This is a genomic window from Pseudocolwellia agarivorans (genome assembly GCF_002000085.1).
Taxonomy (GTDB): domain Bacteria; phylum Pseudomonadota; class Gammaproteobacteria; order Enterobacterales; family Alteromonadaceae; genus Pseudocolwellia; species Pseudocolwellia agarivorans.
In genome coordinates, this window is record NZ_MUZU01000004.1 from 230,686 (window position 1) to 288,356 (window position 57,671).

The window sequence follows — 57,671 nt, forward strand, 5'->3', positions numbered from 1 at the left end:
CGAATATAATGAATATTTTGCCTTCCCAAATAGATAATATCAGTTCAGTAAATGTAAATTCAGTTGTTTTAGGGAGGCCTTGGCTTTTTGGGGGAACGAATGAATCAGAGAGCCTTTCGTTATCGTTTTTATTTATCACAAATCATACACTTATTTATATTAAGGAAGTTACTAGCATTGAATATTATAAGGAGAGCAAACTGCACTGTAAAGCCTTATTAAAAAGGACGAAGTCTTATTTAATAAGAAAAGTATTTAAAAAAGTTAGTATATTTTTTTGCTACGGAGTTAATGAGAATGTTTTTATTAAATGCTCTTAAATAAAAAAATTGGGTATTCTATAAAATAAGCGTAGGTAATTTTTAACTTTGTGAGATTGTTTTCTGCAAGTTATAGCAATAATCAAAGTGGAGTTTTAAATTATCTATTTTCTTAGTGTTTGATTTTTATTGTTTTTATGTTGTTTTTTCTATGGTTTAGACTGTGAGCTATGACTATTGAATTTTTTTATCCTTTTATCCATTAGTCTTTAATTATACATTTGAATTATCTATAAAAGATTAACAAAGAAGTACCTAAATCTTCCATTTTTTGATAGAATCGCGTCAATTTTTTACCGAGAGGTTATTTCCATGAATGTAATTGAAGCTAATTTCGATGCTAAAGGCAAAAAAGTTGCCATTGTTGTTTCTCGTTTTAACAGTTTTGTTGTTGAGAGTTTATTAGAAGGTGCGGTTGATGCACTTAAACGTCATGGTAATGTTGCGGATAGCGATATTACAGTTATTCGTGTACCTGGTGCGTATGAATTACCTGTAGCAGCTAAGCGTGTTGCTCAAAAAGGTGGCTTCGACGCTATTATTGCTATTGGCGCGGTTATTCGTGGTGGTACTCCACATTTCGATTTTGTCGCTGGTGAGTGTAATAAAGGCCTAGCGCAAGTTGCTATGGAATATACATTACCTGTAGCGTTTGGTGTAATTACTACCGATACAATCGAACAAGCCATTGATAGAGCAGGCCTTAAAGTAGGCAACAAAGGTGCTGAAGCTGCATTAAGTGCTTTAGAAATGATTAATGTTTTAGAATTATTATAGGTTCTACTGTTTATTTAACGTTAGTTAGTAAGTTTAATTTTATATTTGGAAATACGAGTGAAACCATCACCTAGAAGAAAAGCCAGAGAGTTAGCTGTTCAAGCTGTTTACTCTTGGCAGTTAAGTCAAAATGCAGTTAATGATATCGAAACCAACTTTTTAGTGGATAATGGTGCTCGTCGTTTTGATATTCCTTTTTTTCAGCAGTTATTTCGCGGTGTAACATCATCAGCAAGTGAGTTGGATTTACTTATTTCGCCACATGTTGATAGACCTATAGATGATGTTGATCATGTTGAAAAAGCGGTTCTCAGAGTGGCTATTTTTGAATTAAAGGAATGTTTAGATGTTCCATACAAAGTTGTGATCAATGAAGCCATTGAACTCGCTAAATCTTTTGCTGCAGACGACAGCCACAAGTTTGTTAATGGTGTTTTAGATAAGGCCGTTAAACTAATCCGTAAAGAAGCTTAGTGAGTAAAGTCTACTTTCTGTAGTTTTAATCAACACACTTTAAGCCTACTCAATTATTTGATGTGTTTTTGTGACACATCAAATAATCAAAACTGAATATTCCCCTATGAAAGAATTTGATTTAATTAAGCATTATTTCTCAGAGCAAATAGTTAAACGCAAAGATGTTATTTTAGGTATTGGCGATGATTGTGCCTTGTTAGCTCCGGCAGAACATCAGCTTATTGCTGTAACTACAGATACTTTAGTAGCTGGTGTTCATTTTCCTGTAAATACATCACCAAAAGCTATTGGCCATAAGGCTATTGCTGTTAATTTATCTGATTTAGCGGCAATGGGCGCAGAGCCTACATGGATCTCGTTAGCATTAACATTACCTGAAGTTGATGAACAATGGTTATCAGAGTTTTGTGCTGGGATTTTTGAGTTATGTGAATTTTATAATGTTCAGCTTATTGGTGGAGACACCACTCAAGGGCCTTTAAGTATTACGGTTACTGCTCAAGGTTTAGCACCCAAAGATAAATTTATTACTCGCTCTAACGCTAAGGCGGGTGATTGGCTTTATGTTACTGGTGAATTGGGCGATGCCGCATTAGCGCTTAAAAACCTTCAAGGTAAAGTTGATCTGGTAGAGGCTGATAAAGGTAAAGTGTTTGAACAGTTAGATTACCCTAAGCCTCGCGTTTTGGCCGGGCAAGCATTAAGAGATTATGCAACTTCTGCAATCGATATATCTGACGGCCTTATTTCAGACTTAGGGCATATTTGTAAGGCGTCAAAAGTTGGTGCCAAATTGAATTTAGAGAATATTCCTATTTCAACGGTAATGCGCGAAACATTAGGAAGAGATAAAGCAATAGCATTAGCTCTTAGTGGGGGTGACGATTATGAGTTGCTGTTTTCTGTGTCTGAAGATAATAAGGTTGGAATGGCAACTGCGTTGTCAAATATGGGCATTCCTACCACGTGTATTGGACAATTAAATGGCACTGAAAAAATTACAACGGTTTTAGATGGTGAAGCGATTACGTTAAATGCTCATGGTTTTGAACATTTTGCTAAGTCTGAAGCTTAAATATGAATAAACCCGTAGTTAAATTTACTTTATCGAATCCTATTCATTTTTTAGCCTTAGGTTTTGGTAGTGGTTTAAGTCCTAAGGCGCCAGGTACATTTGGTACTTTGGCTGCTATTCCTGTTTTTCTTTTATTTGCTTTACTTACTCCTTTGTTTTATTCCTTAGCGGTATTAGTTGTGTGTATCGCTGGTATTTATATTTGTGGAAAAACAGCTGAAGATGTTGGTGTGCATGACCATGGCGCTATTGTTTGGGATGAAATAGCAGGTTATTTAATTACTATGTTTTTAGTGCCTATTAGCTGGCAAAGTATTCTTGTTGGTTTTGTGCTGTTTCGTATATTTGATATTGTTAAACCTTGGCCTATTTCTTATTTAGATAAGTATGTACATGGTGGCTTTGGTATTATGATTGATGATGTGGTTGCAGGACTAATGGCATTAGCTTGTATGCACTTTATTTTTTAAGAGATTAGTTTATATATTTCTGTATTTTATTAAAAAGTAAGCAATAAAAAAGGTAGACCATTGGTCTACCTTTTTTGTATTTAATATTCACATGTAACAGTGAGTATCAATAACGTACCTTTAGTGAAGTATTCTAGCTTTCACTGTACCTTCAATTTTCTTAAGCTCTTTAAGGGCTACAGCACTGTCTTCTGTTTCAATATCTATTACAACGTAACCAATTTGATCGTCTGTTTGTAAGTACTGAGCAGCAATATTTATATTTAATTGAGTAAAGGCTAAGTTAATTTTATTTAAAATACCTGGTTGGTTCTGGTGTATATGTAAAAGTCTGCTTCTACCTTTACCACCATGGCTTGGTAATGATACCTCAGGGAAATTAACAGCCGATAACGTTGAACCGTTATCAGAGTATTTAGCTAATTTACTTGCTACTTCTAAACCAATATTTTCTTGTGCTTCTTTTGTGCTACCGCCAATGTGTGGCGTTAAAATAACATTATCGAAAGCACGTAATGGTGATACGAATTCTTCGTCGTTACCTTTAGGTTCAACAGGGAATACATCGATAGCAGCGCCAGATAGTTTTTTACTTTCTAGAGCTTTAGCTAGTGCGTCTATATCTACAACCGTACCGCGAGAAGCGTTGATTAATATTGCTCCATCTTTCATGTTAGCTATTTCTTCGGCGCCAAACATGTTTTTAGTTTGTGGGTTTTCAGGAACATGTAAACTAATAACTTCACATTCTTGTAGTAATGATTTAAGTGATGGTGCTTGGCTTGCATTACCTAGTGGTAATTTAGTTTCAACATCATAAAATTTAACTTTCATACCTACAGTTTCTGCTAAAACACCTAGCTGCATACCTATGTGACCGTAGCCAATAATACCTAATCTTTTACCGCGTGCTTCAAATGAACCCGCAGCTGATTTATTCCATTCGCCACGGTGTGCTTGTGCACTTTTTTCTGGAATGCCACGAAGTAATAATAAGGTTTCACCTAGTACTAATTCAGCAACTGAACGAGTATTTGAGAATGGAGCATTAAATACTGGAATACCTAAAGATTGCGCTGCTTTTGTATCTACTTGGTTAGTACCAATACAAAAACAACCAATAGCAACAAGTTTTTTAGCGTGGCTAAGTACTTTTTCATTAAGGTTAGTACGTGAACGAATACCAATGAAGTGAACCTTAGCTATTTTTTCAATTAAATCTTCTTCCGATAAAGATGTTTTTATATATTCTATATTGTTGTAGCCTTGCGACTTCAACTCTTCAAGCGCGCTTTCGTGTACACCTTCTAACAATAAAATTTTAATCTTTTCTTTAGCGAGTGAATTAGTACTCATGATATTTAAATTCTCTTAATGAATGGGTTTAGCCAGTGGCTAACAAAATTTAAAGTTTTGTTTTGGAAGTTTAGATGTCCAAACGTATGTGTAAATTAGCATATAGTGCTTAAACTCTAAAGCACTAATTTATTATTTTTGCGCCTTCAGGTGTACCAATAATAAGTGTGTCAGCACCTCGGTTGGCAAAAAGGCCATTAGTTACAACGCCTACCAAGGCATTAAGCTCTTTCTCTAATGTTATTGGATCGATTATGTCTAAGTTATGCACGTCAAGAATTACGTTACCGTTATCGGTTACTACGCCGTTTCTGTATACAGGATCTCCACCCAATTTAACTATTTCTCTTGCAACGTAACTTCTTGCCATTGGGATAACTTCAACAGGTAACGGAAATTTACCTAAAACTTTGACTTGTTTTGAACTGTCTGCAATGCATACAAAGGTTTTTGCTACGGCTGCAACAATTTTTTCTCGTGTGAGTGCTGCACCGCCACCTTTAATCATGTACATGTGCGAGTTAATTTCATCGGCGCCATCTACATATACATCAATACCGTCAACGTTATTTAAATCAAAAACCTCAATGCCGTGTGCTTGAAGACGTTTGGTTGACTCTTCAGAGCTTGATACTGCACCAATAATGCGATCTTTTATGGTCGCTAAAGCATCAATAAAATGGTTAACAGTTGAACCGGTTCCAACACCAACAATTGTGTCATCTTTAATAAAGTCTAGGGCTTTAATTGCCGCAGATTTCTTCATATCGTCTTGTGTCATGATGGGCCTTAAATATGAGCAAACAAAGTATTCACTTAATGCTGAATGTAATTGTTTCAACATTGAGTGAGTAATGAACAGTTTTTGTGCGCGTGATTATACACCAACTATCGTAATGAAAGCGATAGGAGAGATTAGCTCGTATGATTTATTTAAATAAGTAGTTTTGGGTAGGTGTTATTATTTGGGGGATGGGAATGTCCCAGTGTTCAACGGGTATAGCTTCAACTCGCTGGCAGTTGTGTGCTAATCCTATGGGGTAAGGGCGTGCTTTTTTATTTTCTTTATATTGCTCAAACCACTTTTGTAATGTTCTATCATAAAATCCACCACCCATACCTAAGCGAGCGCCTGAATTGTCAAAAGCAACTAAAGGAGTGAATATAATATCTATGTTATGTATGAGTTGAATAAGACGAACATCGAGCTTAGGCTCTAAAATTCCAAAGCGGTTTTTAAACATTGGAGTAGTAGGAGTGTACTCTAAAAATAACAAATGACCTTTACTGAATGGATGAATTACCGGTAAATATACCTGCTTATTGTGTTTCCAACACCAATCAATAAAAGTAGAGGTATTCAGCTCGCCATCGTTAGCTAAATAAATAGCAATGTGTTGTGCTGAAAGTATGTTGGTATTAGACGTTAATTGGTTGAGTAGTTGTGCTGCAGCATTAGCTTGTTCTTGCTGTGTTAATGATGATCTTTTTTGCCTAATGGCTTTTCTTAGTTGTACTCTACTGTCCAAAATAACATCGCCTTTATTGTTGCTTTAACTATCTCCCTATAGAGGGAGGATCCTCTAACATACAAGCATATGTTAGAGGAAACTTATTGGCTAGGCTACTTGAGGCGAGCTTTTTTCTTCTTTATCTTCTTGCTCTGCGAGTAATTCCCAAAATCGAGTTTTAAGGCTAAGTAATAAAATTACGATACCGATACCAATACTAAATAAACTAATTTGAATATACAGTGATGGCATTTGTTCAACGTTATTTGGATCAAAGCTTCCAGCTAGTAAACCTGAAATAATATTACCAATAGAGTAGGTTAAAACAAACACGCCCATCATTTGTCCGGCAAAACGCTTAGGTGATAACTTACTAACCGCACTTAATGCGGTTGGGCTAAGAATTAATTCACCCACGGTATGTAGAAAGTAAGTTGCTATAAGCCAGTAAGGCGCTACTTTTAGTCCTGATGCCGCATATTGCGCGGCAAAAAACATAATAATAAAACCGCTGGCCATAATAATTAAACCAATAGCACATTTTAAACCGTATGCCGGAGTCACTAATTTTTGACCTAGTTTCATCCATAAAGCTGCAAAAAATGGCGATAAAATAATAATGAAAAAAGCATTAGCAGAACCCATCCATGCTGGTGGTATTTCAAAACTGCCTATCATTCTATCGGTGTAATCTCGCGCAAATAAATTCAGTGATGAGCCAGCTTGCTCAAACCCAGACCAAAAACAGGCCGAAGCAATACATACTAATAATAATGCGGTTAATCTGAGGGTTTCACTTTTCGATAATTTTCCAAACATATAAATAGCAGTGTAATATAATACAAAAATTGCCGAGAAGGTGATGGCAGTATATTGAGCTAAAACAACCGCATTAATTATAATTTGTCCTTGAAAAACAAGTGTTGTAATAACGGCTACTGTAATTAAAAAGCCAACGATAACAAGCCAGGCTGTTTTGGCTCCTTTAGGTGATAAAGGTGAAGGAGGTAAAAGGCCAGCACCATTTAGTTTTGGTGCGGTTAATTTATATTGTATTAAGCCAAGCCCCATGCCTATTGCTGCAGCACCAAAGCCCCAGTGCCATCCCATATTGGTTGCTAAGTAGCCACATATAATATAGCCAAAGAAAGAACCTAAATTAATGCCCATATAGTAAATGGCATAACCTGCATCTCTGCGTCTATCTTTTGATGAATATAGCTGGCCAACCATAGCGCCAATATTCGGTTTTAATAATCCAGTACCTAAAATAACGAGTATCAAACCAACAAAAAACGTTTTATCGTTAGGTAGGGCAAGTACTATATGTCCTATGGTGATAATTATACCGCCATACCAAACTGTTTTTTGCCCCCCTAGTAACCTGTCGGCAATCCAACCGCCGGGAAGTCCCATAAAATAAACGCTACCTGTATACAAACCATAAATTGCACCAGCTGTTGCTACGGTTAATGCTAACCCTCCTTCTTGCAGCGTGGCTGTCATAAAAAGAACTAGTAGGGCACGCATGCCGTAATAACTCATTCTTTCCCACATTTCTGTAAAAAAAAGTGTGGTTAATCCTGAAGGATGGCCGAAAAATTTTGTATCTTGTGATGATTGTTCCATTCACATTACCTTTTTTATTGTTTTATTATCGTTTTGATTTTTTCTAACAAAAGTTAATCATTAAAAATTGTTAAATTGACTTTATTTAAAAAATACCACACAAAGCAAATAAATCAGTTGAACTGTTTATATATAAGGATCAATTACCCTAGAATTAAATGGTTTTATAGTATTTATACCCGTTATTAAGTTTATAGATAAATGAAATGTTAATATAAAGTATAAAATATCTTATATGTAAAATTATTTTAAAGAGAACAATAAATTAGTCGTACGAGTATTATTTACGTTATAGGTTTATTTTGTTTAATCTTTAATAGTAATATAAGAGCAATTATTTGAAATTTTAACGAACGGGTTAACATAGTATATGTCGCAATCATTAAACGATGTAAAAATTGGTATCATTGGTTTAGGTTATGTAGGTTTACCTTTAGCCGTTGAATTTGGTAAAAAGTATCAAACTGTTGGTTTTGATATTCATGAAAAACGTATTGCTGAATTAAAATCAGGGCATGATTTTACATTAGAAGTTTCTTCTGAAGAATTAGCGGAATCAAAGCATATTAGCTATTCGTGTAATGTAGAAGACTTAAAAAGCTGTAACGTTTACATTGTTACGGTACCAACACCTATCGATAAACATAAGCAACCTGATTTAACACCTTTAGTTAAAGCAAGCGCAATGCTAGCAAAAGTCATTTCTAAAAACGATATCGTTGTTTATGAATCAACGGTTTACCCTGGTGCAACGGAAGAAGTTTGCATCCCTGAAATAGAAAAGCATTCAGATTTCATTTTTAACAAAGATTTTTTTGCTGGTTATAGCCCTGAGCGAATTAACCCTGGTGATAAAGAACACCGTGTTACTAATATTCTAAAAGTAACATCAGGTTCAACGCCTGAAATAGCAGAGTTTATTGATCAGCTTTATGGTTCAATTATTACTGCGGGTACTTATAAAGCTTCATCAATTAAAGTCGCAGAAGCTGCAAAAGTTATTGAAAATACTCAGCGCGATTTGAATATTGCCTTGATTAACGAATTAGCAGTAATTTTTAATAAACTAGATATTGATACAGAAGAAGTATTAAAAGCGGCTGGCACAAAATGGAACTTTTTACCGTTTCGTCCAGGGTTAGTGGGAGGTCACTGTATTGGTGTAGATCCATATTACCTAACGCATAAAGCTCAATCTATTGGTTATAATCCTGAAGTTATTCTTGCGGGTCGTCGTATTAACGATGGTATGGCTGAATATGTGGTTTCTCAATTAACTAAAACAATGATCAAGCGTAAGTTACAAGTTAATGGCGCTAACGTATTAGTTATGGGGTTAACGTTTAAAGAAAATTGCCCAGATGTTCGAAATACTAAAGTTGTAGATATTTTGTCTGAACTTGCTGAATACCAAATGAATGTTGATGTTTACGATCCTTGGGTAAACCCTGAAGATGCAAAACATGAATACAATGTTGACCTTATCTCTGAACCTAAGCTAGGTAATTACGATGCTGTTATTTTCGCCGTTGCACATAACCAGTTTAAAGCGATGAGCAATAGTGATATTAAAGCAATGATGAAAGCTGAGCATATTATTTATGATTTAAAATATATGTTAGATATGGATTTTTCGGATATCCGCTTATAAATTGTATTAAATACTTTTAAATATAAAACCTAGAAACCAAACTTTTACCAATGTAGATGTTTGGTTTTTTTATATAGAGATTCGTTTTATATCGTAATTTTTTTATTAGGCGTGAAATTTATTCAGCTATGGCTGTTGAGGCTTAAAATCCTTCACTTATTAATGTTATACTTCTTTTATATTTGGGATCAGTATCTCTACTATAAAATTATCGCTCACCCATAAATGGAACATTCAATGAATCGATATCAAGAAATTCAAGCAAGCTTAAAAAATAATACTAAAAAATGGCTGATTACGGGCTGTGCCGGTTTTATTGGTTCTAACTTACTTGAAACTTTACTTTTGTTAGATCAAGAAGTTGTAGGTTTAGATAACTTTGCAACTGGGCATCAAAAGAATTTAGACGAGGTTAAAACTCAAGTTTCAGCAGAGCAATGGGCTAAGTTTACTTTTATTGAAGGTGATATTCGAAACCTAGAAGATTGTCATAAAGCTGTAACTGATGTTAATTATATTCTACATCAAGCTGCTTTAGGTTCTGTACCGCGCTCTATTGCTGATCCTATTATGACAAATTCGGCTAATGTAACCGGTTTTTTAAATATGTTAGTAGCAGCAAAAGAAGCGAAAGTTGAAACGTTTGTTTATGCGGCTTCAAGCTCTACTTATGGTGATCATCCTGCGCTTCCTAAACTTGAAGACAATATTGGTAAACCTTTATCGCCCTATGCGGTTACTAAGTATGTAAACGAGCTTTATGCAGATGTGTTTTTTAAAACCTATGGTTTAAATACTATAGGGTTACGCTATTTTAATGTATTTGGTAAAAGACAAGACCCTGATGGCGCTTATGCAGCTGTTATTCCTAAGTGGACTTCAGCCATGTTTAATAATGAAGATGTATTTATTAATGGTGATGGTGAAACTAGTAGAGATTTTTGTTTTATTGAGAACGCAGTACAAGCGAATATTTTAGCTGCTACCTCAAATGATGAAGCTAAAAATAATGTATACAACGTAGCTGTTGGCGACAGAACCACATTAAATATTTTATTTGATAGCTTAAAAAATGCCTTAAAAACAAATGATATTAGCTATGAAAAATCGCCTGTTTACCGAGAGTTTAGGGCTGGAGACGTTCGACATTCTCAAGCTGATATCGGTAAAGCCAATAGCTTATTAGGATACGACCCTGAATATCGTATTCAGTCAGGTATTGAAAAAGCGATGACTTGGTACGTAAGTAACTTATAAAACATTATAATTAATAAACAATTTAAAAAAACGAAGACAATAAGGAAAATTGATGACTAACAAAATTAAAAAAGCAGTAATTCCAGTTGCCGGTTTAGGAACTCGTATGTTACCTGCCACTAAAGCTATACCAAAAGAAATGCTGCCGATAGTTGATAAGCCTCTGATTCAATACATTGTGAATGAATGTATTGCGGCAGGTATTAAAGAAATTGTGTTAGTAACTCATTCATCAAAAAATGCTATTGAAAACCATTTTGATAAATCGTTTGAATTAGAAACAACCCTAGAAAAGCGTGTTAAGCGTCAATTACTTGAAGAGATTCAAGCTATTTGCCCTAAAGGGATTACGATTTTACATGTACGCCAAGGCGAAGCTAAAGGTTTAGGTCATGCGGTATTAAAAGCTCGCCCAATTATAGGCAATGAACCTTTTGTTGTTGTGTTACCTGATGTAATTTTAGATGAAACAACGGCTAACTTAAAAACAGAAAACTTAGCTGCAATGCTAACGCGATTTGACGAAGTAGGACATAGCCAAATTATGGTTGAACCTGTACCTATGGAGCAAGTGAAAAACTACGGTGTAGTTGATTGTGGTGGCGAAGAGTTAGTTGCCGGCGAGTCAAAAGCTATGACTGCTGTTGTTGAAAAACCTGATGTTGATGATGCGCCATCTAATTTAGCTGTTGTAGGTCGTTATGTATTATCTGCTGAAATTTGGAACCTACTGGCTATTACACGTCCAGGTGCGGGTGACGAAATTCAGTTAACTGATGCAATAGATGCATTGATGGAAAAAGAAACCGTTGAAGCATTTCATATGACAGGTAAATCTCATGACTGTGGCTCTAAATTAGGTTATATGAAAGCGAATATTGAATATGGTTTACGCCATCCAGAAATTGCAGAAGAGTTTAAAGCTTACGTAAAACAACTTGTTTGCTAATAGAAAACTCTAATACTGCTTTATAAATAAAAAGACCTATAACGTTTGTTATAGGTCTTTTTGATGACACACCTATCTTTCCAGTTTTATTTATTCTTATTTCGTCTAACCAAGTCATTTCTTATATGGAAGTGTTGTCTTAGCTGTGTCATTATAATCTCACTTATATTTTACTAAAAGTTAGTATTACAGCGATGAATTTAACTCACTTACAGAAACTTGAAGCTGAATCAATCCACATTATGCGCGAAGTTGCGGCAGAGTTTGATAACCCTGTTATGCTTTATTCCGTAGGTAAAGATTCAGCTGTATTATTACACCTTGCTCGTAAAGCTTTTGCTCCGGGTAAAATTCCATTTCCTTTATTACATGTAGATACTACGTGGAAGTTTAAAGAAATGATCGCCTTTCGTGATGAAATGGCTAAAGAATATGGCTTTGAATTATTAGTACATAAAAACCAAGAAGGGATTGACGCCGGTGTTGGCCCATTTACTCATGGTAGTGCTAAACATACCGATATAATGAAAACTCAAGGATTAAAACAAGCCCTTGATAAATACGGTTTTGACGCTGCTTTTGGTGGTGCTCGTCGTGATGAAGAAAAATCTCGCGCTAAAGAACGTGTTTACTCTTTCCGTGATAAAAATCACCGTTGGGATCCAAAAAGCCAACGTCCAGAGTTGTGGAATATCTACAACGGTAAAGTAAATAAAGGTGAAAGTATTCGTGTTTTCCCATTATCTAACTGGACAGAATTAGACATTTGGCAATATATCTATTTAGAAAGCATCAAAATTGTTCCTTTATACCTATCTGCTGTACGTCCTGTTGTTGAACGCGATGGTACATTAATTATGGTTGATGATGATCGTATGCCGATTGAAGAAGGCGAAGAGATACAAATGAAGAATGTACGTTTTCGTACATTAGGTTGTTACCCACTTACTGGGGCTGTTGAGTCTGACGCAACAACCTTGCCTGAAATTATTCAAGAAATGTTATTAACAAAAACTTCTGAGCGCCAAGGGCGTGTTATTGACCATGATTCATCTGGTTCAATGGAGAAGAAGAAAATGGAAGGTTACTTCTAAGTACTGCTTTCATTGTTAACTAAACATTAAAGAAAATATTCGTACAGTGGGTTTAAATAAATGAGTTACCTAAACCCGCTATACCGTAAAAAATTAAACGTAAATTAGGCGATAGGCATTGGCTTTCGCACAAATTTCGAAAGGAACAATCATGAGTCCAAACACAGGCTTACTTGAAACAGATATTGAAGCTTATTTAAAACAGCATGAAAACAAAGAAATGGTGCGTTTCTTTACATGTGGTAGCGTTGATGATGGTAAAAGTACTTTAATTGGTCGTTTACTGCACGATTCAAAAATGATCTTTGAAGATCAATTAGCTGCCATCGAAAAAGACAGCAAAAAGTCAGGTACTACCGGTGAAGCCGTTGATTTAGCTTTATTAGTTGACGGTCTGCAATCAGAGCGTGAACAAGGTATTACTATTGATGTTGCTTACCGTTACTTTGCTACCGATAAGCGTAAGTTTATTATTGCCGATACTCCGGGCCATGAGCAATATACACGTAACATGGCAACGGGTGCTTCAACATGTGACTTAGCAATTATATTGATTGATGCGCGTCATGGTGTACAAGTGCAAACTCGTCGTCATTCATTTATTTGTTCATTATTAGGTATTAAGCATGTATTAATTGCTGTGAACAAAATGGATTTGGTTGATTACAGCCAAGAGCGTTACCAAGAAATTAAAAAAGAATATCGTGAATTTGCTGACGATTTAGCGTTTGAAGATGTACGTTTTGTACCTATTTCAGCGTTAAACGGCGACAACGTAGTAGACGAAAGTGTGAACATGCCTTGGTATCCGGGCGCTACTATGATGAAGCTATTAAATACTATTAAAGTAGATGGTGACGAAAGCTTTACTCAGTTTAGATTCCAAGTGCAATATGTTAATCGTCCTAACTTAGACTTCCGTGGTTTTGCGGGTACTGTGGCATCAGGACATGTACGTGTTGGTGATTCAATTGTTACCTTGCCATCAGGTAAAGAAAGTACTGTTAAGTCTATTGTTACTTTTGAAGGTGAAATTGAGCGTGCTGATAAAGGCATGGCGGTTACACTAACATTAGACACTGAAATCGATATCAGCCGTGGTGAGTTAATTGTTAAGAAAGATAACTTACCGATCACGTCTAAAGAAATTAATACCACAGTGGTATGGATGCATGAAGACGAGCTTGAACCGGGTCGTGATTACTACATTAAACATGGTAGTAAAATGACAGCAGGGCATGCAATTAATGTTGAACATCGTATCGATGTAAACAACATGAAAAAAATTGATGTTGACCAACTAGCGTTAAACGAAATTGGTTCAGTAAACTTTGAGTTGGAAGAAGCGTTACATTTTGATGCTTATAACGACAACAAAACATCTGGCGCATTTATCATTATCGACCGTTTAAGTAATATCACGGTAGGTGCGGGTATGATCAATCATGCGATTGATGCTAAAGATGCAAAAACCTATTCAGAGTTCGAAATTGAATTTAATACATTGGTTCGTAAACACTTCCCTCATTGGGGTGCTCGAGATATTTTAAAATCTAAATAGCCCTTTTAAAGAGCTAGACTCTATGAATTATTATAATTTGTACACCAAAGGCTCTTTTTAATGGGTATATCTCAATGGTTAATGGTTGCTATTTTTATAGCAACCTTTGCCGGTCTGGTTAAATTTCAACATGTACCTGAACGTGTATTTTCAGCGGCTATGCTGATGTGTTTAGGTGTATCTTTTGTTTCTTATGAAGATATTCTTGCTAATGCGGTTAATCCAGGGTTAGTCACGCTTATTTTATTGGTTTTATGCTCATTTTCTTTTGAGCGAACCAGTGTGTTACGACGCTTATCGACCTCTATGATCAGTGGTTCTGCGTTCGCTTCTTCAATTAAAACCTTAATTGGTACGGCATTCTCCTCAGCATTAATGAGTAATACGGCTGTTGTTGCTTCGCTTATTTCCACCATTAAAAATAATAAAGTAGTTAACCCCGGTAAGTTGTTAATTCCTTTATCTTTTGCTGCGATTTTAGGCGGCACATTAACTTTAGTGGGAACATCTACTAACTTGATCGTAAACAGTATGTTGATTGATCAAGGCCATGAGAGTTTAGGTTTTTTTGATTTTACTATTATTGGTGTGTGTGCCTTATCAGTATGTTTACTCGTAATTTTTTTACGTATTAATACTTTACCTGATATGGAGCTGCAAGAGCTTTCAACCAACGAATACTTAGTTGAAGCCAGAGTTAGCTTAGAATCAAAACTGGTAGGAAAAAGCATTGAAGAAAATGGTTTAAGAAATTTAGACTCGTTATTTTTGGTTGAACTAGTACGTAATGGTCGGTTACTTTCCCCTGTAAGTCCTGATGAAGTGGTGCAAGCCAAAGATAAGCTTATTTTTAGTGGTGATATTTCTAAAGTATTAACCCTTCAGCAGTTTGATGGTTTAACGCTATTTGCTGAGCAAGACGGGCTATTACGTGAAAACTTAACTGAAGTTTTAATAAAGCCTGATTCAGCCGTAATAGGTAAAACATTAAAAAGTGCGGGCTTTAGAGCTCGATTCGACGCTGCTGTTGTGGCGATAAGGCGAGAAGGTTCAACTCTATCAGGTAAGCTAGGAGAAATTACTCTTCAATCGGGCGACTTTCTAATTTTAGCTGTAGGTAACGATTTTAGTTCCCGTACCAATTTATCCAAAAACTTTTATATTTTGTCAGGTCATCAACCAGAAAACATGTTGAGTGGCTGGCGTGATTCTTTAACGGTAGGTGGTTTTTTAGTCACAATAGCGGCATCAGCACTTACGCCTTTATCGTTAGTAACGTGTTTGATTTTTTATATTGCCTTACTTATTTTTACGGGTTGTTTAACAGTAAACGAAATAAAGCGCCGCTTCCCATTAGAAATATGGATGATAGTACTTGGTGCGTTAACTTTGGCAAAGTCGCTAGAAAATAGTGGTGTTATTAGTATATTAGCCAATGGCATAGAAAGCTTGTTACAAGGTCAAAGCCATTATGTGGCACTTATTTTAGTTTTTATTATTACCTTGTTTTTAACCGAAATTATTACCAATACTGCGGCAGCTGCTTTAGTGTTTCCTATTGCTTACAGCATGAGTGTTGGGTTAGGCGTAAGTCCGTTACCTTTTGTTATGGCAGTAGCTTTTGCGGCAAGCGGCAGTTTTATGAGTCCCTATGGTTATCAAACTAATGTTATGGTTTACAACGCAGGCAATTATAAATTATCCGACTTTGTTAAATTTGGTTTACCCGTTTCTATTACATATAGTGTGGTTGTATTAGCCATGTTACCTTGGGTATTTCCTTTTTAAAGCGACTTAAGCGCAATGATTAGACTAAATATCTACACAGAACATAGAGAAGAATGATGAAAACAGAAAATACCGTTTGGCATGAACAAAACATCACTAAAGAGCAGCGCTCAGCGCAAAAAAATCAAAAGCCATGTTTATTATGGTACACAGGTTTAAGTGGCTCAGGTAAATCAACCGTTGCGAATGCCGTTGATGCCTTATTATTTGAACGTGGTTGTCATAGTTATTTATTAGATGGTGACAATGTTCGTCACGGCTTAAATGGTGATTTAGGTTTTAGTGATGAAGACCGTGTTGAAAATATTCGCCGTATTAGCCAAGTCGCTAAACTGTTTGTTGATTCGGGTTTAATTGTTTCAACTGCTTTTATTTCACCTTTTGCTGCTGATAGAACGATGGCGCGTGAGATGCTTGAGCAAGGTGAGTTTATGGAAGTTTATATTGATACGCCTATTGCTGTGTGTGAACAACGTGATCCTAAAGGCTTATATAAAAAAGCCCGCGCAGGTGAAATTAAAGACTTTACGGGAATAGATTCAACTTACGATGTGCCAAGTGCTCCAGAAATTCATGTGAAAACTGATGAAAAATCAATTAAAGAATGTGCTGAGCAAATCGTGCAACATTTAATTGATAATCAATTTATTCAGTAAGCTTGTTTGCTTAAATAAAAGCTTGGTAGAAAGAGGAAGAAAATTCATGCATTTTGATGTATTTAATGGTGACGCAGACGGTATCATTGCGCTGGTTCAATTACGATTAGCCCAGCCGAAAGAATCCACGTTAATAACAGGTGTTAAACGCGATATTAGCTTATTAAAACAAGTTGATGTTACCGCTGCTAATTCTATTACTGTGCTTGATATTTCTCTTGAAAAGAACGTTGAAGCGCTTAAGTTACATTTAGAAAATAATACAGAAGTGTTTTACATTGATCATCATCGTGCTGGCGATATTCCGCGTTCAGAACATTTAACCACCTTGATTAATACCGATGCCAATACTTGCACCAGTTTGCTTGTGAATAACTATTTAAAAGGTGCATACGTGCATTGGGCTGTTGCTGCTGCTTTTGGCGATAACATGACTCAATCAGCTATTACATTAGCTGAAAGCGTCGGTTTATCTAAAGGCCAGCAAGAACAGTTAAAAGCCCTAGGTATTTACATTAACTACAACGGCTATGGGCGTGATGTTGATGATTTACATTTTCATCCAGCGGATCTTTATAAAGCCTTGTTAGCTTATGCTGATCCTCTTACGTTAATTGAGGAAGAAGGTTCTATATTTCATCAATTAGAAAAAGCCTATCAAGCGGATATGCAAAAAGCCTTAACTGCGAAGGTACTGGCTGATAGTAAAATAAGTAAAGTGGTTCAGTTAGAGGATGCTCCTTGGGCTCGACGCGTAAGTGGTGTTTTTGGTAATGATTTAGCTAATCAGTCGCCTGATAAAGCCCATGCTGTCATTACATTGAACGCTGATAATACTTATACCGTAAGTGTTAGAGCACCATTAACTAACAAACAGGGTGCTGATGAAGTGTGTATTCAGTTTCCTACCGGTGGTGGCAGAGCTGGCGCTGCAGGTATTAATAATTTACCACAAGATATGCTGTTCAATTTTATTGAGACACTAAACGAATATTATAAATCTTAGTGTTTTCTAGCCGTTATTTTCTTTTGCTATTAGATATCTTTTGGTTTTGTTAAAAATAAAATCACCCACTATTGGGTGATTTTTCGTTTTTAGCTTTTGTTTTATTCTTCAGACCTAAAGGCTTCAGCTGTTAGGTGATGACGATTGAGCAGTTTATAAAATTCTGTTCTGTTACGTTGCGCTATTTTGGCTGCTTTAGATACATTACCCGCGGTAATTTGTAGTAATTTCGCTAAATAGTCTCTTTCAAATTTATCTTTAGCTTGCTGAAATGATGGTAATATTGTGGTTTTATCGCGCAGCGCATTTTTTACTAAAGTTTCACTAATCAACGGCTCTGTTGATAGGGCGACACTTTGCTCTACAATATTTTGCAACTGTCTGATATTTCCTGGCCAAGGCGCACTGATCAGTAACTCCATAGCTTCTTGAGAAAAACCTTTAATATCGGCATCAATTTTTTCAAGAACATTATTTAAAAAGTGTTGAGTGAGTAGGGGAATATCTTCACGTCTTTCTGATAAAGGGGGTAATTCTAATTCAACAACATTAAGCCTGTAATATAAATCCTCTCTAAAGGTTTTATCTATAATGGCTTGCTGTAGGTTTTTATGTGTTGCTGCAATAATACGAACATCAACCTTTATTGACTGTGTGCTACCGACTGGACGCACTTCTCGTTCTTGTAGGGCTCTTAGTAGTTTTACTTGAAAGTTCATTGGCATATCGCCAATTTCATCTAAAAATAACGTGCCGCCATCGGTTGCTTGAAATAATCCTACATGATTTTTTTCTGCACCGGTAAATGCGCCTTTTGTATGACCAAACAGCTCAGACTCTAAAAGTTGTTCAGGTATTGCCGCACAGTTAATTGCTGTAAATTTTTTATCATGTCGAGAGCTTGCTTGATGAATAGCATTAGCAAGAAGTTCTTTACCTGTACCACTTTGGCTGTGAATTAAAATACTAAAATCACTTTTTGCTATTTGTTTGGTTTGATCCAGTAATGAGGCCATTACCGTACTACGACTAATAATGTTTTTACGCCATAGTTCGTTTTGTTCTGGATTGTCTATATCGATTGGTTGTAATCGAATAGCTTGAGAAACCGTATCAAGTAATTCTTTACTTTCAAAAGGTTTAGTTAAAAAACTAAATACCCCTTGTTTGGTTGCGCTGATAGCGTCAGGAATTGTGCCATGAGCCGTTAAAATAATAACGGGCATACTTGGGTACTGCTGACGTATTTGTTCAAATAACGCCATTCCGTCCATTCCTTCCATACGTAGATCGCTGATCACAAGTTGCGGATGAAAACTCTTTAATTTTCCTAGGGCAACTTTAGCATTTTCTGCTGATTCCACTTTATAATTAGCAGCTGAAAGTCGAATACCTAATAAGCGCAATAGGTGAGGATCATCATCAACAATAAGGATATTTCCATTAACAGGGCTGGTTGGGGTAGATTCATTCATAGGTTATTTCCCGTGTTCGTTAATGTTTTTTTCTATTCGGTGTAGCTGGCTTATTTGCTCTTCAAGCATTTGTACTTTTTGCTGTAATTCTGTTATTTCTTTACTGTTTTCTATTAGTTTTTTGTCTTTAATACCTGATTTTTTTTGTAAAGCTGACAGCATGTTTTTCGCGTTGTTAAATTGCACTTTTATATCGCTTTGTTTTTGTCTGGTTAACAACTGTTCGTTCAATAAGTCTCTTAACAAGGTAATAAGTGCTAAATTTGTTGGGTTGTAACGAGACTCAACATATTGCAGTTGTAATTCATTTAATATGGTTTTAGCGGTATAAGGATTGTAAATAGGCGATTGAGGTAAGCTATGTAAGAGCAAAATATAGATATCTGCATCAGGGCTTTTAACATCTTGATTCTTTTTTTGCTGTTCAATTTCTTGCAATAATTCATCATTATCTAATGTTTTTAACCACAGGTAATAATCCCCATAGGTTGGGATAGTTGTATTTTTTTGAGGTGTAATTTCACATGCAGATATACTGAGTAATAAGGTAACTAAGCATAAAGACTTCATGCGTTTGAGTATTATCCAATGAACGGATTTTTGTTTTTTGCTAAGTAAGCTCATAATTAATTTTCCAATGAAAATGCACGGGGTATTTTTAATGTAAAGGTGGTTCCACTCGGTTCTTGTGTTTTACTTGATACGCTAATGTCACCATTAATACGCATTAATAATTCTTTTACTATGGTTAGCCCTAAACCACTGCCCTTAATTTCATTTCCTTGAGGGGCTGGTCCTTGATAAAACGCATCAAAGACTTTATTGATTACTTGCTCATTTAAGCCCATGCCTTGGTCACTTAGGGTTATTAATAATTCTTCGTTATGTAATGTTGTCGTAATTGAAATCGCGCTGTACTCAGGCGAGTACTTGATCGCATTTGAGAGTAAGTTATCTAAAATTACGGCCAGTTGCTTAGCATTACTATAAATAGCAATATTACTAAAAGACGTTTGAATATTGAGGGACTTACGCTTTATATCAAGTTTTCGTTCTTTTAAAACGTTAGTAATGACTTGTGTAACAATAAGTTTTTCTGAATCTTGTAGGCTTGTTGAATCTAATACAATATTGAAGTCGAGTAAGTCTTCAATTAAGCGTTGCAGCCTTGAAACACTGGTTCTTATAATGTCGCTAATTTCTTGTTGATCAGGGTTAAGAGCACCTACGCTGTTATCGTATAATAATTCAGTGCCTTCTCTTATCGCAGCTAGCGGTGTTTTGAGTTCGTGGGATATATGCCTAATAAAACTCGATTTTTGTAACTCAAGGGCATGTAATCTTGTTCGCATTACTTCAAGGGCATCAACAATTTCATTCACTTCGGGTGAGCTTTTAAGATTAATTTTATGTTCAAAATTACCTTGTTCTAATTGCTGTATTTGCGCGATTAATTTTTTTAATGGCTTAGTAATAATAATAATAAAAAATATGGCAATAAGAATTGTTACAGGAATGATGAGTAGGCTATTCAACATAGTTTGACGTACAGTTTTAGCCGAAGTTTTAACATTTCTAGCTTGATTGTATATCAGCTCGTTACTGCGTTGATTTATACGTTGGTTGGTTTTTGCTAGCAGTTTAAATTGATCTTGTAATTGAGTTAAGTACAAAGTTTGCTTGTTATTGGGTGATAGTAGTGTATTGATCACCTTTATTTCATTAAGGAATTGACCGCTCATTTTTTTTAATTGAGTGTCGTGATGATTAACCAAGCTTTTACTGATTAGGTTGAGTAGTATCTCTTCTTCAGCAAAATAGTTATTTGTTAGCTCTTTATTTTTCAACACTATTGACTGACTTGCATATCTTTCCATTTTTACCAGCAGCTCACTGAGTTGTTTAGTGGTTTCTGTAAACTCTGCTGCATTAAAAATAGCATCTTCACTTTGATTAGATAACTGATTAATTTGTGCCGCACTATAAAGTAGTGCTGCAACTAAAGGTAATGCAACGAGTGAAAACCCCAGTAAGGTGAGCTTTTTAATAGAAAGCGTTTCTAACCCTAATATTTTTTTGATGTTAAAAAAGTTAGATGAAGATGTATGGCCCACTGTATTTGTAATCCTCAGGTGTTGAATTGCCTATTTATATCCATCTTTTAAGGGAAATAGGCATGAAACGCAATAGTGTCTCCAATTTGATACACTCGTGGTTTTTGGGGTTTTGTATTTTAAGTTGTTGAATTTAATTGTTTTATTTTTGGTTCGGTGTGTTCTTGTTCTATTGAAATATTATAAACTTATTTATCTGTCTCTAACGGGAGACAGTAATTAAGGTGTTGTTTTGTTAATTCCTTTAAAAACAATGGTTTAAAAGTTGGTACGGCTTGTGCAATAGTCTCCTCGGTTATAGTGATATTTGATTATTATCTACCGCTAAGTAAATAGCGCAATGTTTACTTAAGAGATAAAAATCTTAATTCGCACTATTAATTTGAAATCTTATTGAATTTAAATTTTATTGAAAAGGAATCATTATGAATAACGTAAGTTTAGTAAAAGTTACTTTAGGTGTTGCATTTGCAGCAGTTGCTACTTTTATCGTAAATGCGAATGAAATCAACCCTACAGTTGCTGACATAAAAAATGAAATAGCAGCAGAAACTACTGCGTCAATGCAAAGCCCATCATTTTCAGATCTTTTATCAACTTTCGATGCTGATGAAAACGGTTCATTAAGTGAAAGTGAATTATCTTCAAGTGCACTTCAATCTGACTTTTCAAGCATTGATACAGATGGTGACACTAACATTAGCGAAGATGAATTCAATGCTTATGTAGCTTCAAAATAACAACCAAACATTATTATTAAGCACATCGCTTTTTTTATTTCCCCCAGCTTTGTGCTTTATTAAATCGTTTTACAATATTTTATAAATGAGGAATTACCATGACTAATACTAACGTAACAAAAATGATTTTAGGTGCAGCATTCGCAACAGTGGCCACGTTTAGTGTAAATGCTTACGAGATCCTTCCAGTAGAAACAACGGAAGAAGTTGTTGAAAAGGCTCCAGTTGTAGTTGCTGATAGTTTTTCACAATTATTAGCTGCGTTTGATACCGATTCAAACGGTTCGTTAAGTGAAAGTGAATTATCTTCAAGCTCACTTCAATCTGATTTTTCAAGTATTGATACAGATGGTGATACCAACATTAGCGAAGATGAATTCAATGCTTATGTAGTATCAAAATAATAAGCAAACATTATTAATAAGCACATCGCTTTTTTATTCCCCCCAGCTTTGTGCTTTATTAAATCGTTTTACAACATTTTATAAATCAGGAATTACCATGACTAATACTAACGTAACAAAAATGATTTTAGGTGCAGCATTCGCAACAGTAGCAACGTTTAGTGTAAATGCTAACGAGATCCTTCCTGTAGAAACAACGGAAGAAGTTATTGAAAGTTCCTCAGCAGCCGTAGATAGCTTTTCACAATTATTATCAGCGTTTGACGCTGATTCAAGCGGTGCATTAAGTGAAAGCGAGTTATCTTCAAGTGCACTTAAATTAGACTTTTCAAGTATTGATACTGATGGCGATACCAATATCAGCGAAGACGAATTTAATACCTACGTAGCTTCAAAATAATAACCAAAAATTACTAATAGATACATAGCTTTGTATCTTATTAAATTGTTTTACAAGATTTTATAAATGAGGAATTACCATGACTAATACTAACGTAACAAAAATGATTTTAGGTGCAGCATTCGCAACAGTAGCAATGTTTAGTGTAAATGCTAACGAGATCCTTCCTGTAGAAACAAACGAAGAAGTTATTGAAAATGTTCCAGCAGTATCCGCTGATAGCTTTACACTATTATTATCAGCGTTTGATCTTGATGAAAACGGTGCGTTAAGTGAAAGTGAATTGTCTTCAAGCTCACTTCAATTAGATTTTTCAAGCATTGATACTAATAGCGATACCAACATCAGTGAAGATGAATTCAATACATATATTGAATCAAAATAGTACCCATGTTTAGTTAACGAGTGCTGAACTTTATCGTTCATCCTGGGTTCGGCACTCTATTAATAACGTTATATAAAGAGAGTAATTATCATGACTAATACAAATTTAGCTAAAATGATCTTAAGTGTTGCATTGGCAACTGTTACAACCTTTAGCGCAAGTGCTAATGAAGTACTTCCGGTAGAAAAAGCAGAAACGGTAATGGAAAATTCAGCATCATTACATGCAGACACTTTTTCTCAATTGTTATCAGCGTTTGACGCAGATAAAAACGGTTCTTTAAGCGAGGTTGAATTATCTACAAGTGATAATGATGCTCTTAAAATAGCGTTTAAAAATCTTGATGCAAATGGAGACGCTAATATTAGTCAAGACGAATTTAGCGCTTATATTAGCCAAAAGTTAGATTGATAATGTAAAACGATTGGGTTTTCTTCCCCCTGATATTCAATCGTTTTTTTGTTATTCACAGACACCTACTTAGGATTCTTTGTTAATCCACTCATGCCGACTGGCTCCCAATTTTATCAGTCGGCTTTTTTGCGAATGTAACAAACATATTATTTAACTCGAATGGGGTTATTTAACATTAACACTAAAAAGGTCAGTAAAATGCAACAAAACTTAGCACAAAATACAGCACAAGACATAACACGATATATAGAGTTGAATAATTGGATTTTTGAAATTAAAAGTATTAAAGCGATTAAAGTCGAAAAGTATGGCGAACCTTATAGCGCAACGGCTAATTTATGTATTAATAATGATAATGCTTTTGTTGATGGCGTGATGACACGTGATCAAATGGATTTAGATCAGGAAGATTATGTAACATTTATGGCATTATGCCGAAAGCTTGGCATTAAAAAGGTTAAATTTGATGACTTTACCAACCAAAACTTGTTCACTAGGCAAACTGAACAGAGAAAAGTAAAAATTGCCTAACTCTTGTTTAGTTAATCATATTATAACTTCTGTAATAAGGATCATTCATGATGGTTATAAAATATAAATATATTACTGCAACAACAACTTATAAAAATATTTTCTTAATTACCTTTAAATAAGGTTTGTTTTTGAATAAAGCAGACCTTATTTAAATTAACTATTATTCCTATCATCTCAAGTCACTTAACGATAAAATAACGCTTTAATCCTTAAATTTATCAAATACTCATGACGAAGCCATTCTCATATTCCCATACATTTATTTTAGATAAAGCTCATTTTAATGAATGTTACAGTCAATCGGTTGTAAATGACCAATCTTTAAAAGCCTATTTTAAAGCCATCATATTAAGTGTGTTTGGTATGCTTTTAGTGTTACTTAGTGATGTTAATCCTTACGCTGCTTGGTTTGTATTTGCCTTAGGTATATTAGAAGCTGTTAGTATATATTACCGTCAAGCTTGGTGGGTTATGCGTCAATTATTAGGTAAATCAGCTAAAGGCGAAGTTACTTTAATTATTGACGATAAAGGTATTGCAACAGAGTCTTTTTATGTAAAAAACATGGTGCTGTGGGACAATATTTTAGGCTTTAAAAAAACGCCATTAGGTTGGGTTGTGAGTCACGAAATGGGTAATAACTATATTTCAGATAGTTGTTTATCAGCACAGGCATCTGAGCTTTTTAATGAACAGCTAGCATCTTTCAATGCTAAGTCGACAAAACAAAATTAATCCCTCCACATTAAGAAAACATACGTGCTTAAAACACAAAAAATATTACTAAGCGGGTTATTGCAGAGGAACCAACAAGTTAAGGTTGCCCTTATTATTGGCGCTTTCTGGCTATTATGCTTTTATTTTATTAATGCTTCAGTTGACAATTTACCTGAGTACAGCCCTTTTTTATTTTTAGGCACTTTAGGGGCTTTTTTTGCTAATGCTACAGGCGCAGGTGGTGGGGTTATTTTTATTCCTGCTTTTAATCAATTGGGTTTTACTGAAGTACAGTCTGTAGCAACAAGTTTTGCTATTCAATGTTTTGGAATGACGGCTGGGGCTATTACTTGGTATAAATATTACCAATCGCAAAAAAGTCATTCATCGTCATGGCAAGGCTTTCATTTAATTATTGTCGTTTGCAGTATATGTTCTGTTATTGGGGTATGGCTGATTTATGGCAATCAATTATCTGCACCTGCGAGCTTACACGTAAGCTTTAGTTGGTTTTCTTTATTTTTAGGTCTAAGTATTTTTACCAGTGTTTATCTTTTAAAAACAAATAGGGTTAATAACCATTTATTACTTATTGATTGGTTAATGCTTGTTGTAATTAGTTTATTGGGTGGTGCTATTACTGCGTGGCTGTCTGTTGGTGTAGGTGAATTGATTGCTATTTATTTAATTGTTAGACGTTTTGATGTCACTATGGCAGTTTCTACTGCGGTCGTTATCTCAGCTATAACAGTGTGGGCAGGTATATGGCAACATTTACTTGTTGATTTTCAAGTGTATTGGCAAGTTGTTTTTTTTGCGGGCCCTGGAGCTATTATTGGCGGTGTTTTAGCAAAAAAATTAGTGATGTATATGTCGGTCACTCGTTTAAAGTTATTTTTCGCTTTTTGGTTATTTGTTATTGGTGGTGTTGGTATAACTTAAATTGCAATTTTGTTACAAATCATAAATGAGAATTATTCTCAAAGTCTTTGTTGTACGATATAATCATTTCATTCAATAGGGTTAAATAAATTTATCAGGTAAATCTTTATGTTTAAAAAAATAGTGAGTGTTTTGGCCTTTACGGCTTGTTTTGCTGTTAATGCTGCGCAAGAAGTTAACGTGTATTCTTATCGTCAGCCTTTTTTAGTTGAACCTCTTTTTAAGACGTTTACTGACAAAACGGGTATTAAAGTGAATGTTGTTTTTGCTAAAAAGGGGATGGCTGAACGTTTAAAGCGTGAAGGTAAGCATAGTCCTGCTGATATTTTATTAACAACCGATATTAGTCGATTAATTGAATTACAAGATAATGGCTTATTACAAGCGGTTAACTCTAAAAATCTTGAAGAGGCTGTTCCTGCTCAATATCGTTCTGCTGATGATACGTGGTTTGCATTAACAACACGCGTAAGAAATATTTATTCAGCTAAGCGTTTAGGGAAAATCGATTTTAATTATGAAGATTTAGCAAAACCTGAATGGAAAGGGCGAGTATGTACGCGTAGTGGTAAGCATCCTTACAATGTTGCCTTAGTTGCTTCAATGATCGCTGAACACGGCGAAGCCGGAACATTAGCTTGGTTAGAAGGCGTTAAAAGTAACTTAGCACGTAAGCCTCAAGGGAACGATCGTGGTCAAGTTCAAGCCATTAATCAAAAGCTATGTGATGTCTCTTTAGGTAATAGCTACTATTTTGGTAATATGCTGAGCGATGAAAAACAAAAAGTGTGGGCCGATAGTGTTTATATTAATTTCCCTAATCAAAGTAATCGCGGTGCACATGTAAATATTTCGGGTATGGCAATGGCTAAATACGCACCTAATGAAGATAATGCTAAAGCGTTAATGGAGTTTTTAGTGTCAGTGCCAGCTCAACAATTATATGCTGAAACGAATATGGAATATCCTGTAAGAAAAGGTGTTAATGCATCTAAACTTGTAGCATCGTGGGGCGAATTTACAGCCGACAAATTACCCCTTGAAGTGATTGCTAAGCATAGAAAAACCGCATTAAAACTTTTAGATAAAGCGAAGTTTGATTTATAGTCGGTTCCATGAATACGTTGATTTCTTATTTTTAGAAATGATTAAGTCAGTGGGATTGAAATTATTCTCTATTGAATCGATAGAGACATTAATTAAAGAATAAAATGGTAGTACAATATTGTGATATCGGGTAACCGCAGCAAGGTTTGGCAAATAGTTAGCTGGGCTACCGCGAGTATTTTAGTACTACCAATTTTTATTATGCTTGTTAGTGGTTTTAGTGCCACCACCGAGTTGTTCTCCCATTTATGGGACACGGTTCTACCTACTTACGTTTTAAATACCTTATACTTAGCCATTGTTGTTGGCATTTTATCTATTTTCTTCGGCGTAATATCTGCCGCTCTTATCACCCAAACCAATATTAAAGCAAAAAATATTTTAAGATGGCTGCTAATGTTACCTTTAGCAATGCCTGCTTATTTGGTGGCTTATTTATATACTGATCTGTTTGATTATGCAGGCCCTGTTCAACGTAACCTAAGAGAATTTTTTGGTTGGGAGTCACCTGCAGACTATTGGTTTTTTGATATAAGAACCTTATTCGGGGCTGGCGTTGTAATCTCACTGGTTTTATTTCCTTATATTTATATGCTGGCGCGTACAGCGTTTGAGCAGCAAGATCAAAACCTGCATCGTGCGAGTCGTTTGTTAGGACTTACTACCTTTCAAACCTTTTATAAAGTTTGCCTACCTTTGGCTAGACCAGCCATTGCTATCGCGGTGAGTTTAGTACTGATGGAAACCTTAGCAGACTTCGCAACGGTACAATACTTTGCTGTAAATACATTAACTACTGCTGTATACGATACTTGGTTAGGTTATGGTGATTTATCAACAGCTAATGCTTTAGCAAGCTTATTAACCTTAATGGTGTTTTTTGTTATTTTATTTGAACAAAAAGCACGACTGAAACAAAGACATCAATCAAATAGGCCTACACGTGGTAATCACATTATTGTGTTATCTATATCACAACAATTTTTTGCAAGTTTATTTTGTTGGGCATTAGCCGTATTTGGTTTTTTGCTGCCTATGTTCTTACTTGTGTTAATGGCGTTAGAGTATGCAACGATAGAACAACTTGATGTACTTATATCTACAGGATTCAACAGTATTGAACTCGCTATTTATACGGCTACTATTGCCACACTTATTGCGATAGTACTTGTGCTTTATAAGCGTTTACATCAAGACAAATATAAAGCAGTACCTCTTAACGTTTCTGGTTTTGGTTATGCTATTCCGGGTACTGTTCTCGCGATGGCAATGTTAGCGACCTTTGGTCCGCTAGATGGTTTCATCAATGAAATGGCTGTTAAGCTGAGCATTGAAGAACCGGGTCTTATATTATCAGGCACCATTTTTGCCATAGTTTTTGCTTTGGTGGTTCGATTTTCAGCGATTGCCAACGGTACTATTTCTGGTGGGGTCGAGCAAATATCACAATCGATTGATTTAGCGCCACCTAGTTTAGGCGTAAAACAATTAAAGAGTCTTTTCACCGTACATATTCCTCTACTTAAATCGTCAATTTTTATTGCTTGGTTATTGGTTTTTGTTGAAGCAATGAAAGAACTGCCCGCTGTGTTATTATTGCGTCCTTTTAATTTTGATACTCTAAGTACGCAAATATATCAGCTAATTTCGGATGAAAGGCTTGAACAGGGCGCTATTGGTGCAATTCTAATTGTGGCATTTGGCTTGATCCCTATTATTTGGCTAAATAAAAGTGAGGATAAAGTGTGACCAATATAATAGATATTCGTCAATTACAGGTGAAGTTACAGCAAAGATCTATTTTATCTGGCATCAGTTTTACTCTTGAAGCAGGCGAAATATTAGGATTGGTAGGCCCAAGTGGCTGCGGAAAAACCACCTTGTTAAACACTTTAGCCGGCTTTATTGAACAAGAAAGTGGCGATATTACTGTTGGTAATACTCTACTGATTAATAAACAAAATAGAGTGCCGCCAGAGCAGCGTAATATAGGGATGATCTTTCAAGACTACGCGCTGTTTCCTCACTTAACTGTTGAAAAAAATGTAGGTTTTGGTTTAGATAAACTGTCAAAAGCCGCTAAGCAATCAAGAATTGATGAACTTCTTACTTTATTAGAACTGCAAGAGCTTGGCCAGCGCTACCCGCATCAGTTATCGGGTGGTCAACAACAACGTGTTGCTATTGCTAGAGCTTTAGCGCCTCAGCCTCAAATATTATTATTAGACGAGCCTTTTTCAAATATTGATGCGCGTTTACGTAATGAATTGATGATAGAGATTCGTCAATTACTTAAATCGTTAAATATGACCGCGATTTTTGTTACTCATAACAAAGATGAAGTTTTTACTTTTGCCGATAAAATTGCCGTTATGTTTGAAGGACAAATATTACAATTGGGTTCACCTATTTATGTTAGTCAACAACCCAATAGCTGGCAAGTGGCAGATTTTCTTCAATTAGGCAGCTGGCTTCCTTTTCAATTAAAAGAAGATGCAGGTAAAAAGCTAGCTGAAACTGCAATAGGAACAATTGAGCTTACCCGTGAACAAAGCTATGCTAATAAGTCATCAACTGAGGATGTAAATCATAGCGGTAAACAATTATTGTTGATTAAGCCCAAAGAAATTGAAGTTAACATTGAAACCGATAAAAATGATAACTCTCAAGCTATCCCCAATGTTATTGTGAATCACATTGGTATCACTGAACATGGTTATCATTATATTGTTAATAGCCTAGATAACTCACCAGAATTAACTTTTGATCGTTTAAGTTTTTATCATGATCAGGTTTTTAGTCTTGGACAACAGCTTTCTATCTGTATAAAACATCATCAATATTTAACCTTTCAACAAAATAAAATGTAGTATTTAATCAGGATCCTTTCTACTAAGAATAAAAATGGGATTTTATCCCCCACTTTTATTCTTCTCTCTCTCATTTTGTATAAAATCTGATTAAAAAATTTAATTTTCAGCAAAAATAAGGGCTGTAGATCCACAAAAGTCCACATTTTCATAAACTTCCTTTAAAGCCTTTATTTTATTGAGATCTAGGGGGATCAATTTACTGATTCTTTGCTTGACATAACCTTGTATTCCTATCTAAACTGTCCAATGTGGATAAAAGTGGGAAAAAGTGGATCAAATTAGGTTCACCTAACAAAAAGACAGGTATATGTTCAGAGGCACCAGCTCAATCACATTAGATAGCAAAAATAGGATCACGATACCTACAAAGTATCGTGAAGAACTATTTGCTGATTGTGCAGGAAAAATGGTGTGTACAGTCGATATTCAGCATCCTTGTTTACTACTTTATCCGATACATGAATGGGAAGAAATTGAGTTAAAACTGTGTGAACTGTCGAGTATGAATCCTCAAGAACGTCTTGCTCAACAAAAATTATTGGGTAATGCCTCTGATTGCGAAATTGATAAAAGTGGACGATTACTGATCAACGGACCTTTAAGACAACACGCAAGTTTAGAAAAAAATATTATTTTAGTCGGCCAGTTGAAAAAATTTGAAATTTGGAGTGAGCAAGCTTGGCAAACACAAATGCAACAAGACATTAGTGCTATGCAAGCGAGCGATATTCAGCTTACAGAAAGATTACTCGATTTGTCTTTATAGCAATAAACATACGGTTATTAAATAAAAATGCAAATAGATAATTCACACATTTCAGTATTGCTCAATGAAGCAGTTAATGGACTAGCTATCAAACCAGACGGTGTTTATATCGACTGTACCTTTGGTCGTGGTGGACATTCAAGCCTGATACTTTCACATCTCTCAGACGCGGGACGATTAATTGCAATCGATCGCGATTTAACCGCAATTGCAGCAGCAGAAAAGTTTGCAGATGATCCACGTTTTTTAATTGAACACAGTGGTTTCGCTGATTTAGAAGATATTGCGGCTAAACATGATTTATTAGAAAAAGTTGACGGAATTTTATTAGATTTAGGTGTTTCATCACCACAACTTGATGATGCCGATCGTGGATTTAGTTTTATGAATGATGGTCCATTAGATATGCGAATGGACACCAGTAAAGGTCAAACAGCAGCTGAATGGATAGCTGTAGCCGATGTTGAAGATATTACTTGGGTACTTAGAACCTTTGGTGAAGAAAAGCATGCATGGAAAATTGCTAATGCAATTGTTGATGCGCGCGAAGAAACACCTTTCACGCGTACCTCTGAACTCGCTAAATTAATTAAAACGGTTGCTCCACAAAGAGAAATTAAAAAGCATCCTGCAACACGTAGTTTCCAAGCGATTCGCATGTACATTAACAGCGAGCTTGAACAGATAGAAAAAGTGCTTGCGGCGTCATTGTCGGTACTGGCAGAAGAAGGTCGATTAGTGGTTATTAGTTTTCATTCATTAGAAGATCGTTTAGTTAAACAGTTTATGAGAAAACATTCTCAAGGTAAGCAAGTGCCTAGAGGGTTACCTATTAGTGAAGTTGAATTACAAAAAGGTAAAAAACTGTCACTTATCGGTCGAAAATTAAAACCAAGTAAGGACGAGTTGGAAGTTAATAATAGATCGAGAAGCTCTGTATTAAGAATCGCTCAGAGACTTCCAAGATAAGTGAGATGCAATAAATTATGGCATCTAAAAAAATCGTTCTAGCATTTGAAATATGGAAAGACCTAAAACGTAATATCGTCGTACTTATTTTATTGATGTTAGTGGTTGTTTCAGCGTTTTATGTGATTTATTTCACGCATTTACATCGCCAAACCACCAGCGCTTATGAAAATTTATTAGTAGAGCGAGATGAACTCGATATTGAATTTCGCAACTTGTTATTAGAACAAAACAGCTTAGCCGAACATAGTGCAATAGAAAGCAAAGCGGCTAAACAATTAAATATGAAGCGTCCCGACGCTAAATCAGAAGTGATTATTACATTGCCATGAGCAAAAAAGTGACTAAACGAAATGACAAATACAAGCCTACCACCGTAGCATGGCGTTTTTACGTTGTGCTAGGTGTGATCTTGTTCGTTTATTCAGGATTAATGGCTCGTAGCGCTTATATTCAGGTTATTGAACCTGATATGTTGAAAGAACAAGGCGATATGCGCTCGTTAAGAACGGCATTTAAAACCGTTCAACGTGGTTCTATTTTAGATCGTAATGGTGATGAACTCGCTGTAAGTGTTCCTGTTGAAACTATTTGGGCAGATCCTAAAATAGTAATGCAAAATAAAGCGCTTGAAATGAAAGAACATTGGCAAGCATTAGCTGATGTACTTGACCAAGATGTAAACGATTTAACAAGCCGCGTTTTGCGTCATCCCACTAAACGTTTTGTTTATATAGAACGTCAAGTTTCTCCTGCAATGGCGAACTATGTTCGTCAATTAAAAATTCCCGGTATCCATTTAAGAAAAGAATCTAAACGCTTTTATCCTGCTGGTGAAATAAGTGCTCATCTTGTTGGGTTTACTAATGTTGATGATAAAGGTATTGAAGGTGTTGAGCGTGTTTACGATCAATTACTCACGGGCACTGACGGTAAACAACAATATAGAAAAGACGCAAAAGGTCGTAAGATTGAAATTGTTAAGGTAGAAGATGCTACTCCACCTAAAAACCTTCAATTAAGTATCGATCAACGTATTCAAGCACTGGCTTATAAAGAACTTAAAGGTGCTGTAAAAGCGTTTAAAGCGACGTCAGGATCAGTCATTGTAACCAATGTTAATACAGGGGAAATACTAGCTATTGTTAATAGCCCTTCGTATAACCCGAATAATCGTAGAAACACAGCTATTCATCGTTTTAGAAACCGAGCTATTACCGATTTTTATGAGCCGGGTTCAACGATGAAGCCTTTAACTATATTAAGTGCTTTAGAATTTGGTTCAGCTAATACAGATACTATTGTTAATACTTCGCCAGGTTACATGAGATTGGGTGGCCGTCGAGTAAGCGATCCTCGTAACTATGGTAAACAAAGCTTAACGGATATTTTGGTGAACTCTTCAAATATGGGAACCACTAAATTAGCATTAGAATTACCGAAAGAGTTTTACTTAGATAAGTTTTTTGAAGCAGGGTTTGGTGAAGACACGGGCACAGGTCTTATAGGTGAAAGCTCGGGTATTATGCATGATCGTAATCGTTGGTCTCAAATTGAACTTGCTACTCTGTCATACGGAATGGGGGTTGCTGCAACACCATTACAATTAGCTCGATTTTATTCTGCAATTGCTAACGGTGGTATAAAACGTTCATTAAGTATTTTAAAAGCAACGCCTGAGAATAGTCAGTTTAACAAAGCTGAACGTATATTTTCAAAAGAAAACAGTAAGTTAGTTTCTAATATGCTTGAGCAGGTTGTGAATCATCATGTTGAAGCAGCAGTGGTTGACGGTTATCGCGTAGGCGGTAAAACAGGTACTGCTTTTAAAGCCATGGCTGGTAGTTATGGAAATGACTACGTAGGGCTATTTGCGGGTTTTGCACCTATCACAAAACCTGAACTTTCAGTTGTTGTTGTTATTAATGAGCCAAGTGGTGATATGTATCATGGTGGCGAAGTGGCTGCACCTGTGTTTTCACGTGTTATGAAAGGTGCCTTGCATTTACTAAATATCGCACCAGACAAATTAGAAAACGAAGTAAAAGTTACACATGTTCAAAAAAACGAGGATGATGACAATGCCTAGTTATTCTCGTTTTTCAATTAATTTAGCACTTAATGCTTTCAACATAATGGTAAATGTTGAGTTGTCTGAGAAAGAAGATCGTAATCTTATCAACGACAGCCGAGATGTTAAAAAAGGTGATATTTTTGCTGCCACTATTGGGCAACTGTGTGATGGACGCGATTATATTGATAATGCCATAGCCGCAGGTGCTGAGCTTATTCTTGTTCAATGCGAAAACATTAAAAAGCATGGCAAAGTTAAAGTGAAGAATAAAGTCACGTTAATTCAATTTTTTGAGTTGAATAAGCATCTTTCTAGATTAGCTAGTTTATATTATCAACAACCTCATAATAAGCTGACCACTGTTGGAATTACAGGAACAAACGGTAAAACTACGACTAGCCAAATTATTGCTCAGTTATTCGAAAGTTGTGGAAAGTCTTGTGCTGTTATCGGTACGGTAGGGGCGGGTAAATTAAATAATTTACAACCTGTTATTAATACAACGCCTGGTCCAACAGAATTAAATCGATTATTAAATAGTTTTGTTAACGATAATATTAGTCACGTAGCGATGGAAATATCGTCACACGCGCTAGATCAAGAGCGTATATCACCATCAATGATAGATATCGCGGTATTTACTAATTTAAGCCAAGATCATCTTGATTATCACCACACGATGGAAAGTTACGCACAAGCTAAAGAAAAACTTTTTACTCAACGTTCTGCGCAAATAGCCATATTGAATGGTGGTGATGCTTGCGCGCAAAACTGGTTGAGTAATTGGTCTAGCGACTCAACAGTTATTATTTATGGTTTAGGTAAAAACATTAAAAATAATGCACGTTTTGTTTGTGCCACCAATATTAAACATACACTTCAAGGCGTTGAGTTTGAGTTAGAGACGCATCTAGGTAAGGTTTCTGTAAACAGTGCATTAATGGGCGATTTCAACATAAGTAATTTGCTTGCGTCTGCTGCGGTGTTATTAAGCCAAGACTTTACCTTAGCACAACTTGCAAAATCTATTAGACAACTGAAACCCATTGTTGGACGAATGGAGATGTTTTCTGCTCCTAATTTACCTACATCAATTGTTGATTATGCTCATACTCCCGATGCTTTAGAGAATGCATTAAAAGCCTGTAAACCGCATTGCCAAGGTAATTTGCATGTGGTTTTTGGTTGTGGCGGTGATCGCGACAAAGGTAAACGACCTTTAATGGGCGCTATAGCTGAACAATATTCAGATTTTGTTGTATTAACAAATGACAATCCACGTAACGAATCACCTGAAGCTATCGCAAATGAAATTCTTACCGGTTGTAAATTTCCTGACAAAGTTAAGGTTATTTTAGCGCGTAATAAAGCTGTAGAACATACGATAGAAACCTCTGCCGCTAATGACATGATCTTATTTGCAGGTAAAGGGCATGAGGATTACATCGTTATAGGTAACGATAAAATAGCTTATAACGAACGTGGGCTTGTTCAATCAATATATGCCAATAAGGCGGTCTCATGATTTCATTAACACTTTCAACTATCGCTAGCGCTGTTAATGGGCAATTAATTGGTAACGATTTATCAATCGATAATATTACAACTGATACTCGTTCTTTGAATAAAGGCGATTTGTTTTTGGCGTTGAAAGGGCCTAATTTTGATGGGCACAAGTTTGTTGAACAGGCTGAAAAAGCTGGATGTTTAGCTCTTATTGTTGACCATCAGGTTGAATCAGCTTTACCACAACTCATTGTTAAAGATACTCATCAAGCTTTAGGACAAGTTGCTGCCTTTGTGAAAGCACAGATTGCGCCTAAAACAGTTGCTATAACAGGTAGCAGCGGTAAAACCACGGTTAAAGAAATGGTATCAGCCATTTTATCGCGTATTGGTAATGTGTTAGCGACAAAGGGCAACTTTAATAATGATATTGGTGTGCCATTAACATTATTACGACTTGAGCATACACACGATTTTGCCGTGATTGAGCTAGGTGCTAATCATATGGGCGAAATAGCTTATACAACAGGACTTACCCAACCAGATGTAGCTGTAATTAACAATATAGCTGCAGCCCATTTAGAAGGTTTTGGTAGCTTATGTGGAGTTGCTCGAGCGAAAGGCGAAATTTTTGAAGGTTTATCTGAAAATGGCATTGCGTTGTATAACCAAGATTGTCAGTTTGCAAATAAATGGCAATGGCGTTTAGAAAATAAAACGGTACGTCGTTTCTCGTGTGTAAGTGAGTCAGATTGTTTTAGTTCAAACGTAGTTTTAGACGATCGCGGTTGCGCAAGTTTTACTTTAAACACTCATGTGGGCAATACCTTTATTGAATTAACGGTACCGGGTAAACATAACGTTTGTAACGCCGTTGCTGCAGCACTTATTGCTATAGAATTCGGTGCAAGTTTAAATGATATTCGAATTGGTTTAGCGGAAATGCAACCAGTGAGTGGTCGTTTAAATATACATCAACTTTCACCCGATTTACGACTTATTGACGACACTTACAATGCCAATGTTGAATCAATAAAAGCAGCAACTGAATTATTAGCAAGTTATCCCGGAAAACGTATTTTGATTTTAGGCGATATGGGGGAGTTAGGTGCAGAAGCGAGAAGTTATCACCAAGAAGTCGGTGAACATGCTCTTACTTGTAAAATAGACCACTTATTAACGGTTGGAGTATTAAGCCAAGTAACAACGGATGCTTTCAACCAATCACAAAAAACAGGTTCACATTTTAGTTCAAAAGAAGCGCTAGTAGAGGCACTTCATCCCTTGATTGAAAATGAAGAGCAGCAAATATCAATATTAATAAAAGGTTCAAGAAGCGCACATATGGAAGATGTAGTAAAAAAAGTTATTTCACACTATCAACAAGTTAACGAGGGAATAGCGTAATGTTACTTTGGTTAGGTGAATATTTAACTCAATATTTTAGTGCGTTTAATGTTTTTTCATATTTAACATTTAGAGCCATTGTCAGTACGTTAACAGCGTTAGTTGTTTCGTTGTATTTTGGCCCGAAATTAATTAGATATTTACAAGACATGCAAATAGGGCAAACGGTTCGAGATGATGGCCCGCAAAGTCATTTATCTAAATCAGGCACACCCACAATGGGCGGTATTTTAATATTAGCTTCTATTGTTTTTAGTGTTTTGTTATGGGCTGATTTATCAAACACTTACGTTCAAGTGGTGCTGTTTGTGGTGATAAGTTTTGGTTTGATTGGTTTTGTAGACGATTACCGAAAAGTTATTAGAAAAGATTCCAATGGGTTAATTGCTCGTTGGAAGTATTTTTGGCAAACAGCCGCAGGTCTTTCTACTGCCATATTTTTATATTGGTTTGCTCAAACACCAGAAGAAACATCGTTAGTTATTCCATTTATAAAAGACGTGCTACCTCAATTAGGTATTTTCTACATTGTAATGACTTATTTCGTGATTGTAGGCACCAGTAATGCGGTTAATTTAACAGATGGCTTAGATGGGTTAGCTATTGTTCCAACAGTTATGGTGGCGGGTGCACTGGGTTTATTCGCTTATGTAACGGGTAATGCCAATTTTTCTGAGTATTTAAATATTTCTCATATTCCATTAACCAGTGAGTTAGTGGTGGTGTGTACTGCTGTTGTTGGTGCTGGTTTAGGATTTTTATGGTTTAACACTTACCCTGCGCAAGTATTTATGGGCGATGTTGGCTCATTAGCTTTAGGCGCTACTCTAGGCGTTATTGCGGTACTCGTTAGACAAGAACTTGTTTTATTTATTATGGGTGGCGTTTTTGTTGTAGAAACCGTGTCGGTTATTTTACAAGTGGGATCCTATAAATTACGCGGACAACGCATATTTAGAATGGCACCTATTCATCATCATTACGAATTGAAAGGCTGGCCAGAACCTAGAGTTATAGTAAGGTTTTGGATCATCTCTGTTGTTTTAGTTTTAATTGGTTTGGCCACATTAAAACTGCGTTAAGGGCTTTAGATAATACTGAGTACAAAGGTAAAAAATATTTACATGCAAAAATTAGCACACTTTAAAAATAAGAATATAGTCGTGTTGGGCGCAGGCCTAACAGGACTTTCTTGTGTGCGATTTTTACAAAATAACAATATACCTTGTGCTGTTAACGACAGTAGAGAAAATCCAATAGATTTATCATTATTCAAAACAGATTTTCCAAATACAGAATTGTATACGGGGAGCTGGAACGCTAACCTTATTCGACATGCTGAAGTTTTATTAGTTAGCCCTGGTGTTGATTTAAACGATGCAGCTATTCGCGATAATATAAGTAATACGTGTGAAGTGATTGGCGATGTTGAATTGTATTGTCAATTAAGCAATACGCCAATAATAGCTGTTACGGGCTCTAATGGTAAATCTACCGTTGTGTCGTTATTGCATTACTTAGGTAATCAGTTGGGCTATAAAACTCAATTGGGTGGCAATATTGGCGTACCAGTTTTAGACATAATTAATGAAGAGATTGATTATCTGGTATTAGAGCTATCTAGCTTTCAGCTTGAAACATTACGTAGTATGAAAGCTAAAGCAGCTAGTATTCTTAATATTAGTGATGATCATTTAGATCGTCATAAAACGATAGAAAACTATACTGCAATTAAACACGCTATTTATCCGCAAAGTTCTGTTGCTGTAATAAACCGTGATGATAGTGCCACACATACTGCAAACGATGTGGTGAGTAAACAGGTTTCTTTTGGTAGTGATCAACCAAAGCTTGAAAATTTTGGTATCACTGCATTTAATGAACAATCGTACTTAATGTATGGCGATGAAAAATTAATCGCGTTAAATGAATTACCATTAGCGGGTATGCATAACGCATTAAATTATTTAGCTGCATTAGCATTGGGTATGAACGCTGGTTGGTCTTTATCGTTAATGGTTAGTCATTTAGCTGGCTTCAAAGGTTTACCTCATCGTTGTCAACGTGTTGAAAGTCAAGATGATGTGCATTGGATAAATGATTCAAAAGCAACAAATGTCGGTGCAACTATAGCCGCTATTAAAGGTTTGTCTTATTTAGCAAAAGCGGGTCAAAAACTTATTTTGATTGCGGGTGGAGACGGTAAAGGTGCCGATTTTTCACCACTAAAAAGTGTAATTGATAAACATGTCGATTTACTTTATACGCTTGGTAAAGATGGCGACAAAATTGCTGAGTTAGTTAAACATTCTGCAACCAATAGTATTCACGTATCATCTATCGATGAAGCTGTACATCTCGCTCATATTGTTGTGAAGTCAGGAGATATCGTTTTATTATCTCCTGCTTGTGCAAGTATCGATATGTTTAAAAACTTTGCTGAACGCGGACAAGTTTTTACACAAGCTGTTTATTCAGTGCAAGGAGTTAGTTAATGACGACTCTCGCTGAAAAAATGAACCTTATTACGATCCCACAATGGTTAACTTTAAATTCGTCGCGTGCGGCAACATTTGATCGTAGCTACATCATTTTAGCGTTTGCTATGTACATGATAGGGCTAATTATCGTGGCAAGTGCTTCTATGCCTATTGCCGATAGATTATTTGGTAATCCATTTCATTTCATTATTCGTCATTCTATCTATATTGGTTTGAGCTTATTTATAGCGTCTATTGTGATGCAAGTTCCTCTGGCTACATGGCATAAACATAGTACCCATTTATTAATTTTCGGTATTGTTTTATTAGTTACAGTATTGATTATTGGGCGCGAAGTTAATGGTTCTCAACGTTGGATCATGGTTGGTCCTATAACGGTTCAAGCGGCAGAGCCCGCTAAATTGTTTTTCTTTTGTTATTTGTCTGCGTACTTAGTTCGACGTCGTAATGAAGTGATGGAAAACGTTAAAGGCTTTATTAAACCTTTGATTGTTTTTGGTGTGTTAGCGAGCTTGTTATTGTTCCAGCCAGATTTAGGTACGGTTATTGTGATGTTTGTGACTACCTTTGGCTTGCTATTTTTAGCGGGTGCAAAGTTATGGCAATTTATTTCTATCGCATTAGTTGGATTAGCCTCTATTTCAGCATTGGCTTACTTTTCACCTTACCGTTGGGCACGTGTTACTGGATTTTTAGACCCATGGAAAGATCCATTTGGTACGGGGTATCAATTAACTCAGTCGTTAATGGCTTATGGTCGTGGCGAAATGTTTGGTCAAGGGTTAGGTAACAGTATTCAAAAACTTGAATATTTACCTGAAGCACATACTGATTTTGTTATGGCAGTATTAGCCGAAGAGTTTGGTTTTGTTGGTATCGGCGCAATTTTGATATTGAGTATGACGTTGGTTATTAAGGCGCTATTACTGGGCCGGAAAGCGGTAAGTAAAGAAAAATATTTTGAAGGTTTTTTTGCTTACGCTATTGGTATTTGGTTTAGCTTTCAAGCTGCCGTAAATGTTGGAGCAAGCGCTGGAATTGTTCCTACAAAAGGTTTAACTATGCCGCTGATCAGTTATGGCGGTAGTTCAATGATTATTATGACCATTGCACTAGTTGTTTTATTAAGAATCGACCACGAAATTAGGTTGCAAAGTATTCAAGCAACCAGTAAAGGGGGTCGAAAAAAATGAGTGACAGAAAAATTTTAAATAACGAAAACACGAATAACGACAATAAGAAAAAACCGACTATTTTAATTATGGCGGGTGGTACAGGCGGGCATATATTCCCGGGAATAGCCGTAGCTGATAAATTAAAATCGATGGGGTGGAATATTCATTGGTTAGGTACTGCTAAACGTATGGAAGCGAGTATTGTTCCTGAGCATGGTTACGAAATATCTTTTATTAATATTGCAGGTTTACGTAATAAAAATTGGAAAGAATGGCTTAAAACGCCGTTCAAATTAATGCTATCTGTTTATCAATCAATACAGGTTATTCGTAAAGTTCAACCTGATGTTGTATTAGGTATGGGGGGTTACGCAAGTGCTCCGGGTGGCGTTGCCGCTTGGATAATGAATAAGCCGTTAGTTTTGCATGAGCAAAATGCGGTAGCGGGTATGAGTAATCGTTTTTTATCTCGGTTAGCTGTTCGGGTTTTAAGTGCTTTTCCTGGAGCGTTTAGCCAAGAAATTAAACATCAAGTTATTGGTAATCCTCTTAGAAGTGACATTATTGCTATTGAAAATGTTATACCGCAACAACCTGCTCGTAGCAAAAAAGTATTAGTTGTCGGTGGCAGTTTAGGTGCACAAATATTGAATACAACAGTGCCACAAGCAATGAAGCAAATTAAGCTTCAAAGTATTGATGTATGGCATCAAACAGGTAAAGGCAATCAAGACGCTGTTTTAGAAAGTTACCAAGAATATGGTTTACCTGAAGATAAAGTAAAAGTGACTGAATTTATTGATGATATGGCTGAAGCCTACAAATGGGCTGATGTCGTTATTTGTAGAGCTGGCGCATTAACTGTTTCTGAACTAGCGATGGCAGCTAAACCCGCAGTATTTGTGCCTTTGCCTCATGCAGTTGACGATCATCAAACAAAAAATGCGATGTATTTAGTAGAACGTGGCGCAGCGAAGCTTATTCCACAAGCAGAATTTAACGGAACGACATTAGCGCAAATGTTAAATACCCTTTTTATATCAGATACCGTAGTACAAAAAATGGCAAAAGAAGCACACGATGCAGCACATGCTGATGCTACCGCTAATCTTGCTGAAATTTGTGTTGAGTTGGTATCAAAATGAGTAGAACAATGACAGATAAAAAACACAATCCTTCTTTGAATGCCAATGCTTTAGGTGCAAGAACACCAGAAATGAGACGTGTAAAGTGTATTCATTTTGTCGGTATTGGTGGTGCTGGTATGGGCGGCATAGCTGAGGTGTTGTTAAATGAAGGTTACGATATAAGCGGCTCAGATATTGGCGAAAACCAAGTGGTTAAACGTTTAGCTCGTTTAGGTGCAAAAATTACCATTGGACATCATAAAGATAATATTGAAGGTGCGAGCGTTATTGTTGTTTCAACGGCTATTGATGCTTCTAACCCTGAAATAGAACATGCCTTGAAATTACGTATTCCAGTGGTTAGAAGAGCTGAAATGTTAGCCGAGCTTATGCGTTTCAGACACGGTATTGCTATAGCGGGTACACATGGAAAAACAACAACAACGAGTTTAATTGCAAGCATATTTGGTGAAGCAAAACTTGATCCTACCTTTGTTATTGGTGGGCTATTAAATAGCGCCGGTACTAACGCACAGCTTGGTAGCAGCAGATATTTAATTGCAGAAGCAGACGAAAGTGATGCGTCATTTTTACATTTACAACCTATGGTCGCTGTTGTTACTAATATCGATGAAGATCATATGGAAACTTATCAAGGGGATTTTGAAAAACTTAAAGATACCTATATTGAGTTTTTACATAACTTACCTTTTTATGGGCTTGCTGTAGTTTGTATCGATAATCCAGTAGTAAGAGCGCTTTTACCTAGAATTAGTCGCCAAGTGATCACTTATGGTTTTTCAGAAGATGCTGACGTACAAGCAACCGACTTTAAACAAACAAACGGAAAAAGCTACTTTACGGTTAAGCGAGCAGGTAAAGAGTTGATGGAGCTAAGCGTTAATCTTCCTGGTGAGCATAATGTATTAAATGCTTTGGCTAGTATTGCCGTAGCAACAGATGAGAATGTTGAAGATACAGCGATTCAGTCTGCATTAGAAAAGTTTGCAGGTATTGGCAGAAGATTTGAACAACTTGCCGAATTAAAAACAGAAAATGGCGATATGGTGCTGGTAGATGATTACGGGCACCACCCAAGAGAAGTGCAAGTAACCATTAAAGCTATGCGTAATGGCTGGCCAGAAAAACGTTTAGTGATGGTGTTTCAACCTCATAGATATTCTAGAACCCGTGATTTATATGAAGATTTTGTAGAAGTGTTATCGGAAGTGGACTGCCTATATCTTTTAGATGTTTATGCCGCTGGCGAAACACCCGTTGCGGGAGCTGATAGTAAAAGCTTAGCGAGAAGTATTAGACAACGTGGTCAAGTCGAGCCTATTTATGTAAGTGATGTAAATCAATTAGCTGAATTACTGCAGGGTCAGCTGCAAGATGGTGACATGGTTATTACTCAAGGCGCCGGAAACATTGGTGCTATTGCTAAATCATTAGCAACAAGTTCTTTATTAGGAGCATCTAACTAATGAATACTTCTATAAATAAAGTGCTACAAGAACAAAAAATAGCTGTTTTATATGGCGGTAACTCGGCTGAACGTGAGGTTTCGTTGAAGTCGGGGAAAGCCATATTTAATGCCCTTAATACGACAGGTTATAACGTTGAACTTATCGACACAAAAGACTTTTGTTTAAGTGACCTTGTTAAAAAAAATATTGACAGAGCTTTTATCGCACTACACGGACGAGGTGGTGAAGATGGCTGCTTACAGGGCGCTTTAGAGTATATGAATATTGCATATACAGGTTCAGGCGTATTAGGTTCAGCGCTTTCAATGGATAAAATTAGAAGCAAGCAAGTGTTTCAAGCCGTGGGGATTCCTACAGCGCCATTTTGTATTGCAGAAAAAAATATTTATCAAAAAGCTAATGCACAAACCATCATGGCTGAATTAGGTCATAAAGTGATGGTTAAGCCAGCGAATGAAGGGTCAAGTATTGGAATGGCAATGGCGGTAAATGCTGAAGAATTACATAAGGCATTAACTACAGCGTTTGAATACGATGAAGATGTATTGGTAGAAGCTTGGATCACTGGGCCTGAATATACCGTCGCTATTTTAGGCAACGAAGCGCTTCCTGCTATTCATATGGAAACCCCAAGAGGTTTTTATGATTACGAAGCTAAGTATCAGTCAACAACAACCCTGTACCATTGTCCATGTGGATTATCAGTAGAAGATGAAGAGCAACTTAAAGCGATTGCTTTACGTGCATTTAAAGCTACTGATGCTAAAGGATGGGGACGTGTCGATGTTATGCGTAGCGAAGTTAATGGTTGGCAGGTGTTGGAAGTAAATACCGTGCCGGGTATGACCGAAACATCGTTAGTACCTAAAGCGGCTAAAGAATATGGATTAAGTTTTAATCAATTAGTCGCCAAAGTTTTAGAAATAAGCTGTTAACAACAAATTTTACTTATAGTTTTTACTGAGAAAGATAAAGCATAAATATGACAAAAGAGAACACTACTGAAATTAAGCAAAAAATAAATATCAGCTTTTGGGCGGGTGTTGTTTTTTTTGCTGTAGTTGTGGGATCAATATCTTCTTTTGCGTATTTTTTAAATAATAAATTATCTGAAGATGAATCTGCGCCAGTAACATCTTTAGTCATCAGTGGTGAAATGGCTTACACCACTAAAAATGATATAGAAAAAGCGATTGAACATATTAATTTTGGTAACTTTTTTAAGGTAGATGTAAATAACGTACAAAAAATGGTGGAAGCATTGCCTTGGGTTTATTCGGTATCCGTAAGAAAGCAATGGCCAAATGAATTGAAAATTTATGTTGTTGACCAAGCGCCGATAGCGCAATGGAATGGCGATTCTTATATCAATGCTTATGGTGAAGTATTTCAAACAGGGGAAAATAATTTAGCTGATAATTTACCCGACTTTTTTGGACCTGAAGGTACAGAAGATGTGGCGTTAAAAAATTATAAAAATTTAAACGAATTACTGAGCTATGGCGGTTTTAACATTTCAGAATTGGTATTAACGGAAAGATACGCTTGGCAATTAACGTTAAAAAATGGCGTTATTTTGAATTTAGGTAGAGAAAATAGAGTAGAGCGCATACAGCGTTTTATGGATGCATATCCACATATAAAATTAGAAGAAGATGTACAAATTAATTATGTAGATCTTAGATACGACACCGGCTTTGCAGTTGGGTTTAAATCCATTGATAAGAATGAAAGAGTTTAACTTTAATGTCAAAAATAATAGATAGAAACCTCGTAGTAGGATTAGACATAGGTACTTCAAAAATATCTGTGGCTGTTGGGGAAATTACTCCAGACAAGAAGTTAAGCATTGTAGGTGTAGGTAACCAGCCAGCAAGAGGTATGGATAAAGGTGGTGTAAACGACTTAAATCTTGTTATTCAGTCAATTCAACGAGCAGTGAATGAAGCTGAGTTAATGGCCGATTGTAATATTACTTCTGTGTATTTAGGCATTTCAGGTAAGCATATTAGTTGTCAAAATGAACAAGGTATGGTGCCAATTACTGATAATGAAGTTATTCAAGAAGATGTAGATAACGTTATTCATACAGCTCGCTCAGTACCTATTTCAGCAGAGCGTAGAATGCTTCATGTATTACCGCAAGAGTATAGCATTGATTGCCAAGACGGCATAAAAAGCCCAATAGGTATGTCAGGCGTAAGAATGGAAGCCAAAGTTCATATTGTTACTTGTGCGAACGACATGGCTAAAAATATAGTGAAATGTGTTGAACGATGTGACTTGAAAGCTGATCAGTTAATTTTCTCTGCACTGGCTTCAAGTTATTCAATACTCACAGAAGATGAAAAAGAATTAGGTATTTGTGTTGTAGACATGGGCGCAGGCACTATTGATATTTCAATATTTACTGGCGGCGCATTAAGACATACCGCCGTTATTCCTGTTGCTGGTAATCAAGTAACAAGTGATATAGCCAAAATATTTAGAACACCATTAAGTCATGCTGAAGATATAAAAGTGCAATACGCTTGTGCATTAAGACAAATGGTGAGTATGGAAGAAAATATTGAAGTACCTAGTGTTGGTGGTAGAGCTGCTCGTTCAATGTCGAGACATACATTGGCTGAAGTAGTCGAACCAAGGTATCAAGAACTTTTTGAGTTGATACAAGAAGAAGTTCGCGAAGCAGGTTTAGAAGATCAAATTGCTGCTGGTTATGTATTAACTGGTGGAACTTCCAAAATGGAAGGCGTAGTTGAGTTTGCCGAAGAGGTATTTCAAATGCCAGTTAGAGTGGCTACACCTCAGGATATATCAGGCCTGCATGAGTATGTTAACGATCCTATATATTCAACTGTTGTTGGTTTATTGCACTATGGTATGCAAGCAAACGAGCAACATGGTAACGAAATTAAAACAAGTGAAGGCGTAAGATCTTTAGGATCTCGCGTCGTTGCTTGGTTTAAAGGTGAGTTCTAAAAGTAAAAAAAATGTAAATAAATGAATATTTAGCTTTATGTCTTTAATAAATCTAAATAAAATGTCGTTTTGGTGGAACAAAACATTATATAAATCGGAGAATAAAAAATGTTTGAATTAATGGAAGACCACAATCAAGAAGCAGTAATTAAAGTTATAGGTGTTGGCGGTGGCGGCGGAAATGCTGTTGAGCACATGGTGACACAAACTATTGAAGGCGTTGAGTTCATAACAGCTAACACAGACTCACAAGCTCTTCGTAATTCATCAGCTAATGTAACTCTGCAGTTAGGTACTGACGTAACTAAAGGTTTAGGTGCAGGTGCAAACCCTGAAATTGGCCGTAGAAGCGCAGAAGAAGATAGAGAAACTATCAAAGAAGCTCTTCGAGGAGCTGACATGATTTTTATTGCAGCTGGTATGGGCGGTGGTACAGGTACTGGTGCGGCTCCAGTTGTTGCTGAAATAGCTAAAGAAATGGGAATTTTAACGGTTGCTGTTGTAACAAAACCTTTCCCGTTTGAAGGTAAAAAGCGTATGAACTACGCTGATCAAGGTATTGAATTTTTAACTAAAAATGTTGATTCATTGATCACTATTCCTAATGAAAAATTATTAAAAGTATTAGGCCCAGGCACAAGTTTGCTTGATGCATTTAAAGCAGCAAACAATGTATTGCTAGGCGCAGTACAAGGTATTGCGGAACTAATTACTCGTCCAGGACTCATAAACGTTGATTTCGCCGATGTTAGAACAGTAATGTCTGAAATGGGAACGGCAATGATGGGGTCTGGTACTGCATCAGGTGAAGATCGTGCAGAAGAAGCTGCTGAAGCAGCAATTTCAAGCCCATTACTTGAAGATGTAGATTTAGCTGGTGCTCGTGGTATTTTGGTAAATATTACCGCAGGTATGGATATTAGTATTGATGAATTTGAAACAGTAGGTAATGCGGTAAAAGCATTTGCTTCTGAAAATGCTACTGTTGTTGTTGGTGCGGTTATCGACCCAGAAATGACTGACGAATTACGAGTGACTGTTGTAGCTACAGGTATTGGCGCAGAGCGTAAACCAGATATTACATTGGTTAATCCAGCTCCACAGGTTGAACAACAAGTTGTTGGTGGTGATTACGTGCCTAGCCCACAAATTGATTTAAATTCAGCAGCAGTTGCAATGCCAGAAAGCAATGCACAAGTACAAAAAGTTGCGGCAACTGATTTAGATAATTATTTAGATATACCGGCGTTTTTACGCAAACAAGCTGATTAATTGACTCTACAGAGTTCTATTTTTGATTATATCGGGTGAATTTGCTATATTACGCGACCGCTGAAATTCAGTGATCATGTTCAATATTAAAGAAGCAAATGGTTAAAGGCTATTTATGATAAAACAACGTACGATTAAAGACAGTGTTTCAGCTGTTGGCGTAGGCTTACACAAAGGCGAAAAGGTGCAGATCACTCTCCGTCCTGCTCCTGCCAATACCGGAATAATATTCCGTCGTGTAGACTTGTCTCCAATTGTAGACATTAAAGCAACGCCTGAAGCTGTGGGCGAAACAACTTTATGTACGTGTTTAGTTAATAAAGAAAATGTAAAGATTTCCACCGTCGAACATCTTCTTGCAGCCGTAGCCTCACTCGGTATTGACAACTTGATTATCGATGTAGACTCAGCTGAAGTTCCTATTATGGATGGAAGTGCGCTTCCATTTGTTTATTTGATCCAATCAGTAGGTATAGAAACATCAAAAGTTGCTAAGCGCTTTATTCGAATTACTAAAACAATTCGTGTAGAAGAAGGCGACAAATGGGCAGAATTAAAACCGTATGAAGGTTTTAGAGTTAATTTTTCGATAGAGTTTAATCACCCAATTATTGCTAATACTTGTCAAACCATGAGTATGGACCTATCAAGTAACGCTTTTATTAAAGAGATCAGTCGAGCAAGAACGTTTGGTTTTATGCAAGATATTGATTTTCTACGTTCTCATGACTTAGCCTTAGGTGGCAGTTTAGAGAACGCGATAGTACTTGATGAATATCGTATGTTGAACAAAGATGATTTGAGATACGATGACGAATTTGTAAAGCATAAAATATTAGACGCTATCGGTGATTTATATATGGGCGGCACCAGCATTTTAGGTGAACTTAACGCATTTAAATCAGGGCACGCACTTAACAATCTTTTATTAAGAGAAGTGTTTAAGCAAAAAGAGTCTTGGGAATGGGTAACATTTGAAGACAATGAAAAAGCGCCTATTGAATATCAAGAACTGAATACTTCAATTTTTTAATACTTATGTATTAGTTAATATTTAAAACCAGCCTTTAGCTGGTTTTTTGTTTTAGAAAGATCACTAAAATTTGTACATAGATTGATAAAATAACCATCGCAATAACCGATTGATCATTTATTCTTCGTATTAAATAGGTCAATTGATTAATACATTTGGTATAAAACGTTATTTTTTTACGTGTTGGGCGAGTTTTTCGAGCTTTTCTTTTAGCCCTTTAGGTGCATTTTGAGCGATATTACGTAATTCAGAGGCTGTTTTTTCTGAAATAGTAGACGATGTACTAAGTGTATTTTTAGTCGCTTGAGGTTGCGTTGCTCTTAATGTGTTGCGGTTGGGAGATACTTTAATTTCAATTTGAGAATATTTACCTTGGGTTGCTTCAAAGAGCTTTTGGTTTATTTTCATACGTTCAAATTGAAGTCTTTGCCCCCAAACGGAAGAGCTTACGTTAATAACAACACTTTTATTATTGAAATTAGCAATATGCCATACCTCTTGTGGAAGGTCAGGGCATGTTTGTCGTACAATATCTGTTAATATAGTTAAAGAGTTGGTTTTTTCAGTGATGTATGCCAAAGTGCCTTTGTTTGAATTAATCAGCGACGACATATCTGACGGGCTTTTTGATTTTCGAGCCATTTGAAAAACCTAAATAGAGATAAACCAATAACAATGAGTTTAACACTACTATACCGTGGAAAAAATGTAAGTTTTCTGATGAAGTTAAAAAAGCTTCATTGGGTATCATTACTTATTGTCTTTTTTTTATTATCTGGAGGGTTAATCCATCTTATTTTTTCAGGTAACGCCATTCCAGAACAACCTCTTTATAGCATGGCAAGTGAGCTAGAAACGCCTCATAATATACAGCAAGGTAATCCGCAGCAACTTACTGCCTTAACGATGAAATTAGCTGAGTTACAAAGCCAAGTATTACGCATAAATGCGTTAGGTGAACGTTTAGCTGAAGCGTCGAATATTCCTGAAAAAGAGTTTAATTTTAATGAGCTTCCTCCCAGTGGCGGTCCGTCTGTTGAATATGAAGATATCACCGCAAAATCCATTAAAGAGTTATCAAAAGATATTTCATCTTTAGAAGATTTAATGTTTTATGAAGAAAAACAACTTAATATGCTTGAATCTTTAATGTTGGGTCACCATATTGAAAGTATGAGCTATTTATCTGGTCGGCCCATCAGAAAAGGGTGGCTTTCATCTTATTTTGGTACCAGAAAAGATCCATTTAGTGGGCGACCTGCAACGCATAAAGGTGTAGACTTTGCGGGTAAAGAAAATGCAGATATTATCGCTACTGCCGCAGGCGTAGTTAGCTGGGCTGGAGAGCGTAGTGGATATGGTCATTTGATCGAATTAGATCATGGACAAGGTATAAAAACACGATATGGCCATAATAAGGTACTATTAGTGTCAGCAGGGGATGTAGTAACGAAAGGACAAGTGATAGCTCGAATGGGAAGTACGGGTCGTTCAACTGGACCACATGTGCATTACGAAATTTTGCGTAATAACCAGCAAATAAATCCAATCAAGTTTATTTACAGAAAAGCTAAGTAATACAATAGCTCTGAGTTCTACATATTATTGAGTATATAGTTAGTTTACTAATTATATTAATTTTAGGCGGAAGATTTCTTCCATAAGTGGTTTAACAAGATGTTTGTAAAGTTAATAACAAAGCTGTTTGGTAGTCGTAACGATCGATTATTAAAACAAATGAGAAAAGAAGTAGCGAAAATTAATGCATTAGAGCCGGCAATTGAAGCATTAACCGATGAAGAATTAAAAAATAAAACAGCTGAGTTTAAAGAACGTCTTGCTAATGAAGAAACCTTAGATAGCCTTTTACCTGAAGCTTTTGCTGTTGTTCGTGAAGCCAGTAAACGTGTTTTTGGTATGCGTCATTTTGACGTTCAAATGATCGGTGGCATGGTGCTTAATCAAGGTAAAATTGCCGAGATGAGAACAGGTGAGGGTAAAACCCTAACTGCAACACTACCGACTTATTTAAATGCGCTTACAGGAAAAGGCGTTCACGTAATTACTGTAAACGATTATCTTGCTAGTCGTGATGCGGACTGGAGTCGACCTTTATTTGAGTTTTTAGGAATGACAGTTGGTTGTAATATTCCAGGCTTAATGCCACAGGAAAAACAAGCAGCATATCAAGCCGATGTTACCTACGGTACGAACAATGAATTTGGTTTTGATTATCTTCGCGATAACATGGCGTTTTCACCAGAAGAACGTTCTCAAAAGCCGTTACATTTTGCTATTATCGATGAAGTTGATTCGATACTTATTGATGAAGCACGTACTCCTCTTATTATTTCTGGTCAAGCGGAAGATAACGCAGAGTTATATAAAGTTATCAATACTGTAGTGCCTACGCTAGAGCAACAAGCAGAAGAAGATAAAGAAAACGAAGCAAGTACTGGCGATTTCACTATTGATGAAAAAGCTAAGCAAATCTATTTAACAGAGCGTGGTCAAATACGTATTGAAGAAATTATGCAAGAAAAAGGGTTGATCCAAGAAGGTGACTCTTTATTCTCTGCAAGCAATATAACCTTGTTACATCATGTAATGGCTGCACTTCGTGCTCATAAACTTTTCCAAAAAGATGTAGATTACATTGTTAAAGAAGGCGAAATTGTTATTGTTGACGAACATACAGGTCGTACAATGGAAGGTCGTCGTTGGTCAGAAGGTTTACATCAAGCGGTTGAAGCGAAAGAAGGTGTAGATATTCAAAATGAAAACCAAACATTAGCATCAATCACTTTCCAAAATTTCTTTAGATTATATGACAAGCTATCAGGTATGACAGGTACAGCTGATACTGAAGCATTTGAATTTAATCATATATATGGTCTTGAAACCGTTATTATTCCAACAAATCAGCCAATGATACGTGATGATCGTTCAGATTTAATCTATCTAACTGCTGAAGAAAAGTTTGAGGCTATTTTAGAAGATATTAAAGGTTGTGTAGAACGTGGACAACCTGTACTTGTTGGTACTATTAGTATCGAAACCTCAGAGTTTTTATCAAACTTTCTTAAAAAAGCTAAAATTAAACACAAAGTACTAAATGCTAAGTTCCATGAGCAAGAAGCAGAAATTGTTGCTGATGCAGGTAAAATTGGCGCAGTAACTATTGCAACTAACATGGCTGGCCGCGGTACAGATATTGTTTTAGGTGGTAACTTAAACGCTATTCTTGCCAAACTAAATAACCCGTCAGAAGAGGCAATAGCAAAAGCTAAAGCTGAGTGGCAAGAACAACACGAAAAAGTGTTAGCTATCGGTGGTTTGCATATTATAGCAACAGAGCGCCATGAGTCTCGTCGTATTGATAACCAGCTACGTGGTCGTGCAGGTCGTCAGGGTGATGCAGGTTCTACACGCTTCTACTTATCAATGGAAGATGGCTTAATGCGCATTTTTGCCTCTGAGCGTATTGGTAACATGATGCGTAAGTTAGGTATGGAACATGGCGAAGCTATAGAGCATCCTTGGGTTACAAAAAGTATTGAAAATGCTCAACGTAAGGTTGAAGGTAGAAACTTTGATATGCGTAAACAGCTGTTAGAGTTTGATGATGTAGCTAACGATCAACGTAAAGTTATTTACGAACAACGTAATGAACTGATGGACGAAGCTGAAATATCTGACGTTATTACCGCTATTCGTGCCGATGTTGTTAATGGATTAATTGATCAGCATATACCACCACAATCATTAGAAGAAATGTGGGACGTTGAAGGCTTAGAAGAGCGTTTAAAAGGTGACTTAGCACTTGAATTACCTATTGCACAATGGCTTAAAGAAGATAGTAAATTACACGAAGAAACCTTACGTGAAAAAATACTAGAAACAGCAAATACCGTTTATGCAGAAAAAGAAGCGGTTGTTGGCAGCGATGTTATTCGTCAATTTGAAAAAGCCGTTATGCTACAAAGTTTAGATTCTCATTGGAAAGAGCATTTAGCTGCAATGGATCATTTACGTCAAGGTATTCATTTACGTGGCTATGCACAAAAGAACCCTAAACAAGAATACAAGCGTGAATCGTTTGAGCTATTTTCCGAGCTTTTAGAGAACTTAAAATATGATGTAATAGGTATTTTAAGTAAAGTTAAAATTCAAGCTGAATCTGATGTTGAAGCGGTAGAAGAGCAACACCGTAAGGCGGAAGAAGCACCTAAAGAATTTACTCATGAATCTTCTAGTTCAGCTACTGAACCTCAAGAAACAAGACGAGTTGGCAGAAATGAAGTTTGCCCTTGTGGTTCAGGCAAAAAATATAAACAATGTCACGGTAAATTAACTTAGATACTATTTATAGTTTATATAAACTTAAAGCCAGTCAATAGACTGGCTTTTTTATAATATTTTTTAATTTCAAAAGAAGAATAAAGATGAAAAAAATTGTTGAAGTTGCTGTTGGTGTTATTAAACGTAATAAGCTTTATTTTATGACTAAACGTTTAGAGCACGTACACCAAGGTGGAAAATGGGAATTTCCTGGTGGGAAGGTTGAAACCAATGAATTACCAGAATATGCATTAAACCGTGAGCTTAAAGAAGAAGTCAATATTGATGTACTAAGTAGTAGCCCATTAATCACCATCAATCATGATTATGGCGATAAAGCCGTATCTTTAATTGTTTATTTAGTGGAAAATTTTTCAAATGAACCTAAAGCACTAGAAGGACAAAAAGAGGGATGGTTCACTTTTGAAGAATTACTGAGTTTAGATTTACCTGACGCAAATAAAGGGATTTTAGATGCGTTAAAAAGTATAGATGAAGCTGAATAATAAAGGGTTTATAAGTGACTAATTAACTCAGTATTATTCAGGCTCAACAAAAAATTTGTTATGTTGTAAAAACTCACCTTCTAAAGCATCTAACATTTCTTCAGTGATTTCTTGGTTAGGATCAATGTTTTGAGCTATTTTGTGGCCTTCATCAGCCCATTCGCCTAAATCAATGAGTTGACAACGTTTACTACAAAACGGTCTATATGTGCTTTCTGGTTGCCAAATAACATCATTTTTACAGGTAGGGCATGAAACTGTCAGGGACATAAGGAAACTCTTTAAATAAATAATTTGAGTATTATAAAATTAAATAACGCTAAGTGCTAACACTTTGCTAGCTCAAAATTTGTTGGCTGATTTAAATAACGCCTGCCCATTTCATTGCAGGGCACAACAAAACGAATTGAATATCTAAACTTATTTCCACTGACTGTAGGGTAAAAATTGGCATTGTTAGGTGTTTTAATTCTTAGTAGAAGTAAGTTTTCACCGTTGTCTTGATAAAAACCATTATCGGTTTCTATATTTTCAAACTCACCTCTTAATCGAATGAATTTTAACGTAAGACACAAGCTTAAAGAGATTGATGAAAATAAGTTGATCCACGATTTCATTTCTGCAACAAGTATGGGTTCGTCACGACTAAGCCAAAAGTGTAATTGAGGTAGATCAAACACACAAGTTCCACCTTGCATCGCAAACCTTTGTTTAAGCCCCGTAAGAAATTTTATTTCTCTATAATCTAGCCATTGTTGCTTAGTTTTTTTGAGTTCACACAATAACGTAATTGTTTGTTTAAGGTTCTTTTCTAAAAGTGAGGTATCAATATCAGGGGCTTGCGACCAAACAACTAAACTTTGTTCAAGCTTTTCGAGTTCTTTAATTAGATCACCACGTATATCGTTTCTCTCAAGCGTGTCTATTATTGAAAATAGCGCATTAAAATAAGTAATATGTGAAGAACTAATATTACTAGAAGAGCTCATATCTAAATGCTTAAACAATTGTTCAAGCTTTAAATAGTTACGAATACGTTCGTTTAGTGGGTGTTCAAATAATACTGATGACATAACAATTAACTAGACCTTAGAATGTCACCATCTTAGCGCTGCAAAGTTAAAATGGCTAATGTATTTCATAAAATCTTACACTTTACCGTGTTAACGGGCTGTTAAAGTAAAGTAAATTGGCTAATCTGGTTTTTTAACCAAACGATAATATAATTTTACTGTTCTTTTGCCATGCTAATGTAGATTTTATGAAGTTGTTCAACTTGTTTTTGAATTACGTTTAGATCACTTTCTGAGTTATCAATAATATCATCGGCGTGTTTTAATCTCTCTTCTCGCGATATTTGACTTGCTATAATTTTTTCAATAACGCTTTTCGCATTGTTATCTCGTTTTACCGTTCTTTCTATTTGTGTGGATCTATCAACGTCAATAACTAAAGTACGATTTACGTATTGAGTAAGTTTGTTCTCTAATAATAGGGGAGCCACTAAAATACAGTATTCACCTGTAGTTTCTGTAATTTTAGTTAATATAGATTCACGAATAAGAGGGTGTAATAAACTATTAAGCCATTGTTTTTCATGTTCTGAGCTAAAGATTTTATGGCGTAATTTAGATCTGTCTAAAGAGCCATCAGGTAATATGACATCAACACCAAAATGTTCCTTTATTTTTGCTAAGGCAGGTGTGCTAGGTTTGACTACGTCTCGTGCGATTATATCAGCATCAATAAGCTCAACACCTAGCTTATTAAACATATTCGCGACAGTGGTTTTTCCACTACCTATACCACCCGTTAAGCCAACAACAAATTTTTTCATAGTTTTAAGTCTTTATAGATTCGAAAAAGGTATTTATCTATGCCTATACGAGTGTGCTTAAATACCAGCCCCAGATGTTATTCCCCCATATCATAGTGATCCAACCTGCAATAGCTAAATATGGTCCAAACGGGATTGCTTGTTCACGTTGATGATTTTTAAATACCATTAAACTAATACCGATAACTGCGCCAACCGCTGAAGCCATTAATATCAACAAAGGGAGTAATTGCCAACCTATCCAAGCACCAAATAAAGCCACCAGTTTAAAATCACCATAACCCATGCCCTCTTTACCTGTTATTAACTTAAATAGCCAAAATACACAGTATAAGCTCATATAACCAGCAACGGCACCAATTACAGCATCTTGCAATGGTACAATTGCGCCATTGATATTTACAAGTAAACCTAGCCAAAGGAAAGGGAGAGTAATTTGATCGGGTAATAACATGTGATCAAAATCTATCATGGTTAAACAAATTAACGCATAAGTTAATAAAATAATAAATAATGCGGTACTCGTAACTCCATAATTAACGGCGATGATGGTACCTAAAAATGCTGTGGTTAATTCAATAATAGGATAGCGAACAGATATTTTATTTTTACATTGGCTGCACTTTCCTTTTAAAAACAACCAACTTATGACAGGAATATTCTCGTAAAAACGTATTAAATGACCACAGTTAGGACAGGTAGAGTTTGGCTTAGAAAGAGTTATTGCTGTTTCTTTTGTATCGGACTTATTTTCTTTTGTTTTAGGTAATTCATCCGCTAAAAATTCTCGGCACTCTTTATACCATCCTTGCTCCATGATTTTAGGCAAACGATAGATAACCACATTGAGGAAGCTACCAATTAACAATGAAAATAAAGCAACAACTGCATAAAAAATCATTAAGTTATTTTCAAAAGCAAACATTAAATCTGTAAACATTAATAACCTCAAATTAAAAATATTGTTCTAAAAAATTAAGCCATTCAAAAGAATGGCTTAATCATAAAATTATGAGTATATAAACTAGTGTTGTTGTTAATATTTAAAAAATTAAACAACCATACCTATTTGGAAAATAGGCAAGTACATCGCAATAATTAAGCCACCAATAACCACACCTAATACTGCCATAATCATAGGCTCTAATAATGCTGTTAAATTATCTACAGCGTCATCAACTTCGCGTTCATATACGGTAGCCACTTTTGATAGCATATCATCAACAGCACCAGACTCTTCGCCAATTGCCACCATTTGAATAACTAAATCAGGGAATATACTACAGTTACGCATAGCTAAATTCATTTGCATACCTGAGGTCACTTCAGAACGAATATCTAAAATTGCATCGCGGAATACGGCATTACCTGAAGCTCCAGCAGCTGATTGAAGTGCATCGGGTAAAGGTACACCCGCGGCAAAAGTAGTTGATAAAGTACGTGCATAACGTGCAACAGCTGCTTTTTTTAATAAATCGCCTATAACAGGTAGTTTAAGGATTTTTTTATCTACGTTATCTCTTAATTTTTGACTGTTTCTATGGGCGCGTTTAAATAAGAAACCTGCTAAAAATAAAGCACCTAACCCCATATACCAATAGGCTTGCATAAATTCTGATATACCAACAACAAATAAAGTAAAGGCAGGTAACTCAGCCCCGAAACTTGCAAAGATTTCTTGGAATACCGGAACAACAAAAATAAGTAAAATCGATGTAACAACTGCTGCTATTACCAAAACAGCAATAGGGTAGGTCATAGCTTTTTTAATTTTAGCTTTTAAAATTTCAGCTTTTTCTTTATACGTGGCTATTCGATCATAAATGGTTTCTAAAGCACCTGACTGCTCACCAGAATTAACTAAATCGCAATAAAGGCTATCAAAATACAAAGGATGTTCACGCAAACAATCAGATAAAGGTAAACCAGATTGTAATTTATTTCCTATTTCAGCTAAAAGTTTTTGCATTTTAGCATTGCTATGACCACTGCCTATCATTTCAATGGTTTGTACTAAAGGTACACCTGCACCTAACATAGTCGCAATTTGTCGGGTTATCGCTGCAATATCTCCTTGCGTAATGGCTTTTTCACCACTCATACCAAATAAAGGTTTAGGTTTTTTCTTAACTCTACCTGGCGTAATACCTTGTTTGCGTAATTGAGCTTTTAAAGCCATTAAACTAGGAGCTGATAATTCGCCCGATATTTTTTTACCTTTACGGTTAACTCCTTGCCAAATAAACACATCTAAGGCTTTTGGGGCGAGAATTTTAGCTTGTTTGGTGTTTGATACTGCCATGTAAAATTACCTAATTTTTATAGTTTGTATATCTAGTTTTTATCTACATTATTTTTATATTTTTTAAGAACTGGTTACCCGATTAATTTCTTCTAAGCTTGTAATTCCGTTCATTGCTTTTATTAAACCTGATTGACGTAAGTTATTAAAACCTTCTTTTTGGCATTGTTCTGCCACTTCTAAAGAGTTGCCACCTTCCATAATAATAGTTGCAATACTGTCTGTGATTTTAATGACTTCATATATGCCCACTCGGCCTTTGTAGCCCCCGGTGCAATGGTCGCAACCAACAGCCTTATAAATTTTTACTTGTGGAAGTTGTTCAGGTAAAAAGCCTTGTCGTAATAGTTCATGTTCTGGAATATGTTCTTCAACTCTGCATTGTGTACATAATCGACGAGCTAAGCGTTGTGCAATAATAATACTGACTGAACTCGCAACGTTATAAGCCGGAACGCCCATATTTAATAAACGGTTTAATGTTTCAGCAGCTGAGTTGGTATGTAATGTTGATAATACTAAATGACCTGTTTGTGCCGCTTTTATTGCAATTTCGGCGGTTTCTAAATCTCGTATTTCACCCACCATTACAATATCAGGATCTTGACGTAAAAATGAACGTAATGCACCTGGGAAGGTTAGCCCGGCTTTAACGTTAATTTGTACTTGGTTAATACCTTCTAAATTTATTTCTACAGGAT

At 36.0% G+C, this 57,671-nt stretch carries 57 protein-coding genes (2 of these 57 only partly in view); 42 read left to right on the forward strand and 15 right to left on the reverse strand.

Annotation, left to right across the window (positions count from 1 at the left end):
* Positions 1-139: the 5' portion of a Wzz/FepE/Etk N-terminal domain-containing protein gene (locus B0X80_RS08320; RefSeq protein ID WP_245825418.1), read on the reverse strand. Its footprint begins 887 nt before the window's first position; the window shows 139 of its 1,026 coding nt (coding positions 1-139); it begins with the start codon at positions 137-139; its stop codon lies beyond the left edge, outside the window.
* A gap of 493 nt (positions 140-632) precedes the next feature.
* Between B0X80_RS08320 and ribH the strand changes: the two genes are divergently transcribed.
* From ribH to B0X80_RS08340, 4 genes are all read left to right on the forward strand, one after another.
* Complete coding sequence (gene ribH, locus B0X80_RS08325; protein ID WP_077339424.1) at positions 633-1,097, forward strand: 6,7-dimethyl-8-ribityllumazine synthase; 465 nt, start codon at positions 633-635, stop codon at positions 1,095-1,097.
* Positions 1,098-1,154: 57 nt separating this feature from the next.
* A complete protein-coding gene (gene nusB, locus B0X80_RS08330) occupies positions 1,155-1,571 on the forward strand; it encodes a transcription antitermination factor NusB (protein ID WP_076416903.1) in 417 nt (138 codons plus the stop codon).
* A gap of 106 nt (positions 1,572-1,677) precedes the next feature.
* Positions 1,678-2,649: a thiamine-phosphate kinase gene (gene thiL, locus B0X80_RS08335; RefSeq protein WP_077339425.1), complete on the forward strand. Its 972-nt coding sequence runs from the start codon at positions 1,678-1,680 to the stop codon at positions 2,647-2,649.
* A gap of 2 nt (positions 2,650-2,651) precedes the next feature.
* Entirely contained in the window at positions 2,652-3,119 is a 468-nt protein-coding gene (locus B0X80_RS08340; RefSeq protein ID WP_077339426.1) for a phosphatidylglycerophosphatase A family protein, read from the forward strand.
* 120 nt (positions 3,120-3,239) lie between these two features.
* Here the strand turns inward: B0X80_RS08340 and serA are convergent, their stop codons facing one another.
* The 4 genes from serA to B0X80_RS08360 form a co-directional block, all read right to left on the reverse strand.
* Positions 3,240-4,475, reverse strand: a complete 1,236-nt coding sequence (gene serA / locus B0X80_RS08345; RefSeq protein ID WP_077339427.1) for a phosphoglycerate dehydrogenase — start codon at positions 4,473-4,475, stop codon at positions 3,240-3,242.
* A gap of 124 nt (positions 4,476-4,599) precedes the next feature.
* Positions 4,600-5,256, reverse strand: a complete 657-nt coding sequence (gene rpiA / locus B0X80_RS08350) for a ribose-5-phosphate isomerase RpiA (protein ID WP_077339428.1) — start codon at positions 5,254-5,256, stop codon at positions 4,600-4,602.
* Between the two features lie 148 nt (positions 5,257-5,404).
* On the reverse strand, positions 5,405-6,004 hold the full coding sequence (locus B0X80_RS08355; RefSeq protein WP_089024850.1) for a 5-formyltetrahydrofolate cyclo-ligase: 600 nt from the start codon (positions 6,002-6,004) through the stop codon (positions 5,405-5,407).
* Between the two features lie 90 nt (positions 6,005-6,094).
* Positions 6,095-7,615 carry a peptide MFS transporter gene (locus B0X80_RS08360; RefSeq protein ID WP_077339430.1) on the reverse strand — a complete coding sequence of 507 codons (1,521 nt, stop codon included), beginning with the start codon at positions 7,613-7,615 and terminating at the stop codon, positions 6,095-6,097.
* A gap of 370 nt (positions 7,616-7,985) precedes the next feature.
* Here B0X80_RS08360 and tviB point away from each other — a divergent pair, with 370 nt between their 5' ends.
* The 8 genes from tviB to B0X80_RS08400 all read left to right on the forward strand — a co-directional run bounded on the left by tviB (position 7,986) and on the right by B0X80_RS08400 (position 17,577).
* On the forward strand, positions 7,986-9,266 hold the full coding sequence (tviB, locus tag B0X80_RS08365; protein WP_077339431.1) for a Vi polysaccharide biosynthesis UDP-N-acetylglucosamine C-6 dehydrogenase TviB: 1,281 nt from the start codon (positions 7,986-7,988) through the stop codon (positions 9,264-9,266).
* A gap of 237 nt (positions 9,267-9,503) precedes the next feature.
* On the forward strand, positions 9,504-10,523 hold the full coding sequence (locus tag B0X80_RS08370) for an NAD-dependent epimerase/dehydratase family protein (protein WP_077339432.1): 1,020 nt from the start codon (positions 9,504-9,506) through the stop codon (positions 10,521-10,523).
* 52 nt (positions 10,524-10,575) lie between these two features.
* The gene (galU, locus tag B0X80_RS08375; RefSeq protein ID WP_077339434.1) at positions 10,576-11,472 is read left to right on the forward strand and encodes a UTP--glucose-1-phosphate uridylyltransferase GalU; all 897 of its coding nucleotides are present in this window, start codon (positions 10,576-10,578) and stop codon (positions 11,470-11,472) included.
* A gap of 194 nt (positions 11,473-11,666) precedes the next feature.
* On the forward strand, positions 11,667-12,566 hold the full coding sequence (gene cysD, locus B0X80_RS08380; RefSeq protein ID WP_077339436.1) for a sulfate adenylyltransferase subunit CysD: 900 nt from the start codon (positions 11,667-11,669) through the stop codon (positions 12,564-12,566).
* Positions 12,567-12,717: 151 nt separating this feature from the next.
* A complete protein-coding gene (gene cysN, locus B0X80_RS08385) occupies positions 12,718-14,127 on the forward strand; it encodes a sulfate adenylyltransferase subunit CysN (RefSeq protein WP_077339438.1) in 1,410 nt (469 codons plus the stop codon).
* Positions 14,128-14,187: 60 nt separating this feature from the next.
* Entirely contained in the window at positions 14,188-15,915 is a 1,728-nt protein-coding gene (locus B0X80_RS08390) for an SLC13 family permease (RefSeq protein ID WP_077339440.1), read from the forward strand.
* A 53-nt stretch (positions 15,916-15,968) separates the two neighbouring features.
* Positions 15,969-16,571, forward strand: coding sequence for an adenylyl-sulfate kinase (cysC, locus tag B0X80_RS08395; RefSeq protein ID WP_077339442.1), 603 nt, complete (start codon positions 15,969-15,971; stop codon positions 16,569-16,571).
* A 46-nt stretch (positions 16,572-16,617) separates the two neighbouring features.
* A complete protein-coding gene (locus tag B0X80_RS08400) occupies positions 16,618-17,577 on the forward strand; it encodes an acetyltransferase (RefSeq protein WP_077339444.1) in 960 nt (319 codons plus the stop codon).
* A gap of 101 nt (positions 17,578-17,678) precedes the next feature.
* Here the strand turns inward: B0X80_RS08400 and B0X80_RS08405 are convergent, their stop codons facing one another.
* The 3 genes from B0X80_RS08405 to B0X80_RS08415 are packed head-to-tail and all read right to left on the reverse strand — an operon-like array spanning position 17,679 to position 21,166.
* On the reverse strand, positions 17,679-19,052 hold the full coding sequence (locus tag B0X80_RS08405) for a sigma 54-interacting transcriptional regulator (protein ID WP_077339446.1): 1,374 nt from the start codon (positions 19,050-19,052) through the stop codon (positions 17,679-17,681).
* A 3-nt stretch (positions 19,053-19,055) separates the two neighbouring features.
* The gene (locus tag B0X80_RS08410; protein ID WP_077339448.1) at positions 19,056-19,676 is read right to left on the reverse strand and encodes a hypothetical protein; all 621 of its coding nucleotides are present in this window, start codon (positions 19,674-19,676) and stop codon (positions 19,056-19,058) included.
* A gap of 2 nt (positions 19,677-19,678) precedes the next feature.
* A complete protein-coding gene (locus tag B0X80_RS08415) occupies positions 19,679-21,166 on the reverse strand; it encodes a HAMP domain-containing sensor histidine kinase (protein WP_077339450.1) in 1,488 nt (495 codons plus the stop codon).
* 425 nt (positions 21,167-21,591) lie between these two features.
* On the opposite strand from B0X80_RS08415, the gene B0X80_RS08420 reads away from it, so the two are divergent.
* The 27 genes from B0X80_RS08420 (at position 21,592) to lpxC (ending at position 47,984) form a co-directional block, all read left to right on the forward strand.
* On the forward strand, positions 21,592-21,906 hold the full coding sequence (locus B0X80_RS08420; RefSeq protein ID WP_077339452.1) for a hypothetical protein: 315 nt from the start codon (positions 21,592-21,594) through the stop codon (positions 21,904-21,906).
* A gap of 98 nt (positions 21,907-22,004) precedes the next feature.
* Positions 22,005-22,310, forward strand: coding sequence for a hypothetical protein (locus B0X80_RS08425; RefSeq protein ID WP_077339454.1), 306 nt, complete (start codon positions 22,005-22,007; stop codon positions 22,308-22,310).
* Positions 22,311-22,407: 97 nt separating this feature from the next.
* A complete protein-coding gene (locus tag B0X80_RS08430) occupies positions 22,408-22,710 on the forward strand; it encodes a hypothetical protein (RefSeq protein ID WP_077339456.1) in 303 nt (100 codons plus the stop codon).
* 79 nt (positions 22,711-22,789) lie between these two features.
* Entirely contained in the window at positions 22,790-23,095 is a 306-nt protein-coding gene (locus B0X80_RS08435; protein ID WP_077339458.1) for a hypothetical protein, read from the forward strand.
* Between the two features lie 90 nt (positions 23,096-23,185).
* The gene (locus B0X80_RS08440; protein WP_076418527.1) at positions 23,186-23,506 is read left to right on the forward strand and encodes an EF-hand domain-containing protein; all 321 of its coding nucleotides are present in this window, start codon (positions 23,186-23,188) and stop codon (positions 23,504-23,506) included.
* 201 nt (positions 23,507-23,707) lie between these two features.
* A complete protein-coding gene (locus tag B0X80_RS08445) occupies positions 23,708-24,040 on the forward strand; it encodes a hypothetical protein (protein ID WP_077339461.1) in 333 nt (110 codons plus the stop codon).
* A 231-nt stretch (positions 24,041-24,271) separates the two neighbouring features.
* On the forward strand, positions 24,272-24,778 hold the full coding sequence (locus B0X80_RS08450; protein WP_089024851.1) for a hypothetical protein: 507 nt from the start codon (positions 24,272-24,274) through the stop codon (positions 24,776-24,778).
* A gap of 24 nt (positions 24,779-24,802) precedes the next feature.
* Positions 24,803-25,702, forward strand: a complete 900-nt coding sequence (locus B0X80_RS08455; protein ID WP_175623911.1) for a sulfite exporter TauE/SafE family protein — start codon at positions 24,803-24,805, stop codon at positions 25,700-25,702.
* Positions 25,703-25,810: 108 nt separating this feature from the next.
* Positions 25,811-26,809: a Fe(3+) ABC transporter substrate-binding protein gene (locus B0X80_RS08460; protein ID WP_077339462.1), complete on the forward strand. Its 999-nt coding sequence runs from the start codon at positions 25,811-25,813 to the stop codon at positions 26,807-26,809.
* 120 nt (positions 26,810-26,929) lie between these two features.
* Positions 26,930-28,558, forward strand: a complete 1,629-nt coding sequence (locus B0X80_RS08465; RefSeq protein ID WP_077339463.1) for an ABC transporter permease — start codon at positions 26,930-26,932, stop codon at positions 28,556-28,558.
* A complete protein-coding gene (locus tag B0X80_RS08470; protein WP_077339464.1) occupies positions 28,555-29,679 on the forward strand; it encodes an ABC transporter ATP-binding protein in 1,125 nt (374 codons plus the stop codon). Before B0X80_RS08465 ends, B0X80_RS08470 begins: the two co-directional genes overlap by 4 nt.
* A 310-nt stretch (positions 29,680-29,989) precedes the next feature.
* On the forward strand, positions 29,990-30,448 hold the full coding sequence (mraZ, locus tag B0X80_RS08475; protein ID WP_076418566.1) for a division/cell wall cluster transcriptional repressor MraZ: 459 nt from the start codon (positions 29,990-29,992) through the stop codon (positions 30,446-30,448).
* Between the two features lie 27 nt (positions 30,449-30,475).
* Positions 30,476-31,417, forward strand: coding sequence for a 16S rRNA (cytosine(1402)-N(4))-methyltransferase RsmH (gene rsmH, locus B0X80_RS08480; RefSeq protein ID WP_077339465.1), 942 nt, complete (start codon positions 30,476-30,478; stop codon positions 31,415-31,417).
* 17 nt (positions 31,418-31,434) lie between these two features.
* Positions 31,435-31,749 carry a cell division protein FtsL gene (gene ftsL, locus B0X80_RS08485; protein ID WP_076418514.1) on the forward strand — a complete coding sequence of 105 codons (315 nt, stop codon included), beginning with the start codon at positions 31,435-31,437 and terminating at the stop codon, positions 31,747-31,749.
* Positions 31,746-33,506, forward strand: a complete 1,761-nt coding sequence (locus B0X80_RS08490) for a peptidoglycan D,D-transpeptidase FtsI family protein (protein ID WP_077339466.1) — start codon at positions 31,746-31,748, stop codon at positions 33,504-33,506. Before ftsL ends, B0X80_RS08490 begins: the two co-directional genes overlap by 4 nt.
* Positions 33,499-35,016: a UDP-N-acetylmuramoyl-L-alanyl-D-glutamate--2,6-diaminopimelate ligase gene (locus B0X80_RS08495; RefSeq protein ID WP_175623912.1), complete on the forward strand. Its 1,518-nt coding sequence runs from the start codon at positions 33,499-33,501 to the stop codon at positions 35,014-35,016. Before B0X80_RS08490 ends, B0X80_RS08495 begins: the two co-directional genes overlap by 8 nt.
* Positions 35,013-36,404, forward strand: coding sequence for a UDP-N-acetylmuramoyl-tripeptide--D-alanyl-D-alanine ligase (gene murF, locus B0X80_RS08500; RefSeq protein WP_077339468.1), 1,392 nt, complete (start codon positions 35,013-35,015; stop codon positions 36,402-36,404). Before B0X80_RS08495 ends, murF begins: the two co-directional genes overlap by 4 nt.
* Positions 36,404-37,486 carry a phospho-N-acetylmuramoyl-pentapeptide-transferase gene (gene mraY / locus B0X80_RS08505; RefSeq protein WP_076418508.1) on the forward strand — a complete coding sequence of 361 codons (1,083 nt, stop codon included), beginning with the start codon at positions 36,404-36,406 and terminating at the stop codon, positions 37,484-37,486. The genes murF and mraY overlap by 1 nt, the downstream gene beginning before the upstream one ends.
* Before the next feature lie 42 nt (positions 37,487-37,528).
* Positions 37,529-38,899 (forward strand): UDP-N-acetylmuramoyl-L-alanine--D-glutamate ligase, encoded by a 1,371-nt coding sequence (gene murD, locus B0X80_RS08510; protein ID WP_077339469.1) that lies wholly within the window; start codon positions 37,529-37,531, stop codon positions 38,897-38,899.
* Between the two features lie 20 nt (positions 38,900-38,919).
* Positions 38,920-40,098 carry a cell division protein FtsW gene (ftsW, locus tag B0X80_RS08515; protein WP_425439699.1) on the forward strand — a complete coding sequence of 393 codons (1,179 nt, stop codon included), beginning with the start codon at positions 38,920-38,922 and terminating at the stop codon, positions 40,096-40,098.
* A complete protein-coding gene (gene murG / locus B0X80_RS08520; RefSeq protein WP_077339471.1) occupies positions 40,095-41,225 on the forward strand; it encodes an undecaprenyldiphospho-muramoylpentapeptide beta-N-acetylglucosaminyltransferase in 1,131 nt (376 codons plus the stop codon). Before ftsW ends, murG begins: the two co-directional genes overlap by 4 nt.
* An 8-nt stretch (positions 41,226-41,233) precedes the next feature.
* Positions 41,234-42,694 carry a UDP-N-acetylmuramate--L-alanine ligase gene (murC, locus tag B0X80_RS08525; protein ID WP_077339596.1) on the forward strand — a complete coding sequence of 487 codons (1,461 nt, stop codon included), beginning with the start codon at positions 41,234-41,236 and terminating at the stop codon, positions 42,692-42,694.
* Positions 42,694-43,632: a D-alanine--D-alanine ligase gene (locus B0X80_RS08530; protein ID WP_077339472.1), complete on the forward strand. Its 939-nt coding sequence runs from the start codon at positions 42,694-42,696 to the stop codon at positions 43,630-43,632. Before murC ends, B0X80_RS08530 begins: the two co-directional genes overlap by 1 nt.
* Positions 43,633-43,679: 47 nt before the next feature.
* On the forward strand, positions 43,680-44,438 hold the full coding sequence (locus tag B0X80_RS08535) for a cell division protein FtsQ/DivIB (RefSeq protein WP_077339473.1): 759 nt from the start codon (positions 43,680-43,682) through the stop codon (positions 44,436-44,438).
* Between the two features lie 5 nt (positions 44,439-44,443).
* Entirely contained in the window at positions 44,444-45,679 is a 1,236-nt protein-coding gene (gene ftsA / locus B0X80_RS08540) for a cell division protein FtsA (RefSeq protein WP_077339475.1), read from the forward strand.
* Between the two features lie 108 nt (positions 45,680-45,787).
* Entirely contained in the window at positions 45,788-46,951 is a 1,164-nt protein-coding gene (ftsZ, locus tag B0X80_RS08545; RefSeq protein WP_077339477.1) for a cell division protein FtsZ, read from the forward strand.
* A 115-nt stretch (positions 46,952-47,066) separates the two neighbouring features.
* The gene (lpxC, locus tag B0X80_RS08550) at positions 47,067-47,984 is read left to right on the forward strand and encodes a UDP-3-O-acyl-N-acetylglucosamine deacetylase (RefSeq protein ID WP_076418493.1); all 918 of its coding nucleotides are present in this window, start codon (positions 47,067-47,069) and stop codon (positions 47,982-47,984) included.
* Positions 47,985-48,152: 168 nt separating this feature from the next.
* Here the strand turns inward: lpxC and B0X80_RS08555 are convergent, their stop codons facing one another.
* Positions 48,153-48,626, reverse strand: coding sequence for a DciA family protein (locus B0X80_RS08555; protein ID WP_077339479.1), 474 nt, complete (start codon positions 48,624-48,626; stop codon positions 48,153-48,155).
* Between the two features lie 78 nt (positions 48,627-48,704).
* On the opposite strand from B0X80_RS08555, the gene B0X80_RS08560 reads away from it, so the two are divergent.
* From B0X80_RS08560 to mutT, 3 genes are all read left to right on the forward strand, one after another.
* The gene (locus tag B0X80_RS08560) at positions 48,705-49,562 is read left to right on the forward strand and encodes a M23 family metallopeptidase (protein ID WP_245825419.1); all 858 of its coding nucleotides are present in this window, start codon (positions 48,705-48,707) and stop codon (positions 49,560-49,562) included.
* A gap of 99 nt (positions 49,563-49,661) precedes the next feature.
* On the forward strand, positions 49,662-52,343 hold the full coding sequence (gene secA, locus B0X80_RS08565; protein ID WP_077339482.1) for a preprotein translocase subunit SecA: 2,682 nt from the start codon (positions 49,662-49,664) through the stop codon (positions 52,341-52,343).
* Positions 52,344-52,429: 86 nt separating this feature from the next.
* A complete protein-coding gene (gene mutT / locus B0X80_RS08570; protein WP_077339483.1) occupies positions 52,430-52,831 on the forward strand; it encodes an 8-oxo-dGTP diphosphatase MutT in 402 nt (133 codons plus the stop codon).
* Between the two features lie 33 nt (positions 52,832-52,864).
* Here the strand turns inward: mutT and yacG are convergent, their stop codons facing one another.
* The 6 genes from yacG to pilB form a co-directional block, all read right to left on the reverse strand.
* Positions 52,865-53,101: a DNA gyrase inhibitor YacG gene (gene yacG, locus B0X80_RS08575; RefSeq protein WP_077339484.1), complete on the reverse strand. Its 237-nt coding sequence runs from the start codon at positions 53,099-53,101 to the stop codon at positions 52,865-52,867.
* Positions 53,102-53,157: 56 nt separating this feature from the next.
* Entirely contained in the window at positions 53,158-53,904 is a 747-nt protein-coding gene (zapD, locus tag B0X80_RS08580; protein ID WP_077339485.1) for a cell division protein ZapD, read from the reverse strand.
* 155 nt (positions 53,905-54,059) lie between these two features.
* Positions 54,060-54,668: a dephospho-CoA kinase gene (gene coaE, locus B0X80_RS08585; RefSeq protein WP_077339486.1), complete on the reverse strand. Its 609-nt coding sequence runs from the start codon at positions 54,666-54,668 to the stop codon at positions 54,060-54,062.
* A gap of 43 nt (positions 54,669-54,711) precedes the next feature.
* Complete coding sequence (locus B0X80_RS08590; protein WP_077339487.1) at positions 54,712-55,608, reverse strand: prepilin peptidase; 897 nt, start codon at positions 55,606-55,608, stop codon at positions 54,712-54,714.
* Between the two features lie 111 nt (positions 55,609-55,719).
* Positions 55,720-56,970: a type II secretion system F family protein gene (locus tag B0X80_RS08595; RefSeq protein WP_077339488.1), complete on the reverse strand. Its 1,251-nt coding sequence runs from the start codon at positions 56,968-56,970 to the stop codon at positions 55,720-55,722.
* Between the two features lie 63 nt (positions 56,971-57,033).
* A protein-coding gene (pilB, locus tag B0X80_RS08600; RefSeq protein WP_425439700.1) for a type IV-A pilus assembly ATPase PilB crosses the window boundary here: on the reverse strand, positions 57,034-57,671 show its 3' end. It continues 994 nt past the right edge of the window; 638 of the gene's 1,632 nt are visible here — the last part of the coding sequence; its start codon lies beyond the right edge, outside the window; it ends in the stop codon at positions 57,034-57,036.

Coding starts and splice junctions, on each gene's coding strand:
- ribH (WP_077339424.1), top strand. CDS start 633: ATGAATGTAATTGAAGCTAATTTCGATGCTAAAGGCAAAAAAGTTGCC.
- thiL (WP_077339425.1), top strand. CDS start 1,678: ATGAAAGAATTTGATTTAATTAAGCATTATTTCTCAGAGCAAATAGTT.
- B0X80_RS08340 (WP_077339426.1), top strand. CDS start 2,652: ATGAATAAACCCGTAGTTAAATTTACTTTATCGAATCCTATTCATTTT.
- serA (WP_077339427.1), bottom strand. CDS start 4,475: ATGAGTACTAATTCACTCGCTAAAGAAAAGATTAAAATTTTATTGTTA.
- rpiA (WP_077339428.1), bottom strand. CDS start 5,256: ATGACACAAGACGATATGAAGAAATCTGCGGCAATTAAAGCCCTAGAC.
- B0X80_RS08360 (WP_077339430.1), bottom strand. CDS start 7,615: ATGGAACAATCATCACAAGATACAAAATTTTTCGGCCATCCTTCAGGA.
- tviB (WP_077339431.1), top strand. CDS start 7,986: ATGTCGCAATCATTAAACGATGTAAAAATTGGTATCATTGGTTTAGGT.
- B0X80_RS08370 (WP_077339432.1), top strand. CDS start 9,504: ATGAATCGATATCAAGAAATTCAAGCAAGCTTAAAAAATAATACTAAA.
- galU (WP_077339434.1), top strand. CDS start 10,576: ATGACTAACAAAATTAAAAAAGCAGTAATTCCAGTTGCCGGTTTAGGA.
- cysD (WP_077339436.1), top strand. CDS start 11,667: ATGAATTTAACTCACTTACAGAAACTTGAAGCTGAATCAATCCACATT.
- cysN (WP_077339438.1), top strand. CDS start 12,718: ATGAGTCCAAACACAGGCTTACTTGAAACAGATATTGAAGCTTATTTA.
- B0X80_RS08390 (WP_077339440.1), top strand. CDS start 14,188: ATGGGTATATCTCAATGGTTAATGGTTGCTATTTTTATAGCAACCTTT.
- cysC (WP_077339442.1), top strand. CDS start 15,969: ATGATGAAAACAGAAAATACCGTTTGGCATGAACAAAACATCACTAAA.
- B0X80_RS08400 (WP_077339444.1), top strand. CDS start 16,618: ATGCATTTTGATGTATTTAATGGTGACGCAGACGGTATCATTGCGCTG.
- B0X80_RS08405 (WP_077339446.1), bottom strand. CDS start 19,052: ATGAATGAATCTACCCCAACCAGCCCTGTTAATGGAAATATCCTTATT.
- B0X80_RS08410 (WP_077339448.1), bottom strand. CDS start 19,676: ATGAGCTTACTTAGCAAAAAACAAAAATCCGTTCATTGGATAATACTC.
- B0X80_RS08420 (WP_077339452.1), top strand. CDS start 21,592: ATGAATAACGTAAGTTTAGTAAAAGTTACTTTAGGTGTTGCATTTGCA.
- B0X80_RS08425 (WP_077339454.1), top strand. CDS start 22,005: ATGACTAATACTAACGTAACAAAAATGATTTTAGGTGCAGCATTCGCA.
- B0X80_RS08430 (WP_077339456.1), top strand. CDS start 22,408: ATGACTAATACTAACGTAACAAAAATGATTTTAGGTGCAGCATTCGCA.
- B0X80_RS08435 (WP_077339458.1), top strand. CDS start 22,790: ATGACTAATACTAACGTAACAAAAATGATTTTAGGTGCAGCATTCGCA.
- B0X80_RS08440 (WP_076418527.1), top strand. CDS start 23,186: ATGACTAATACAAATTTAGCTAAAATGATCTTAAGTGTTGCATTGGCA.
- B0X80_RS08445 (WP_077339461.1), top strand. CDS start 23,708: ATGCAACAAAACTTAGCACAAAATACAGCACAAGACATAACACGATAT.
- B0X80_RS08450 (WP_089024851.1), top strand. CDS start 24,272: ATGACGAAGCCATTCTCATATTCCCATACATTTATTTTAGATAAAGCT.
- B0X80_RS08460 (WP_077339462.1), top strand. CDS start 25,811: ATGTTTAAAAAAATAGTGAGTGTTTTGGCCTTTACGGCTTGTTTTGCT.
- mraZ (WP_076418566.1), top strand. CDS start 29,990: ATGTTCAGAGGCACCAGCTCAATCACATTAGATAGCAAAAATAGGATC.
- rsmH (WP_077339465.1), top strand. CDS start 30,476: ATGCAAATAGATAATTCACACATTTCAGTATTGCTCAATGAAGCAGTT.
- ftsL (WP_076418514.1), top strand. CDS start 31,435: ATGGCATCTAAAAAAATCGTTCTAGCATTTGAAATATGGAAAGACCTA.
- B0X80_RS08490 (WP_077339466.1), top strand. CDS start 31,746: ATGAGCAAAAAAGTGACTAAACGAAATGACAAATACAAGCCTACCACC.
- B0X80_RS08495 (WP_175623912.1), top strand. CDS start 33,499: ATGCCTAGTTATTCTCGTTTTTCAATTAATTTAGCACTTAATGCTTTC.
- murF (WP_077339468.1), top strand. CDS start 35,013: ATGATTTCATTAACACTTTCAACTATCGCTAGCGCTGTTAATGGGCAA.
- mraY (WP_076418508.1), top strand. CDS start 36,404: ATGTTACTTTGGTTAGGTGAATATTTAACTCAATATTTTAGTGCGTTT.
- murD (WP_077339469.1), top strand. CDS start 37,529: ATGCAAAAATTAGCACACTTTAAAAATAAGAATATAGTCGTGTTGGGC.
- ftsW (WP_425439699.1), top strand. CDS start 38,920: ATGAACCTTATTACGATCCCACAATGGTTAACTTTAAATTCGTCGCGT.
- murG (WP_077339471.1), top strand. CDS start 40,095: ATGAGTGACAGAAAAATTTTAAATAACGAAAACACGAATAACGACAAT.
- murC (WP_077339596.1), top strand. CDS start 41,234: ATGACAGATAAAAAACACAATCCTTCTTTGAATGCCAATGCTTTAGGT.
- B0X80_RS08530 (WP_077339472.1), top strand. CDS start 42,694: ATGAATACTTCTATAAATAAAGTGCTACAAGAACAAAAAATAGCTGTT.
- B0X80_RS08535 (WP_077339473.1), top strand. CDS start 43,680: ATGACAAAAGAGAACACTACTGAAATTAAGCAAAAAATAAATATCAGC.
- ftsA (WP_077339475.1), top strand. CDS start 44,444: ATGTCAAAAATAATAGATAGAAACCTCGTAGTAGGATTAGACATAGGT.
- ftsZ (WP_077339477.1), top strand. CDS start 45,788: ATGTTTGAATTAATGGAAGACCACAATCAAGAAGCAGTAATTAAAGTT.
- lpxC (WP_076418493.1), top strand. CDS start 47,067: ATGATAAAACAACGTACGATTAAAGACAGTGTTTCAGCTGTTGGCGTA.
- B0X80_RS08555 (WP_077339479.1), bottom strand. CDS start 48,626: ATGGCTCGAAAATCAAAAAGCCCGTCAGATATGTCGTCGCTGATTAAT.
- B0X80_RS08560 (WP_245825419.1), top strand. CDS start 48,705: ATGAAGTTAAAAAAGCTTCATTGGGTATCATTACTTATTGTCTTTTTT.
- secA (WP_077339482.1), top strand. CDS start 49,662: ATGTTTGTAAAGTTAATAACAAAGCTGTTTGGTAGTCGTAACGATCGA.
- mutT (WP_077339483.1), top strand. CDS start 52,430: ATGAAAAAAATTGTTGAAGTTGCTGTTGGTGTTATTAAACGTAATAAG.
- yacG (WP_077339484.1), bottom strand. CDS start 53,101: ATGTCCCTGACAGTTTCATGCCCTACCTGTAAAAATGATGTTATTTGG.
- zapD (WP_077339485.1), bottom strand. CDS start 53,904: ATGTCATCAGTATTATTTGAACACCCACTAAACGAACGTATTCGTAAC.
- coaE (WP_077339486.1), bottom strand. CDS start 54,668: ATGAAAAAATTTGTTGTTGGCTTAACGGGTGGTATAGGTAGTGGAAAA.
- B0X80_RS08590 (WP_077339487.1), bottom strand. CDS start 55,608: ATGTTTACAGATTTAATGTTTGCTTTTGAAAATAACTTAATGATTTTT.
- B0X80_RS08595 (WP_077339488.1), bottom strand. CDS start 56,970: ATGGCAGTATCAAACACCAAACAAGCTAAAATTCTCGCCCCAAAAGCC.